This is a genomic window from Brachybacterium sp. UMB0905, assembly GCF_002871795.1.
Classification (GTDB): domain Bacteria; phylum Actinomycetota; class Actinomycetes; order Actinomycetales; family Dermabacteraceae; genus Brachybacterium.
The window spans coordinates 55,987-111,925 of record NZ_PNHL01000007.1; the positions used below are offsets into that span (position 1 = coordinate 55,987).

Annotated in this window: 53 protein-coding genes, 4 tRNA genes and 1 other RNA gene (2 of these 58 running past the window's edge); 23 read left to right on the plus strand and 35 right to left on the minus strand. The window is 69.4% G+C overall.

Annotated features, from left to right (window positions below; genetic code table 11):
- Together CJ197_RS08345 and CJ197_RS08350 are read right to left on the minus strand one after the other, a co-directional pair.
- On the minus strand, positions 1-610 hold the 5' portion of the coding sequence (locus tag CJ197_RS08345; protein WP_102236290.1) for a TrmH family RNA methyltransferase. Its footprint begins 254 nt before the window's first position; 610 of the gene's 864 nt are visible here — the first part of the coding sequence; it begins with the start codon at positions 608-610; the stop codon falls past the left edge of the window.
- Positions 607-1,074 carry a tRNA (cytidine(34)-2'-O)-methyltransferase gene (locus CJ197_RS08350; RefSeq protein WP_102236291.1) on the minus strand — a complete coding sequence of 156 codons (468 nt, stop codon included), beginning with the start codon at positions 1,072-1,074 and terminating at the stop codon, positions 607-609. The genes CJ197_RS08345 and CJ197_RS08350 overlap by 4 nt, the downstream gene beginning before the upstream one ends.
- Before the next feature lie 85 nt (positions 1,075-1,159).
- Between CJ197_RS08350 and CJ197_RS08355 the strand changes: the two genes are divergently transcribed.
- The gene (locus CJ197_RS08355; protein WP_102236408.1) at positions 1,160-1,663 is read left to right on the plus strand and encodes a hypothetical protein; all 504 of its coding nucleotides are present in this window, start codon (positions 1,160-1,162) and stop codon (positions 1,661-1,663) included.
- A gap of 107 nt (positions 1,664-1,770) precedes the next feature.
- Positions 1,771-2,109 (plus strand): hypothetical protein, encoded by a 339-nt coding sequence (locus CJ197_RS08360; protein WP_146007734.1) that lies wholly within the window; start codon positions 1,771-1,773, stop codon positions 2,107-2,109.
- A gap of 74 nt (positions 2,110-2,183) precedes the next feature.
- On the opposite strand, the gene CJ197_RS08365 is transcribed toward CJ197_RS08360, so the two are convergent.
- The 11 genes from CJ197_RS08365 to CJ197_RS08415 all read right to left on the minus strand — a co-directional run bounded on the left by CJ197_RS08365 (position 2,184) and on the right by CJ197_RS08415 (position 12,474).
- Positions 2,184-2,269: transfer RNA gene (locus tag CJ197_RS08365), tRNA-Leu, on the minus strand.
- A 91-nt stretch (positions 2,270-2,360) separates the two neighbouring features.
- The gene (locus tag CJ197_RS08370) at positions 2,361-2,780 is read right to left on the minus strand and encodes a hypothetical protein (RefSeq protein ID WP_102236293.1); all 420 of its coding nucleotides are present in this window, start codon (positions 2,778-2,780) and stop codon (positions 2,361-2,363) included.
- 65 nt (positions 2,781-2,845) lie between these two features.
- The gene (locus CJ197_RS08375; protein WP_233190756.1) at positions 2,846-3,751 is read right to left on the minus strand and encodes a shikimate dehydrogenase; all 906 of its coding nucleotides are present in this window, start codon (positions 3,749-3,751) and stop codon (positions 2,846-2,848) included.
- Positions 3,736-4,905, minus strand: a complete 1,170-nt coding sequence (mltG, locus tag CJ197_RS08380) for an endolytic transglycosylase MltG (protein ID WP_102236295.1) — start codon at positions 4,903-4,905, stop codon at positions 3,736-3,738. Before mltG ends, CJ197_RS08375 begins: the two co-directional genes overlap by 16 nt.
- Entirely contained in the window at positions 4,902-5,447 is a 546-nt protein-coding gene (gene ruvX, locus CJ197_RS08385; RefSeq protein ID WP_102236296.1) for a Holliday junction resolvase RuvX, read from the minus strand. The genes mltG and ruvX overlap by 4 nt, the downstream gene beginning before the upstream one ends.
- Positions 5,444-8,143, minus strand: a complete 2,700-nt coding sequence (gene alaS, locus CJ197_RS08390; RefSeq protein WP_102236297.1) for an alanine--tRNA ligase — start codon at positions 8,141-8,143, stop codon at positions 5,444-5,446. The genes ruvX and alaS overlap by 4 nt, the downstream gene beginning before the upstream one ends.
- A gap of 148 nt (positions 8,144-8,291) precedes the next feature.
- Positions 8,292-8,918 carry a 30S ribosomal protein S4 gene (gene rpsD, locus CJ197_RS08395; RefSeq protein ID WP_102236298.1) on the minus strand — a complete coding sequence of 209 codons (627 nt, stop codon included), beginning with the start codon at positions 8,916-8,918 and terminating at the stop codon, positions 8,292-8,294.
- A gap of 176 nt (positions 8,919-9,094) precedes the next feature.
- Positions 9,095-10,498: a replication-associated recombination protein A gene (locus CJ197_RS08400; RefSeq protein WP_102236299.1), complete on the minus strand. Its 1,404-nt coding sequence runs from the start codon at positions 10,496-10,498 to the stop codon at positions 9,095-9,097.
- A gap of 48 nt (positions 10,499-10,546) precedes the next feature.
- Entirely contained in the window at positions 10,547-11,653 is a 1,107-nt protein-coding gene (locus CJ197_RS08405) for a quinone-dependent dihydroorotate dehydrogenase (protein ID WP_102236300.1), read from the minus strand.
- A 33-nt stretch (positions 11,654-11,686) separates the two neighbouring features.
- Entirely contained in the window at positions 11,687-12,115 is a 429-nt protein-coding gene (locus tag CJ197_RS08410) for a hypothetical protein (RefSeq protein WP_102236301.1), read from the minus strand.
- A complete protein-coding gene (locus tag CJ197_RS08415; RefSeq protein WP_102236302.1) occupies positions 12,112-12,474 on the minus strand; it encodes a hypothetical protein in 363 nt (120 codons plus the stop codon). The genes CJ197_RS08410 and CJ197_RS08415 overlap by 4 nt, the downstream gene beginning before the upstream one ends.
- A 76-nt stretch (positions 12,475-12,550) precedes the next feature.
- On the opposite strand from CJ197_RS08415, the gene CJ197_RS08420 reads away from it, so the two are divergent.
- The 3 genes from CJ197_RS08420 (at position 12,551) to sucB (ending at position 17,402) form a co-directional block, all read left to right on the plus strand.
- Positions 12,551-14,017, plus strand: a complete 1,467-nt coding sequence (locus tag CJ197_RS08420) for a leucyl aminopeptidase (RefSeq protein ID WP_102236303.1) — start codon at positions 12,551-12,553, stop codon at positions 14,015-14,017.
- 190 nt (positions 14,018-14,207) lie between these two features.
- Positions 14,208-15,611, plus strand: a complete 1,404-nt coding sequence (gene lpdA, locus CJ197_RS08425; protein ID WP_102236304.1) for a dihydrolipoyl dehydrogenase — start codon at positions 14,208-14,210, stop codon at positions 15,609-15,611.
- A gap of 24 nt (positions 15,612-15,635) precedes the next feature.
- Positions 15,636-17,402 (plus strand): 2-oxoglutarate dehydrogenase, E2 component, dihydrolipoamide succinyltransferase, encoded by a 1,767-nt coding sequence (sucB, locus tag CJ197_RS08430; protein ID WP_102236409.1) that lies wholly within the window; start codon positions 15,636-15,638, stop codon positions 17,400-17,402.
- 99 nt (positions 17,403-17,501) lie between these two features.
- Here sucB and CJ197_RS08435 read toward each other — a convergent pair whose 3' ends face one another.
- Positions 17,502-18,758 (minus strand): hypothetical protein, encoded by a 1,257-nt coding sequence (locus tag CJ197_RS08435; protein ID WP_146007735.1) that lies wholly within the window; start codon positions 18,756-18,758, stop codon positions 17,502-17,504.
- A gap of 80 nt (positions 18,759-18,838) precedes the next feature.
- Between CJ197_RS08435 and lipB the strand changes: the two genes are divergently transcribed.
- The 3 genes from lipB to CJ197_RS08450 all read left to right on the plus strand — a co-directional run bounded on the left by lipB (position 18,839) and on the right by CJ197_RS08450 (position 21,415).
- Positions 18,839-19,537: a lipoyl(octanoyl) transferase LipB gene (gene lipB / locus CJ197_RS08440; RefSeq protein ID WP_102236306.1), complete on the plus strand. Its 699-nt coding sequence runs from the start codon at positions 18,839-18,841 to the stop codon at positions 19,535-19,537.
- 61 nt (positions 19,538-19,598) lie between these two features.
- The gene (lipA, locus tag CJ197_RS08445) at positions 19,599-20,621 is read left to right on the plus strand and encodes a lipoyl synthase (RefSeq protein WP_102236307.1); all 1,023 of its coding nucleotides are present in this window, start codon (positions 19,599-19,601) and stop codon (positions 20,619-20,621) included.
- A 26-nt stretch (positions 20,622-20,647) separates the two neighbouring features.
- Positions 20,648-21,415 carry a DUF4191 domain-containing protein gene (locus tag CJ197_RS08450; protein ID WP_102236308.1) on the plus strand — a complete coding sequence of 256 codons (768 nt, stop codon included), beginning with the start codon at positions 20,648-20,650 and terminating at the stop codon, positions 21,413-21,415.
- A 79-nt stretch (positions 21,416-21,494) separates the two neighbouring features.
- On the opposite strand, the gene CJ197_RS08455 is transcribed toward CJ197_RS08450, so the two are convergent.
- A complete protein-coding gene (locus tag CJ197_RS08455; RefSeq protein ID WP_102236309.1) occupies positions 21,495-21,929 on the minus strand; it encodes an RDD family protein in 435 nt (144 codons plus the stop codon).
- A gap of 167 nt (positions 21,930-22,096) precedes the next feature.
- Between CJ197_RS08455 and glnA the strand changes: the two genes are divergently transcribed.
- Positions 22,097-23,527, plus strand: coding sequence for a type I glutamate--ammonia ligase (gene glnA, locus CJ197_RS08460; protein WP_102236310.1), 1,431 nt, complete (start codon positions 22,097-22,099; stop codon positions 23,525-23,527).
- Positions 23,528-23,676: 149 nt separating this feature from the next.
- Here glnA and CJ197_RS08465 read toward each other — a convergent pair whose 3' ends face one another.
- The 7 genes from CJ197_RS08465 to CJ197_RS08495 form a co-directional block, all read right to left on the minus strand.
- The gene (locus CJ197_RS08465; protein WP_102236311.1) at positions 23,677-24,000 is read right to left on the minus strand and encodes a hypothetical protein; all 324 of its coding nucleotides are present in this window, start codon (positions 23,998-24,000) and stop codon (positions 23,677-23,679) included.
- 36 nt (positions 24,001-24,036) lie between these two features.
- Positions 24,037-25,431 carry an MFS transporter gene (locus tag CJ197_RS08470; RefSeq protein WP_102236312.1) on the minus strand — a complete coding sequence of 465 codons (1,395 nt, stop codon included), beginning with the start codon at positions 25,429-25,431 and terminating at the stop codon, positions 24,037-24,039.
- Complete coding sequence (locus CJ197_RS08475; RefSeq protein ID WP_102236313.1) at positions 25,428-25,691, minus strand: hypothetical protein; 264 nt, start codon at positions 25,689-25,691, stop codon at positions 25,428-25,430. Before CJ197_RS08475 ends, CJ197_RS08470 begins: the two co-directional genes overlap by 4 nt.
- A 106-nt stretch (positions 25,692-25,797) precedes the next feature.
- Positions 25,798-26,715 carry a PD-(D/E)XK nuclease family protein gene (locus tag CJ197_RS08480; RefSeq protein WP_102236314.1) on the minus strand — a complete coding sequence of 306 codons (918 nt, stop codon included), beginning with the start codon at positions 26,713-26,715 and terminating at the stop codon, positions 25,798-25,800.
- A 73-nt stretch (positions 26,716-26,788) separates the two neighbouring features.
- On the minus strand, positions 26,789-29,902 hold the full coding sequence (locus tag CJ197_RS08485; RefSeq protein ID WP_102236315.1) for a bifunctional [glutamine synthetase] adenylyltransferase/[glutamine synthetase]-adenylyl-L-tyrosine phosphorylase: 3,114 nt from the start codon (positions 29,900-29,902) through the stop codon (positions 26,789-26,791).
- A gap of 60 nt (positions 29,903-29,962) precedes the next feature.
- Positions 29,963-31,300: a glutamine synthetase family protein gene (locus CJ197_RS08490; RefSeq protein ID WP_102236316.1), complete on the minus strand. Its 1,338-nt coding sequence runs from the start codon at positions 31,298-31,300 to the stop codon at positions 29,963-29,965.
- Positions 31,301-31,426: 126 nt separating this feature from the next.
- Complete coding sequence (locus tag CJ197_RS08495; protein ID WP_102236317.1) at positions 31,427-32,014, minus strand: hypothetical protein; 588 nt, start codon at positions 32,012-32,014, stop codon at positions 31,427-31,429.
- A 245-nt stretch (positions 32,015-32,259) separates the two neighbouring features.
- Between CJ197_RS08495 and panB the strand changes: the two genes are divergently transcribed.
- A complete protein-coding gene (gene panB / locus CJ197_RS08500; RefSeq protein WP_233190759.1) occupies positions 32,260-33,096 on the plus strand; it encodes a 3-methyl-2-oxobutanoate hydroxymethyltransferase in 837 nt (278 codons plus the stop codon).
- Between the two features lie 165 nt (positions 33,097-33,261).
- Here panB and CJ197_RS08505 read toward each other — a convergent pair whose 3' ends face one another.
- Positions 33,262-33,483, minus strand: coding sequence for a hypothetical protein (locus tag CJ197_RS08505; protein WP_102236319.1), 222 nt, complete (start codon positions 33,481-33,483; stop codon positions 33,262-33,264).
- A gap of 37 nt (positions 33,484-33,520) precedes the next feature.
- On the opposite strand from CJ197_RS08505, the gene map reads away from it, so the two are divergent.
- A complete protein-coding gene (map, locus tag CJ197_RS08510) occupies positions 33,521-34,408 on the plus strand; it encodes a type I methionyl aminopeptidase (RefSeq protein ID WP_102236410.1) in 888 nt (295 codons plus the stop codon).
- Between the two features lie 145 nt (positions 34,409-34,553).
- Positions 34,554-35,441: a polyphosphate--glucose phosphotransferase gene (gene ppgK / locus CJ197_RS08515; protein ID WP_102236320.1), complete on the plus strand. Its 888-nt coding sequence runs from the start codon at positions 34,554-34,556 to the stop codon at positions 35,439-35,441.
- 27 nt (positions 35,442-35,468) lie between these two features.
- On the opposite strand, the gene rnpB is transcribed toward ppgK, so the two are convergent.
- Positions 35,469-35,829, minus strand: an RNA gene (gene rnpB / locus CJ197_RS08520) — RNase P RNA component class A.
- 128 nt (positions 35,830-35,957) lie between these two features.
- Between rnpB and CJ197_RS08525 the strand changes: the two genes are divergently transcribed.
- Entirely contained in the window at positions 35,958-36,749 is a 792-nt protein-coding gene (locus CJ197_RS08525) for a YaaA family protein (protein WP_102236321.1), read from the plus strand.
- A gap of 46 nt (positions 36,750-36,795) precedes the next feature.
- Here CJ197_RS08525 and CJ197_RS08530 read toward each other — a convergent pair whose 3' ends face one another.
- The 3 genes from CJ197_RS08530 to CJ197_RS08540 form a co-directional block, all read right to left on the minus strand.
- Positions 36,796-37,665 carry a Nif3-like dinuclear metal center hexameric protein gene (locus tag CJ197_RS08530; protein WP_102236322.1) on the minus strand — a complete coding sequence of 290 codons (870 nt, stop codon included), beginning with the start codon at positions 37,663-37,665 and terminating at the stop codon, positions 36,796-36,798.
- A gap of 70 nt (positions 37,666-37,735) precedes the next feature.
- Positions 37,736-38,221: a Fe-S cluster assembly sulfur transfer protein SufU gene (gene sufU, locus CJ197_RS08535; RefSeq protein WP_102236323.1), complete on the minus strand. Its 486-nt coding sequence runs from the start codon at positions 38,219-38,221 to the stop codon at positions 37,736-37,738.
- Between the two features lie 4 nt (positions 38,222-38,225).
- Complete coding sequence (locus tag CJ197_RS08540) at positions 38,226-39,500, minus strand: aminotransferase class V-fold PLP-dependent enzyme (RefSeq protein ID WP_102236324.1); 1,275 nt, start codon at positions 39,498-39,500, stop codon at positions 38,226-38,228.
- 277 nt (positions 39,501-39,777) lie between these two features.
- Between CJ197_RS08540 and CJ197_RS08545 the strand changes: the two genes are divergently transcribed.
- Complete coding sequence (locus tag CJ197_RS08545) at positions 39,778-39,990, plus strand: hypothetical protein (protein WP_233190761.1); 213 nt, start codon at positions 39,778-39,780, stop codon at positions 39,988-39,990.
- Positions 39,991-40,328: 338 nt separating this feature from the next.
- Here CJ197_RS08545 and CJ197_RS08550 read toward each other — a convergent pair.
- Positions 40,329-40,405 (minus strand) — tRNA-Val (locus CJ197_RS08550).
- A gap of 61 nt (positions 40,406-40,466) precedes the next feature.
- Positions 40,467-40,886, minus strand: a complete 420-nt coding sequence (locus tag CJ197_RS08555; protein WP_102236326.1) for a DUF3052 domain-containing protein — start codon at positions 40,884-40,886, stop codon at positions 40,467-40,469.
- Positions 40,887-41,348: 462 nt separating this feature from the next.
- Here CJ197_RS08555 and aceE point away from each other — a divergent pair, with 462 nt between their 5' ends.
- The 5 genes from aceE to CJ197_RS08580 all read left to right on the plus strand — a co-directional run bounded on the left by aceE (position 41,349) and on the right by CJ197_RS08580 (position 47,885).
- The gene (gene aceE, locus CJ197_RS08560) at positions 41,349-44,096 is read left to right on the plus strand and encodes a pyruvate dehydrogenase (acetyl-transferring), homodimeric type (protein ID WP_102236327.1); all 2,748 of its coding nucleotides are present in this window, start codon (positions 41,349-41,351) and stop codon (positions 44,094-44,096) included.
- A gap of 123 nt (positions 44,097-44,219) precedes the next feature.
- On the plus strand, positions 44,220-45,182 hold the full coding sequence (locus CJ197_RS08565; RefSeq protein ID WP_102236328.1) for an ACP S-malonyltransferase: 963 nt from the start codon (positions 44,220-44,222) through the stop codon (positions 45,180-45,182).
- A gap of 2 nt (positions 45,183-45,184) precedes the next feature.
- A complete protein-coding gene (locus tag CJ197_RS08570) occupies positions 45,185-46,186 on the plus strand; it encodes a beta-ketoacyl-ACP synthase III (protein WP_102236329.1) in 1,002 nt (333 codons plus the stop codon).
- Between the two features lie 134 nt (positions 46,187-46,320).
- A complete protein-coding gene (locus CJ197_RS08575) occupies positions 46,321-46,569 on the plus strand; it encodes an acyl carrier protein (RefSeq protein ID WP_102236330.1) in 249 nt (82 codons plus the stop codon).
- Positions 46,570-46,646: 77 nt separating this feature from the next.
- A complete protein-coding gene (locus CJ197_RS08580) occupies positions 46,647-47,885 on the plus strand; it encodes a beta-ketoacyl synthase (RefSeq protein ID WP_102236331.1) in 1,239 nt (412 codons plus the stop codon).
- 66 nt (positions 47,886-47,951) lie between these two features.
- Here the strand turns inward: CJ197_RS08580 and CJ197_RS08585 are convergent, their stop codons facing one another.
- From CJ197_RS08585 to CJ197_RS08605, 5 genes are all read right to left on the minus strand, one after another.
- Positions 47,952-48,443 (minus strand): DUF3145 domain-containing protein, encoded by a 492-nt coding sequence (locus CJ197_RS08585; protein ID WP_102236332.1) that lies wholly within the window; start codon positions 48,441-48,443, stop codon positions 47,952-47,954.
- Positions 48,444-48,533: 90 nt separating this feature from the next.
- Positions 48,534-49,025: a peptide deformylase gene (locus CJ197_RS08590; RefSeq protein ID WP_102236333.1), complete on the minus strand. Its 492-nt coding sequence runs from the start codon at positions 49,023-49,025 to the stop codon at positions 48,534-48,536.
- Entirely contained in the window at positions 49,025-49,582 is a 558-nt protein-coding gene (locus tag CJ197_RS08595) for an OsmC family protein (protein WP_102236334.1), read from the minus strand. Before CJ197_RS08595 ends, CJ197_RS08590 begins: the two co-directional genes overlap by 1 nt.
- 81 nt (positions 49,583-49,663) lie before the next feature.
- Positions 49,664-49,736 (minus strand) — tRNA-Asn (locus CJ197_RS08600).
- 66 nt (positions 49,737-49,802) lie between these two features.
- Complete coding sequence (locus CJ197_RS08605; protein WP_102236335.1) at positions 49,803-50,993, minus strand: LacI family DNA-binding transcriptional regulator; 1,191 nt, start codon at positions 50,991-50,993, stop codon at positions 49,803-49,805.
- Between the two features lie 202 nt (positions 50,994-51,195).
- On the opposite strand from CJ197_RS08605, the gene CJ197_RS08610 reads away from it, so the two are divergent.
- The 4 genes from CJ197_RS08610 to CJ197_RS08625 all read left to right on the plus strand — a co-directional run bounded on the left by CJ197_RS08610 (position 51,196) and on the right by CJ197_RS08625 (position 54,205).
- Positions 51,196-52,485, plus strand: coding sequence for a cellulase family glycosylhydrolase (locus tag CJ197_RS08610; protein WP_146007736.1), 1,290 nt, complete (start codon positions 51,196-51,198; stop codon positions 52,483-52,485).
- 162 nt (positions 52,486-52,647) lie between these two features.
- Positions 52,648-52,721 (plus strand) — tRNA-Ile (locus tag CJ197_RS08615).
- Between the two features lie 276 nt (positions 52,722-52,997).
- On the plus strand, positions 52,998-53,204 hold the full coding sequence (locus tag CJ197_RS08620) for a cold-shock protein (RefSeq protein WP_102236336.1): 207 nt from the start codon (positions 52,998-53,000) through the stop codon (positions 53,202-53,204).
- Between the two features lie 56 nt (positions 53,205-53,260).
- Positions 53,261-54,205, plus strand: a complete 945-nt coding sequence (locus tag CJ197_RS08625) for a hypothetical protein (protein ID WP_146007737.1) — start codon at positions 53,261-53,263, stop codon at positions 54,203-54,205.
- 108 nt (positions 54,206-54,313) lie between these two features.
- Here CJ197_RS08625 and dnaG read toward each other — a convergent pair whose 3' ends face one another.
- A protein-coding gene (gene dnaG, locus CJ197_RS08630; protein WP_102236338.1) for a DNA primase crosses the window boundary here: on the minus strand, positions 54,314-55,939 show its 3' portion. The gene runs 348 nt beyond the window's last position; only the last 1,626 of its 1,974 coding nucleotides appear in the window; the start codon falls outside the window, past its right edge; the stop codon is at positions 54,314-54,316.

The window sequence follows — 55,939 nt, forward strand, 5'->3', positions numbered from 1 at the left end:
GCTGCTGCACCCAGTCGATGACGTCCCGGTGCGAGGCGAGGCGCAGCACGGGCAGCGCGAACATCGAGCCGGTGCTCGCGCGGATCGCTGCGGGATCCCACGGGTCGGCGGCATGCCCAGTGATGATGACCCCCTGCGCACCGAGCGCATCCGCGCTGCGGACCAGGGAGCCGATGTTTCCCGGCCCCGTCGGCCGATCGAACACGACCACCACCCCATCGGGACCGGCGGCATCCAGCCGGGTGAGGTCATCGGCGGGCAGCGCCGCGATGGCCAGCAGCTCCGGGGCGCCGTCCTCCCGCTCCCCGAGCTCCGCCATGAGCTCGGGCGCCACCTGCACCACGGGCCCGGGAGGGTCGGCCAGCAGCTGCTGCGCCCAGGTCGAGGGATTCTCCCGCCCGTCGCTCAGCAGGGCCCGGATCTCGATGCCGTGGGCGATGGCCTGGGTGAGGGGACGCACACCCTGGATCAGCATCTCCCCGCTGCGGGTGCGTTTGGTGCGGTTCCCGAGCAGTGCCTGCCACTGCTGGAACAGGGCGTTGCGCCGCTCGAGCCGGGACGGCAGACCGGGGCGGCCGCGCCGGGGCTGGGCCGGGCGGCGGGGACTCATCGCTGCGCCCCGGTATAGCCGAGCTGTCGCCAGGCCTCGTACACCGCGATGGAGGCGGCATTGGCGAGGTTCAGGGAGCGGCGGGCCGGAAGCATGGGGATGCGCACCTGGCTCGTGATCCGCGGATGCTCAAGCGCGTACGGCGGCAGGCCGGTGGGTTCGGTGCCGAACAGCAGCACATCATGTTCGCGGTAGCTGATCTCGTGGAAGCCGGTGCCGGTGTGGGTGGTAAAGGCGAAGACCCGCGCCCCCGGGAGAGCCGCGAGGGCAGCGTCCAGATCGGGGTGAATCTGCAGGTCGGCGAGGTCGTGGTAGTCCAGGCCGGCGCGGCGCAGCTTCGCGTCCTCGAAGTCGAAGCCGAGCGGCTCGATGAGGTGCAGGTGCGCCCCGGTGACCGCGGCCAAACGGATCGCATTGCCAGTGTTCCCGGCGATCGCCGGCTCATGGAAGAGGACGTGCAGCATGGCGGTGATTCTTCCATGGCCCGGGTTATCCACAGGATCGGTGGCTGACGCGCGCCGCGACGGCGGTCTCTGGTGCAATGGCGGGGTGAGTGCTGCGGATCTGGCCCTGTACGGAGTGCTGCTGGTGGTGTACCTGCCGCATGCCGTACTGCTCGCATGGGCCGACGGGCGCGAGCATCGCCTGCCCAATCCGCTGGTCGCCTCGCTCACGCTGAGCCTCACCGTGTGCCTGGGGCTGCTCGCGCTGCTGGTCCCATCTGTGCGGCAGGACCTGAAGGTCGCGGCGGTGCTTGCGCTGCTGGTGGGGGCCGGGGCGATCCTCATCGCGCTCGTGGCTCCGCCTCTGCTGGGCATGGGGGATGCGAAGACTCTCCCGGCCGTGGTGGCGATGACCGCGGCGTTCGGCGGGCAGCAGCTCATCGCCGGGATGCTGGGGATCATGCTGCTGGCCGGGCTCGCGGGGACGGTGGTCCTGGTCGCCACGCGGCGTGCGGGGGTGCGCTTTGCCGTCGGGCCCGTGCTGCTGGCCGGGCCGTTCCTGGGATTGCTGGGGGCGCCGCTGGTCGATGCAGCGCTCGGGACCGCGTGAGCGAGCTGCCCGGGCAACTGGTGCACCCCGCGCTGTGATCGAGCGCGCATCGAGGACCCGACCATCGGCGGACGCCTGTGGTTACCTGCGGGTCACACACTCGGGGTATGCGTCGACGGACCCTCATGCTCACCCTGCTCTCCTCTTCCGCGCTGGCCTCGTGCGCCGGCCCCTCGACATGCCCCGAGGGCACCGAGGAGATCCGCTACGACCAGGGCATGACCTATCTCGGGGAGGCTCTTGCTGAGCGGGGCTACGCCGTGCTGATCCCGGATCTCGGCACCCTGTGGGCGACCCCCGACGAGGAGGGGACTGATCCAGGATCTGCTGGGCAAGGGCACGCTCGTCTCGGGGCTCGGCTATGGGGGCTCTTCACAGATGAGGGTGTCGAGGGTGCTGCGGACCCCAGCCGCGGGTACCAGCCCCAACGAAAAAGGCCCCGGTGATCACTCACCGGGGCCTTCTCCACGCGAAGGATGTCGCGGGACACCCGCGAACGATGTCGTGAGACATCACAACGTGTCCGAGGGGGGACTTGAACCCCCACGCCCTCAAGCGGGCACTAGCACCTCAAGCTAGCGCGTCTACCAATTCCGCCACCCGGACAGGTGGTCGCCATGACGACTCAGAAAGACTAGCACGCACCCGCGGTGGATCCGTACGGATCAGGCCTCTGCCAGGGCCGACGTGGCCACTATCACGCCGTGGTGGTCAGGGATCGCACGCCCATCGCGTCATGGAGCAGCTCGAGCGCAGCACCGATCGCGGCGCATAGGCGTGCCGCCCCCTCGACGGCGGCGTGGGGCAGCTGTTCGGCGAGATCCTGCAGGGCCGCGGCGGCCAAGGCCGTCATCGTGGGATCCAGATCCGCGCGCGCCTCGGCCTCCCAGCTGAGAACCTGTCCCAGCAGCTGCTCGAGCTCCTGTGCTGCGGCGTGGTGGCGCTGGCCCAGCAGATCCGTGCGGGCACGGGCCGCCAGCGCGGTGCACTGGCGCAGCACATCCGTCGTATCCTCCGGCGCATCCTCCGGGGAGGCGGAATGTCGGGAGCCCTGCGGGGAAAGAATGGCGCGCTCACCCCGCGCCGTGCTGCTGCGCTCCCTCGTCGCCTCGCTCATGCTCCACACTCCCTCATGTTCGGAAGCGGGGTCAGCTGACCCCGCCCCGCTATTTTACCCGCTCTTTACTGACCGGGAGCTGGATACGCGCCGATCTCATTCCGGGCCGCGGCGAGCATCGCCGCCACGGGTGCCTCGGGCACTGCGAGCATGCTGCGAACCTGCTGGCCGGCCTGGTGGGCGAGCATCTCCAGCCCATCGGCCACCTCAGCCCCATCAGCGCTGAGCAATCCCGCAATCGGCGCCGGCCACGGATCATAGAGCACATCCAGCAGCACTCCCGGCACGTCACGGGCCGCGAGACCTCCCCAGCGATCCGCGACGGCACGTGCCCCCGGAGCGGCCAGGGCCGAGATGAGAATGTCCGCACCGAGCAGCGCCTCACTGCGATCGAACGGCACCATCTCCACCGTGATCCCGGCACCCTCGGCCAGCTGCTCCAGCGGCGTGAGCTTCTCCGGGCTGCGGGCGCTCAGCAGCACTTCCTGCACCCCGAGCTGCGCGAGCGCCGCGACCGCGCACAGGGCCGTCGCCCCGGAGCCGAGCACCGCACCCGTGCCACCGCCCGTCGCGCCGTGGTCCCGCAGCGCCGCGACGATCCCGTGCACGTCATGGTTCTCCGCCCGCCAGCTGCCATCGCCGTGACGCAGCAGGGTGTTCGCCACCCCCAGCAGCTCCGCTGTCGCATCCCGCCGAGCGGCCAGGGCGAAGGCTTCCGGTTTGCCGGGCATCGTCACCGACAGGCCCTGCAGCCCCTCCCCCACGTCGGAGCACAGAAAATCAGCGAGCTGCCTCGCGGGCACGTCGTACCGGTCGTACACGGCATCCGTGATGCCGAGCTCGGCGTAGGCGGTCCGGTGCATGACCGGGGACAGGGAATGGCCGACGGGGCTGCCCACCACGGCAAAGCGCCGCACGGGCCCATCGGCCCCGTCGTGCCGCGGTGGGCCCGATGTCAGGAGTTCGCCCACTCCTGCCACTCCTTCACGTTCTTCTCGTGCTGTTTCCATGTCTCGGCGAACTTCGTCTCGCCGGTGTCGGTGTTCACCGTCACGAAGTAGAGCCAGTCGCCCTTGGGCGGGTCGATCGTCGCATCCAGTGCCTTCGCCCCCGGGGCGGCGATCGGGCCGGGCGGCAGACCGGTGTTGACGTACGTGTTGTACGGGTCGTCGGTCTTGCGCTCCTTATCGGTGGTGCCCACCGAAGCGGACTTGCCGGTCACGTAGTGGACGGTCGAGTCGAACTGCAGCGGCATCGGCGAGCCCTTGGCTTCGCCCTTGCCGTCCAGGCGGTTCAAGATGGTGCGGACCACCTTGCCGTAGTCGTCCTCATCGCGCACCTCCATCTCCGCGAGCGACGCCAGGGTCAGGTGGCGGTGCCAGTCCTCCTGCGGGATGTCCCGGCTCGTCAGCTCCTTCTCCATGCGCTCCCACATCATCTGGATGATGTCCTCAGCGGTCGCATCCTCCGGGATGTCGTAGCGGCCGGGCCACAGGTAGCCCTCCAGGCTCTTGGCCTCGTTCTCGGGGATGCCGTAGGAGGTGTAGTCCTTGGCGGCCTGCTCGAAGTCCTCGACCTCGAACTCGGTCTCCTCGGCGAGGCGCTCCCAGATCTGGGTGAGTCGCAGACCCTCGGGGATGATCACTCGGTACCCGGCGAGGTTCGCGGGATCCAGCAGCGCATCCAGGGCATCGGCGGAGGTCATCTGGGACTTGAGACGGTAGATGCCGGGCTCGATGTTGCTGGCGTCCGGGGTGGAGGAGAAGATCGTGATGAACGGGCCGGTGGATTTGATGACGTCCTGCTCCACGAGGGTGGCGGCAATATCGCTGCCGGTATCGCCCTGGGCGACCTCGACGATCACCTCACCGCTGCCGGGGCCTGGGTAGTCCTGGGCCTCCTGCTCCACGTTCACGTTGGAGGTGACCCACTGATAGCCGCGGTAGCCGCCATAGCCCAGCGTGGCGACGACCGCGAGCACCAGCAGCAGCGGCAGCACGCTGAGCAGTCCCCCGCCCTTGCGGCGGTGACCGCGACGCTTTCCACGCCGACGTTCGCGGCCCGCGGGCGCCTCGTCCTGCTCGCGCGCGAGCTCCTCGAACGAGAGGTCCTCGTTCTCGCTCATGCGTCCTCCTCCTGGTCCGCCCCCGATGCGGGGGTGTGCTCGTCACCGGCGGGATCCACCAGCTCGCCGGCGCGCATGCCGGTGGCTCGCTCGGTGTCCAGCGCCTGCTGGAGGATCATCACAGCCGCGACCTGATCGACGACCTGACGATGCCTGCGTCCCTTCCGCCCTGAGGAATGCAACGCCTTGTGGGCTGAGACGGTGGTGAGGCGCTCATCGATCAGACGCACCTCACTGCCCTCAGCAGCGGTACCCAGTGCGGTCACGAGCTCCTCGGCGAAGTCGCGGGCCTTCTGGGCTGCGGGGCCCTCGCCGCCGCTCAGCGACCGCGGGAGCCCCACCATGATGACATGGGCGCCGCTTTCACTGGCCTCGGCGACCACCCGCGTCACCGCCTGCTCGCGGGGAACCGTCTCCACGGGGGTGGCGATCATGCCGTCAAGGTCGCTGCGGGCAAGACCCACCCGCACATCACCGACGTCCACGCCGAGCCGCACCCCGCGGGGCAGGCCCTCCCCTGCGGCACCGGTGGCGAGGGTCACGACGGCTGCTCCGCGGTGACGGCGCCGCGCACGGCCTCCAGGGCCGCGTCGATCCGCTGCGGGTCACCGCCACCACCCTGGGCCATGTCCGGCTTGCCGCCGCCGCGGCCGCCCATCGCCTCAGCGCCGCCCTTCAGCAGGGCACCGGCCGCGAGCCCCGCCTCGCGGGCCGCAGCGTTCGTCGCCACCACGAGCGCGGCACGCCCGTTCTCGTGCCCGGCCACGGCCACGACGACGGGCTGATCCTCGCCGAGGCGGGAGCGCAGGTCCTGGGTGAGGGTGCGCAGATCCCCTGCGCCGATGCCCTCGCCGGCGTCGTGGGCGAGCACCCGCACACCAGCGATGTCCTGGGCGGACTCGGCGATCTGACCGGCCTGGGCCTGGAGCTGCTGGCCGCGCAGGGCGGTCAGCTGCTTCTCCATGTCTTTGACCCGCTGGGTGAGGGCTCGCACGCGCTCGGGCAGGTTCTCACCGGTGGTCTTCAGCATCTCCTCGAGCTGGGAGACCAGCGCCCGCTCCTTGGCCTGGTGGCGGTAGGCGGACAGCCCCACGAGGGCATCGACGCGCCGCACCCCGGAGCCGATGGAGGATTCGCTGAGCAGCTGGATGGTGCCGATGCGGCCGGTGTCGGGCACATGGGTGCCGCCGCACAGCTCCTGCGACCAGTCCCCGCCGATGGAGACCACGCGCACGATGTCGCCGTACTTCTCGCCGAACAGGGCCTGAGCGCCGAGGGCCTTCGCCTCCTCCAGCGGCATCTGCTCGTCAGTGACCGCAAGGCCCAGCTGCAGCTGGGAGTTCACGCGGCCTTCGACGTACTCCAGGGCGCTGGGAGACAGCGCGTTCGGGGAGCGGAAATCGAAGCGCATGCGGCCCGGGGAGTTCTCCGAACCGGCCTGCGCGGCCTCCTCCCCTACTTCCTCGAGCAGGGCCTGATGGACCATGTGGGTGGCCGTATGGGCGCGGGCGATGGCCTCCCGGCGCTCCCGGTCGATGCTCGCCACCGCACCGTCCCCGGCATGGATCTCGCCCTCGACCAGGCGTCCGCGGTGCACGATCAGCCCGGTGACGGGGGTCTGCACATCATCGACCTCCACCAGCGCGCCGCCGGTGGTTGTGATCTGGCCCTGATCGGCGAGCTGCCCGCCGGCCTCCGCGTAGAACGGGGTCTCGGCGAGGATCACCTCAATGTCCGCCGGGGCGGTGACCTCATCGACGATCAGCCCGTCCTGCAGCACGGTGCCGACGGTCGTCGTGACCGTGTGCTCGGTGTAGCCCAGGAACGGGGTGCGGCCATCCTGCGCGCCGAGGATCCGGTTGTACACGGAGGTGTCGCTGTGCCCGCCCTTCTTCGCGGCGGCATCGGCGCGGGCACGCTCGCGCTGCTCGGTCATCGCCGCACGGAACCCCTGTTCATCGACCGCGAGCCCTACTTCGTGCGCCATCTCGAGGGTGAGGTCGATGGGGAAGCCATAGGTGTCATGCAGGCGGAAGGCGTCCTGTCCAGACACGGATGTGCCCTGCTCCTTCGCGGCCGCGGAGATCTGATCGAAGATCGCGGTGCCGGTCTCGAGGGTGCGGCGGAAGGCCTCTTCCTCGGCGTGCATGATCTCGGCGATGCGCGCGGCGTCGGTCTGAAGCACCGGGTAGGTCTCTGCCATGGCCGCCTGGGAGACGGGCAGGAGCTGGGGCAGGCACGGCTTGTCGTAGCCCAGCAGGCGCATGGAGCGCACTGCGCGGCGGATCAGGCGGCGCAGCACGTAGCCGCGGCCTTCGTTGCCGGGGCGCACCCCGTCGGCCACAAGCATCATCGCGGAGCGGACATGGTCGGCGACCACGCGGAAGCGCACATCGTCCTCACCGCCGGTGCCGTAGGTGCGGCCGGTGAGCTCCTGGGCCTTGGCGATGACGGGGAAGACCTGGTCGGTCTCGTACATGTTCTGCTTGCCCTGGAGCAGGTAGGCCAGGCGCTCCACGCCCAGGCCCGTGTCGATCGACTTCTGCTCGAGCTCGCCGAGCAGCGGGAAGTCCTTGCCGGAGCCCTCGCCGCGCAGGTATTCGTCGAACACGAGGTTCCAGATCTCGAGGTACCGGTCCGAGGCCTCTTCGCTGGGCCACTCGGCAGCGGGGCCGCCGACCTGCTCGGGGCCGTACTCGGGGCCGCGGTCGTAGTGCCATTCGGCGCAGGGGCCGGCGGGACCGGGCTGGCCGGTGGACCAGAAGATCTCCTCGCGCGGCAGCAGGACGATGCGCTCGGCGGGGATCCCCACCTCCTGGGTGAGGATCTCCAGCGCCTCGCTGTCCTCCTCCCAAATGGTCACCCACATCCGGTCGCCCTCGAGGCCGTACCCGCCCTCGTCGATCGACGTGGTCAGCAGCTCCCAGGCGAATTCGATCGCCCCGCGCTTGTGGTAGTCACCGAAGGAGAAGTTCCCGGCCATCTGGAAGAAGGTGCCGTGACGCGTGGTGCGGCCGACGTTCTCGATGTCATTGGTGCGGATGCACTTCTGCACGGTGGCGATCCGCGAGTGCGGAGCCTGCTGCGTGCCCACGATGTAGGGGATGAACGGCACCATCCCGGCCACGGTGAACAGGATCGACGGGTCGGAGGACACCAGCGAGGTGCTGGGCTGGATGGTGTGCTGCTTGCGCTCGAAGAACTCGAGGAAACGGCGGGAGATCTCGGCGGCGCGCATCGGCGTGGCGTCCTTCCTGGGAATCCGGGTGGTGCGGGGCTTCCGGTCTGTTCTGCCCGGGCTGCGGGCAGCCGGTGCTGCGGACACGAAGGCCCCGGTCAGGGTACCGGAGCACACCTGCCGGGGCCGTCGTGGCGCGAGGAGTGGATCAGCGCGCGTAGTACTCGACGACGAGCTGGACGTCGCAGGTCACAGGCACGTCAGCGCGCTTGGGGCGCGAGGTGAGCTGGGCCTTCAGCTCGGACAGCTCCACGGTCAGGTACGACGGAGTCGCAGCCAGGACGTCGGAGTTGCCGCCCTCCGCAGCGATCTGGAAGGTCTCCATCGCCTGGGACTTGGGCTTGATCTGGATGGTCTGGCCCGGCGTCACGCGGTAGGACGGGCGGTCCACCAGCTTGCCGTCCACCAGCACGTGGCGGTGGGTGACAGCCTGGCGGGCCTGCAGGATGGTGCGGGCGAAACCGGCGCGCAGCACGAGCGCGTCCAGCCGCATCTCCAGCAGCTCGACCATGCTCTCACCGGTCAGACCCGGCTGCTTCTTGGCATCGAGGTAGATGCTGTGCAGCTGCTTCTCGCGCAGGGCGTACTGCGCGCGCAGACGCTGCTTCTCCTTCAGACGCACCGCGTAGTCGGACTCGGTGCGGCGGCGGGCACGGCCGTGCTCGCCCGGGGGGTACGGGCGCTTCTCGAAGTACTTGACGGACTTCGGGGTCAGCGGGAGCCCAAGGGCTCGGGACAGACGCGCCTGGCGGCGCGCACGGGTGACGTTGGTCACGAGGTATACCTCTTGTTCGCGTGTGGTGAATCCAGTCATGCAGCCGCGGATTCAGCGTCCCAGGTTAGCGCAGCGGGTGCGGTCGGTCCATGGCCGACGGGGCTGGTCACATGCGAAACCCTGTGGAGTGCCCCACACCGTCGGGCCGTGAGGTGCGGGCTCGGACTGGCGCCCGCTCAGCGGGGTGGCTGCTCCGTGGGCCGCTCAGGGCCGGAGTCACCCGGGCGCACAATGCGGCGCAGCGCCTCGACCCGGCGCGACGTGATCTCCTCCCGCCCATGGGTGGTGGGGTGGTAGTAATCGGTGCCCACCAGGTCATCGGGAGCGTACTGCTGGGCGACCACCCCGTGCGGGTGATCGTGCGCGTAGCGGTAGCCCTCCCCGTGGCCCAGGCTCTTCGCTCCGGAGTAGTGGGCATCGCGCAGATGGGCGGGCACGCCCTGGCCCTTTCCGGCGCGCACATCCGCGATCGCCGCATCCAGCGCCTTGTAGGAGGCGTTGGATTTCGGAGCGGTGGCGATGTGCACCACCGCCTGAGCGAGGGGGATGCGGCCCTCGGGCATGCCGAGCATCTGCACCGCCTGCATCGCCGCGACCGCGACCTGCAGCGCCGACGGGTCAGCCATGCTGACCTCCTCGCTCGCGGCGATCACGACGCGGCGGGCGATGAACCGCGGGTCCTCTCCTGCCTCGATCATGCGGGCCAGGTAATGCAGGGCGGCGTCCACATCGCTGCCCCGCATCGACTTGATGAAGGCACTGGTGACGTCATAGTGCTGGTCCCCGGCGCGGTCGTAGCGCAGCGCAGCACGGTTCACGGCTTGCGCGAGGGTTGCGGCATCGATCTCATCGGCTCCCTTCATGAGGGCTGCTGCCGCCGCGGCCTCCAGGGAGGTGAGGATCTTGCGGGCATCCCCGCCGCCGAGCCGCAGCAGAGCCTCGCGCGCGTCATCGGCGAGGGTGAGCGCTCCGCCGAGCCCGCGCTCCTCGGTGAGGGCCCGGTCGATGAGTGTGTCGAGGTCCTTGCGCTCCAGCGGCTCCAGGGTCAGGACGATCGACCGTGACAGCAGCGGGGAGATCACCGAGAAGTACGGGTTCTCGGTGGTGGCGGCGACGAGCGTGACCCAGCGATTCTCGACGCTGGGCAGCAGCGCGTCCTGCTGGGATTTGGAGAAGCGGTGGACCTCATCGACGAACAGGACCGTCTCCCGGCCGACGGTGCGCAGGCGGGTGCGGGCGCGGTCCACGACGTCGCGGATCTCCTTGACGCCGGCGAGCACCGCGGACACCTCGACGAACTCACGATCCCCGGACTGGGCGACGACATAGGCGAGCGTGGTCTTGCCCGTGCCGGGCGGGCCCCAGAGGATCACGGAGCTCGGGGCGGTGCGGTCATCATCGGTGGCGACCAGGCGGCGCAGCGGGCTGCCGGGCTCGAGGGCGGCATGCTGGCCGACGACCTCATCGAGGCTGCGCGGTCGCATGCGCACCGCTAGCGGCGCCCGATGATCGCGGTTCCCCTCCGACAGGGTGCGCGGCGCCGGCGCGTCACCGCCCAGCGAGAAGAGATCCTCGTCCATCCCTCCAGCTTAGGCCGGGAGGTTGAGCGCGATCCGCAGGAGCAGGCCTCAGGCGTCGCCGCGGAGCTCGTGGGCGATGCGACCGGGCCAGGCGGGGCCGTGGTAGATCATCGCGGTGTAGCCCTGGACCAGGTCCGCACCGGCGGCAAGGCGCTCGCGCACCTGCGCGGCAGTCTCCACTCCCCCGGCGCTGATCACGGTCGCGTCCTCCGGCAGGACCTGGCGCAGTAGGCGCAGTACCTCCATCGACCGCTCAGCGAGGATCGGACCCGAGAGCCCGCCCGCTCCAATCTGCTCGACCTTCTCCCGCGGCGTACGCAGCGTCTCCGGTCGGGCGATCGTGGTGTTGGTCGCGATGACGCCGGCGAGCCCCTCGTCGACCGCGAGCCGGGCGATCGCGTCGACGTCGTCATCGTGCAGATCCGGGGCGATCTTCACGAGCACGGGCACGGCCCGACCGAGCCGGCGCTCAGAGGCCTCGGCTTCCTCCCGCACCGCCTGCAGGATCGGGGCGAGCATCTGCACTGATTGCAGATCTCGCAGCCCCGGGGTGTTGGGGCTCGAGACGTTGATGGCGAGGTAGCTCGCATACGGCGCCACAAGGTTCGCGGAGAAGCGGTAGTCCTCCGCGGCATCTGCGAGGGGCGTCACCTTCGATTTGCCGATGTTCACGCCGATCACGGCGCGCTGGCCGCGTTCGGTCGAGCGGGTGCTGGCCAGTCGCTGCGCGAGGGCCCGGGCCCCGCGGTTGTTGAAGCCCATGCGGTTGATCAGGGCGCGGTCGGACACCAGGCGGAAGCTGCGCGGGCGCGGATTGCCCGGCTGCGGCTTGGCGGTGACGGTGCCGACCTCCACATGCCCATAGCCGAGATCCAGCAGCGCCAGAGCCACCTCGCCGTCCTTGTCGAATCCGGCCGCGAGCCCCAGAGGGCTCGGGTGGGTGAGGCCGAGAGCCTGCCAGGTGCGGCTTTCGGTGCCCGGTGCCGGGGTGCCGAACAGGGCCCGCAGCGCCGCGGGACCGCCCGGCATGGCGTGCGCGGTGTGCAGGGCGCGCACGGTCATGTGGTGGGCCTGCTCCGGGTCCGTGCGAGTCAGGACGTGGCGGAACAGTGAGGGATACAGCCCTGAGGTGGGCGCGGTGTCATCGGCGTTCACGTCGGCAACGGTACGACGTCGACCTGCTGACATTCAGGCCCTGTGTCCCCGCCTGCCGGTCAGCATCATGTAGGCGAGTGCCACCACCGGCAGGGCGAGCGGCACGAAACCGTAGCCCTTGCCGTAGACGCTCCACACGGTGTCATCGGGGAACAGCTGCGGATCCACCAGGCTGAGCGTCCCGACCACCACCACACCGATCAGCTCGATGACGCACAGCACCTGAGCGGTCCGTGAGCGTCTCCCACCCCGGATCAGGGCGATGGTGACTGCTATGTAGGTCAGGGCTGCCAACAGCGAGAGCAGGTAGGCGAGCGGCGCGAAGGAGAAGTCCCGCAGCATCTGCACGAGCGAGCGCGCGGTCGCGGATAGGGCGAAGATCGCATAGACCGCGATGAGGACGATCTCGGCACCGCGGCTTCGGCGTGGCCGGTCGCTGCGGGATGGGGCTGAACGGTTCATCCCAGCAGCCCCGGCCAGATCTGACCCAGCCGGACCAGCAGCACGATGTCCACCAGTGCGGCGACGGCGATCACGACACTCCCCCAGCGGGTGCGCTCGAACAGCCCCGCCCAGGCACCGCCGATCACCAGCAGAACCGCGGTCAGCAGGTACCCGTACAGGGTGATCGGATCCGGTGGGGTGTCGCCGCCGACGTCCCGCACGAGCACAGCGATCGCGAAGACCACCCAGGCCAGCGCCAGCAGCGCGGCCGCGCCCAGCAGGACGAGGTCCGCGGCGAGATCCTTCACCGCGTACAGCAGGCCGAGGCCGCTGGTGAGCACCGCCAGCACCACCACGGCGATGCTCAGCACCGTCATCGATCCGTCTCCTTCCCGCACCGCGTACGGCGCGGCTTTGTGCGAGCTGTTCTCACATCGCCCCTACGATAGAGGCATGTCCATGATCACTCTGACCGACACGTCCCTGTCCGATGTCAGCACCGATGTGCTGATTCTCCCGCTGGTGGCCGGCGCCGATGACGCCCCGGCGACCGTGCCGGGCTCCCCCGAGCTCTCCGAGGCGATCGCCGCGCTGGAGCCCTCCGCGAGCCGCGGCGATCTGCTGCGCATCCCGTCCGCCTCCCTCGTGGCGGCGAAGTCCGTGCTCCTGGTGGGCGTGGGCGAGAAGGAGCTCAGCGCCGTCGAGGCCGAGGATCTGCGCCTGGCCTTCGGTGCTGCGACCCGCTCCCTCGCCGGTACGACCTCCGCAGCGATCGCTCTGCCCGGCGGTTCCGCCGAGCAGCTTGCCGCCGCTCTCGAGGGTGCGGCGCTGGGCGCCTATGCCTTCACCGCCCACAAGACCGGCACCGGGGACAAGGCCCCGAAGGCCCCGCTGGCCGAGATCCATGTCGTGACCGATGGTGAGACCTCCCTCGAGACCGCTGTGCAGCGCGCCGAGGTGCTCGCCGATGTCGTCACCATCGTCCGTGACCTCGTGAACACCCCGCCGAACCTGCTGTACCCCGCGGAGTTCGCGCGCCGCGCCGAGGAGCATGTCAAGGACCTGCCCATCGAGGTGACGGTCCTGGATGAGAAGCAGCTCGCCGAGGGCGGCTACGGCGGCATCGTCGGCGTGGGCCAGGGCTCCACCCGCCCGCCCCGCCTGGTCAAGCTCGAGTACGCGCCCACCGGTGCCACCCGCTCCGTGTCCCTCGTGGGCAAGGGCATCACCTTCGACACCGGCGGCATCTCGCTCAAGCCCGCCGCGGGCATGGATGACATGACCTCCGATATGACCGGTGCGGCCACCGTCCTGGGCGCCACGGTCGGCGCCGCGAAGCTGGGCCTGGACGTGCGGGTCACCACCTTCCTGGCGCTCGCCGAGAACATGCCCGGCGGCGGTGCGCAGCGCCCCGGTGACGTGGTCACCATGCGCAACGGCATGACCGTCGAGGTGCTCAACACCGACGCTGAGGGCCGCATGGTCATGGCCGACGCCCTGGTGGACGCCGCTGCAACCGAGCCCGACCTGCTGATGGACGTCGCCACCCTGACCGGCGCGGCCGTGGTGGCCCTCGGCACCCGCACCGCCGGCGTGATGGGCTGCGAGGACGCCCGCGAGAAGGTGCTGGCCGCCGCTCGCACCTCCGGCGAACCGTTCTGGCCGCTACCGTTCCCCAGCGAGCTGCGCGCCGACCTCACCGGCCGCGTCGCGGATCTGCGCAACATCGGCGAGCGTCCCGGCGGCGCCCTGTCCGCCGGGATCTTCCTGAAGGAGTTCGTCGGCGAGACCCAGTGGGCGCACATCGACATCGCCGGTCCCGCCTTCACCGCCAAGCCGCTGGGCTACATGGGCAAGGGCGCCACGGGCATGTCCGTCCGCACCGTCCTGCAGGTGATCGAGGACATGGCCGGGAAGTGAACCGCGCGACCCTTGACGTCCGGACGGCGAGACCCGAAGTGAGCGAGAGCCCACATCGGCGCTGACCGATCGGCCAACCGGACGTGGCGGCGTCGCCTGGTGCCCTAGCATGGGGTGCGCAGGCGGCGCCGTCGGTCATTCCCGGCCCCAGGTCGCCGCGGAGACAACGCACACACCGAGGAGCTCACAGGTGGCGGATACATCCACTGACCAGTACGACGTCGTGATCCTGGGAGGTGGCAGCGGCGGCTACGCGGCCGCGCTGCGAGGCGCCCAGCTCGGCCTGAAGATCGCCCTCGTGGAGAAGGACAAGCTGGGCGGCACCTGCCTGCACCGCGGCTGCGTCCCCACCAAGGCGCTGCTGCACGTGGCGGAGCTGGCCGATGCCCCCAAGGAAGCCGCTGCGGCCGGCGTGGACCTGACCCTGGCCGGCATCGATGCCAGCAAGGTGCTCGCCTTCAAGGACAAGATCATCGGCCGCCTCTACAAGGGCCTGCAGGGCCTGGTGAAGGCCCGCAAGGTCGACTACGTCGAAGGCTTCGGCAAGCTCACCGCCAAGAACACCGTCACGGTGGAGACCGAGTCCGGCTCCCGCACCCTGACCGGCAAGAACGTCATCCTCGCCTCCGGGTCGTTCTCCAAGACGATCCCGGGCATCGAGCTGGGCGGGCGCTTCCTCGACTCCGAGGCGGCGCTGCAGCTGCCCGAGATTCCCAAGAACCCGATCATCCTGGGCGGCGGCGTCATCGGCGTCGAGTTCGCCTCGGTGTGGAAGTCCCTGGGCGCCGAGTCGGTCACCATCATCGAAGGCCTGCCCCACCTGGTCGCCAATGAGGATGAGGCCCTCTCGAAGGCCCTCGAGCGCGCGTTCAAGAAGCGCGGCATCACCTTCTCCCTCGGGGTGTTCACCGAGAAGGCCGAGCAGACCGAGAACGGCGTGAAGGTCACCCTCGCGGACGGCAAGGAGTTCGAGGGCGACTACCTGCTCGTGGCCGTGGGCCGCGGCCCGAACACCAAGGACATGGGCTACGAGGAGCAGGGCATCGAGATGGATCGCGGCTTCGTGCTGGCGAACCCCGAGACCCTGGAGACCAACGTGCCCGGCGTCTACGCCGTCGGCGACATCGTCCCCGGTCTGCAGCTGGCTCACCGCGGCTTCGCCCACGGCATCTTCGTGGCCGAGCGCATCGCGGGCCTGAACCCCGCGCCGATCGTCGAGTCCGGGATCGAGCGCATCACCTACTGCGAGCCCGAGCTGGGCTCCGTGGGCCTGAGCGAGAAGCAGGCCAAGGAGCAGCTGGGCGAGGACAAGGTCGAGGCCTACGAGTACAACCTCGGCGGCAACGGCAAGTCCCAGATCCTGGGCACCACCGGTTTCATCAAGCTGGTGCGCGAGAAGGACGGCCCGATCATCGGCGTCCACATGATCGGCAGCCGCATCTCCGAGCTGATGGGAGAGGCCCTGCTGATCGTCAACTGGGAGGCCTACCCCGAGGATGTCGCCTCCCTCATCCACGGCCACCCCTCGCAGCATGAGGCGCTCGGCGAGGCCGCCCTGGCCCTTGCCGGCAAGCCCCTGCACGCCCACGCCTGAGCCACTCCAGAAGGAGAGATGAACATGTCCGAAACCGTGAAGATGCCGGCTCTCGGTGAGTCCGTCACCGAGGGCACCGTCACCCGCTGGCTGAAGTCCGTCGGCGACACCGTCGAGGTGGACGAGCCGCTGCTCGAGGTCTCCACCGACAAGGTGGACACCGAGATTCCCTCCCCCGTGGCGGGCACCATCGAGAAGATCCTGGTCGAGGAGGACGAAGACGCCGAGGTCGGCGCCGACCTCGTCATCATCGGCGACGGCTCCGGCTCCGAGGACTCCGGGTCCGATGACTCCGGTGCCGATCAGAGCGAGGAGAAGGGCGAGAATCTCGCCGACGACGAGACCACCGCCCCCTCCACGGCGCAGGAGACCCCGGCTGGCGAGGCTGAGAAGCCCGCCGAGGCTGAGCAGGACTCCTCCGGTGGCTCCGCGGAGGGCCAGGAGGTCACGATGCCGGCGCTCGGCGAGTCCGTGACCGAGGGCACCGTGACCCGCTGGCTCAAGGAGGTCGGCGAGGAGGTCGAGGTCGACGAGCCGCTGCTCGAGGTCTCCACCGACAAGGTCGACACCGAGATCCCCTCCCCCGTGGCCGGCACCCTGCTGGAGATCAAGGTCGGCGAGGACGAGGACGCCGAGGTCGGCGCGGTCCTGGCGATCGTCGGCTCCGGTGATGCCGCTGCGGCGACGCCGGCCGACGACTCCTCTGAGAAGGCGGCCGAGGAGCCCACGCAGGAGGAGAAGCCGAAGCAGGAGGAGGAGAAGGCTGAGCAGGCGGAGGCCCCTGCGAAGGAGGAGAAGAAGCAGGAGCAGAGCGCCCCGGCCCCGCAGGCTGCGGACTCCGTCTCCGGCGCCGAGTCCTCCGGCTACGTCACCCCGCTGGTGCGCAAGATGGCCGCCGATGCCGGCGTGGACCTTTCCTCCGTGAAGGGCACCGGGCTGGGCGGTCGCATCCGCAAGCAGGACGTCCAGGAGGCGATCGACGCCCAGAAGTCTGCGACCGAGGCGCCCGCCGCGGCCCCGTCCCAGGCTCCGGCCGCCGCTGCGAAAGCCGCGCCGACGGTCGAGGTGTCCTCCAAGCGGGGCACCGAGGAGAAGATGCCGCGCATCCGCAAGGTCATCGGCCAGCGGATGGTGGAGTCCCTGCACGGCATGGCGCAGCTGACCACCGCGGTCGAGGTGGACCTCACCCGCATCGCGAAGCTGCGTGCCCGTGCCAAGGAGGATTTCGCGGCCCGGGAGGGTGCGAAGCTCACCTACCTGCCGTTCCTCATGATGGCTGCGGTGGAGGCGCTCAAGGTCTACCCGCAGCTGAACTCCACCATCGAGGGCGACAAGATCGTGTACCACGGCGCCGAGCACATCGGCATGGCCGCGGATACCGAGCGTGGCCTGGTGGTGCCGGTCATCAAGAACGCGGGCGACCTGAACCTGGCGGGCCTGGCCCGGCAGATCGGCGACCTCGGTGCGAAGGCGAAGGGCAACAAGCTCGTTCCGGATGATCTGCAGGGTGCGACCTTCACCATCACCAACACCGGCTCCGGCGGTGCGCTGTGGGACACCCCCATCGTGCCCGCCCCGCAGGTGGGCATCCTTGGCACCGGCACCATCACCAAGCGTCCCGCGGTGGTGCAGAACGCCGAGGGTGATGACACCATCGCGATCCGCTCGATGATGTACCTGTTCCTCTCCTACGACCACCGCATGGTCGACGGCGGCGACGCCGCCCGCTTCCTCACCTACATGAAGAAGCGTCTCGAGGAGGGTGCGTTCGAGGCCGAGCTCGGTCTCTGAGCCGCGCTGACCCGCGCAGGAACGGTTCGCCGCCCTTAAGGCGGTGAGGCCACACTCGAGAGGGCCCCGGCACCGCATCGGTGCCGGGGCCCTCTGCGCTCAGGAACTCGCGGGGCTGACCTCCACAATCCGCCACTGGTCGTGATCCCAGATGAGCTCGATCCGTACCGACGCAGGCTGCGTCGCCGGGACGATCGTCTCGTGATCCGCGGCGGTGATGACCGTGTGCTCCTCGGTCGAGGTCACCGCGGCGATGACCGCCCGCCCCTGGGCATCCGGGGCCTGGATCAGCTCCGCCTGATGGATCACCGGGCCACCGCCCCGCACCGTCGCTCCCTCGTAGGCGGTGCGCACCGCCTCGTCGTCGGAGGCAGCCACCGACCCCGGCAGGGCCGGTGAGACGTCCGCCAGACCGGTGACGTAGGCGTGACGTGCTCCCGCGAGCTCCGCCGCCAGGGCCCACGGGTCGTTGATCGCCGGCACGGGCTCAGCATCCGGCGTTGATGCACCGCGCGAGGCCGGGGCCGGGGGCGCTGCGATGCTCACAGCCGGATCTCGCAGGACCCACCAGGTGCCACCCCCGGCCACAGCCAGGGCGAGTACCACAAGGGCGGACAGCACAGCGGTGCGGCGATAAACCGGGTCTGCGAGGACACGCCGCACCGCCGCCGTGGCACCGCTGCCCGTACGTCGCGCGCTGCGTGAGGCCGTGCGGGGCTGCGGAAGCGGACGGAGCTGGGACTCCTCCCCGTGATCAGCATCGGACTGCTGCAGATGTGGTGCTTCTGGTATCGGTGCGACCAGCACATCAGGATCGGGCCCGCGGTCGTGGATGCGGCGCCGCAGAGTCCGGTCCTGATCCCCGAGGACGCTGTCGATCCAGCGCCGGTCCTCCAGCTGCGCCCGCACGGACGAGGATTCTCGCAGTCCCCGTAGATCGGTGACGAGAACGCTCCCCTCGGCCCGGACCCCAATCCCGCCGCCCGGGGCGGCGCCGAGCACCCAGCCGCGCTCATGCAGAGCCTTAAGCAGCTCCTCGAGCTCCGCGCGGATCTGCCGCGAGGCCTCCCGCTCCGCGGTCGCGGGATCTGTGGCCGCGGCGACCCGTCGGCCTTGGCGGCGCCGCAGCGGCGGAGCGGTCTCGCGCACGTACCCGTCGGCCTCGACCTCGAGCACGCACGGGGCGGCGTTGATTCCGGCGACCTCGAGGGCCGCCAGCAGCGTCTGCTCCGCCCGGACGGCGCGCTCCCCCGCTGGTGCTGTGGCGCGCACCCGCAGTGCGCGCTCGCACCCCGGCGGACCGATCAGCTCCTCGCTGCGCTCCGTCGCCCCTGACATCCCGTGCCTGTGCTCCATGTGCCCAGTGTGCGCCCGGGACTCCGGACAGCCCCTCGGTCATCCACAATCCGCAGGTCGCAGCGATGTAGGCTGGGTCGGTGCTCGATGTTATCCGCCTTGGTTTCAGCGAAGAGATCCCCGGCGGGGATCGCCACGAGGAGTTCTCGCTTCCGCCCGGCCCCGTGGACTACCGCACCGCCTGGGACATCCAGCGGCGCCTGCACGCCGAGGTCGTCGCCGGGGAGCGGCCGGACACGCTGCTGCTGCTCGAACATCAGCCGGTGTACACCGCCGGGAAGCTCACCGCCGATCACGAACGTCCCCGCGATGGCGCGGAGGTCGTGGACATCGACCGCGGCGGCAAGCTCACCTGGCACGGACCGCAGCAGCTGGTCGGCTACCCGATCGTGAAGCTGCCGGTGCCGATCGACGTCGTCGGCTTCGTGCGCGCCATCGAGCAGACCATCATCGGTGTCTGCAGCGATCTGGGGCTGCAGACCTGTGCGGTCGAAGGGCGCAGCGGCGTGTGGGTGCGCCGTCCGGGTGAGGAGGACCGGAAGGTCTGCGCGATCGGGCTGCGCGTATCCAAACGCGCCACGATGCATGGCTTCGCCTTGAACTGCGCCAATGATCTCTCGTGGGCCAGCAATGTGATCCCCTGCGGGATCGATGACGCGGGAGTGACCTCCCTCAGCCAGGAGCTGGGACGGCGCGTGCCCGTCGCCGCCGTGATCGACCCGGTGGCAGCCGCGATGACGGATCTCGTGGCGCACCGCACCTCGCAGCGGGCTTCCTGAGCAGCCCCATCGGCCCGTTCATCTATAGACTCATAGAATCCAGCAGTGAGGAGGCTCCAGGGTGACCATCGCCCCCGAAGGACGTCGCATGATGCGCATCGAGGCCCGCAATGCCGCGGTGCCGATCGAGCGCAAGCCGGAGTGGATCAAGACCCGCGCCGTCATGGGTCCGGAGTACAGCGCCATGAAGAAGCGGGTGCACGGCCAGGGCCTGCACACCGTCTGCGAGGAAGCCGGCTGCCCCAACATCTTCGAATGCTGGGAGGACCGCGAGGCCACGTTCCTCATCGGCGGGGACACCTGTACGCGCCGCTGCGACTTCTGCAACATCGCCACCGGCAAGCCGCAGCCCGTGGATCCGATGGAGCCGTTCAAGGTGGCCCAGCAGGTCAAGGAGATGGGCCTGCGCTACTCCACCATCACCGGTGTGGCGCGCGATGACCTGGCCGATGGTGCCGCGGGCCTGTTCGCGAAGACCTGCGAGCAGATCCACGCGATGAACCCCGGCACCGGGGTCGAGCTGCTGATCGATGACATCAAGGGCGACGGCGAGGCGCTCGAGCAGGTGTTCGCCGCGCAGCCCGAGGTGTTCGCCCACAACCTCGAGACCGTCCCGCGGATCTTCAAGCGGATCCGCCCCGCCTTCCGCTACGAGCGGTCGCTGGACGTGATCACGATGGGCAAGGACGCCGGGATGATCACCAAGTCCAACCTGATCCTGGGCATGGGTGAGACCACCGAGGAGATCCTCGAGTCGCTGCAGCGTCTGCACGATGCAGGCTGCGACATCATCACGATCACCCAGTACATGCGGCCCTCGAAGCTCCACCATCCGATCGACCGCTGGGTCAAGCCGCAGGAGTTCGTGGAGCTGTCCGAGGCCGCTCAGGAGATGGGTTTCCTGGCCGTCATGGCGGGGCCGATGGTGCGCTCCTCCTACCGGGCCGGGAAGCTGTGGGCGCAGGCCATGCGCAAGCTGGGCCGGGAGATCCCCGAGAATTTGCGCCACCTCGACTCCGATCAGCCCGCTCGGCAGGAGGCGGCCGCCGTGGTCGCCCGCCAGAACCAGTCCCAGGCGTCCTGACGCCCGCCCGCCCTCGAGAGGACCCCATGGCCCGCCGCTCCCCCAGCACGCCCGCGAAGGGCTCCGCGAAGACCACGAAGAACGCTGCGAAGACGTCCACGGACGGTCAGAAGAAGCCCGGTCGCTTCAAGCAGATCATCGAGGTCTTCAAGTACACGCAGGAGATGGATCGCTCCACCCTGCCGATGATGCTGCTGGCGATGGCCGCGTCGATCGCCGTGGGCCTGCTGGTCACCTGGCTGGTGTTCAACAGCCCCTGGTACGGCGTCTTCATGGGCCTGATGGTGGGTCTGCTGATCGCGATGCTGATCCTGGCCCGCAAGGCCGAACGCGCCGCCTTTGCCCGCATCAAAGGGCAGCCCGGTGCGGCGCTCGCGGCGATGCAGTCCATCAGGCGCGGGTGGAACGTCGAGGACGAGCCGGTGCAGATCGATCCGCGCTCGCAGAAGATGCTCTTCCGTGCTTCCGGACGGTCGGGCGTGGCGATCGTGGCGGAGGATTCCTCCGCGATCTCGATGCGGCTGCTGGAGAAGGAGCGGCGCGCGATCCGGCGCGTGCTGCAGCATGACAGCGTGCCGGTGCACCAGATCGTGGTGGGCGACGGCGATGGCGAGGTGCCGCTGCACAAGCTGTCCAGCTACATGCAGCGCATGAAGAAGCCGCTGACCAAGAGCGAGGGAGCGGCGGTCTCGCAGCGGCTGAATGTGCTGCATCGCTCGCTGCGCCAGTCCATGCCCAAGGGCATCGATCCGATGCGCGCCCGCCCCAACCGCAAGGCGATGCGCGGACGCTGAGACGCTGCCGGGGCGCGGGCAGCAGAGCCGTTGGGAAGCGTCGGGCTGCAGGCCCGGTGGGGAGCAGAGCCCTTTGGGTTCAGAGCCGGACGGCGGCGGTACCGGCGACCACATCCTGCAGGGGCTGCGCATCACGGTTGTAGACCACAGCCGGCAGCAGGAGGAGCATCAGCGTTGTGCGCACCGTGGCGCGCAGCAGCATCGGGGAGCGCCCGCGCACCGGCACCACCTTCACGCGCGTGAGGAACTGCCCGGGGGTCGCCCCGAACAGCGTCAGGAACAGCACGTTGATCACGGCGAACAGCACCAGGTCCGCGAGGGCGGCGCCGTCGAAGACGAGCGCGGAGATCCCCAGGCACAGCGCCCAGTCCAGGACCAGCGCCAGCGGGCGACGCCAGAACGGGGCCACCGACCCCGATCCGGTGGCGGGCAGTCCGAGCGCGGAGCCCTTGACGTAGCCCTCCTCACCGGGAGCGCCGTCCATCCACGAGCCCAGGTCCTTGCGATCGATCACGCCGGTAGCCTATCTGGCTGACCTGGACATTTCGCGCCGTGCTCGGTGAGCGCGCGGCGGCTCTAAAATGGATTCACCCGTCGGCTCGGCGAGCGTCGGCCGCGGGGACCCGCCCTACGGGGTGACGATCTGGACGACACGCGCCCGACGGCGCGGATGGAGGAGCCGTGTTCAACAACCCCAGCGAGGTCGTGAAGTACATCGAGGAAGAGGGTGTCGAGTTCGTCGACATCCGATTCTGCGACCTGCCCGGCGTCATGCAGCACTTCAATGTGCCCGCTGCGACGTTCGACGAGGAGGCGATCAGCACCGGTCAGCTCTTCGACGGCTCCTCGATCCGTGGCTTCCAGGCCATCCACGAGTCCGATATGAAGCTGATCCCGGATCTTTCCACCGCATACGTGGACCCCTACCGGGCGCGCAAGACCCTCATCATCAACTTCTCGATCGTCGATCCCTTCACGGACGAGCCCTATTCGCGTGATCCCCGCACGGTGGCGCAGAAGGCTCAGGAATACCTGAGCTCCACCGGGATCGCGGACACCGCGTTCTTCGCGGCGGAGGCGGAGTTCTACATCTTCGACGATGTGCGTTTCAAGAGCGGCATCAACTCCGGCTTCTACACGATCGACTCCGATGAGGCGGCGTGGAACACCGACCGTGATGAGTCCGAGTACGGCGGCAACCAGGGCTACAAGACGCGGGTCAAGGGCGGCTACTTCCCCGTCCCCCCGACCGATCAGATGGCGGATCTGCGCGATGAGATCTGCGCGGTGCTCAACCAGGTGGGGCTGGAGGTGGAGCGGGCGCACCACGAGGTGGGCACTGCCGGCCAGCAAGAGATCAACTACCGTTTCAACACGCTGCTGAACGCCGCCGATGACGTCATGAAGTTCAAGTACATCGTGAAGAACACGGTGTGGGAGGCGGGTAAGACCGCGACGTTCATGCCCAAGCCTCTGTTCGGCGACAACGGCTCGGGGATGCACACCCACCAGTCGCTGTGGAAGGACGGCGAGCCGCTGTTCTACGACGAGCGCGGCTACGGCGGGCTCTCAGACATCGCGCGCTGGTACATCGGCGGCATCATCGAGCACTCCCCCGCACTGACCGCGTTCACCAACCCCACGGTGAACTCCTTCAAGCGGCTCGTGCCGGGCTTCGAGGCGCCGGTCAACATGGTGTACTCGGCCCGGAACCGCTCGGCTGCGATCCGCATTCCTGTCACGGGCTCCTCGCCGAAGGCCAAGCGCATCGAGTTCCGCACCCCGGACCCGTCGGCGAACCCCTACCTGTCCTTCGCGGCGCAGCTCATGGCCGGGATCGACGGGATCCGCAACCGCATCGAGCCGCCGGAGCCGATCGACAAGGACCTGTATGAGCTGCCGCCGGAGGAGCATGCGGAGATCTGCCAGATCCCGTCCTCGCTCGAGGCGGCGCTGGATGCGCTCGAGGAGGATCATGACTTCCTCACCGAGGGCGATGTGTTCCCCGAGGACCTCATTGCGACGTGGATCGAGCTGAAGCGCACCACGGAGATCGACCCGTTCCGCTTCCGCCCCCACCCGCACGAGTTCGAGCTCTACTACGACATCTGAGATGTGTGCGCAGGTCAGGGGTGCTTCCTGGCCTGGCGGTCCGCGCGACGTCCGCATCCCCGGCACGCATCGACGCTCCGGTGAGCCCGCCCGCACCCGCTGGTGCGGGCGGGCTCCCGTAATGTCGGACGGCACGTCGCCTGATCCGCTTAGGCGCTGACCACCGGGGCGCGGAATCGGTTGTCCTGCGCCTGCTCAGCAAAGCGCTCGGGCTGTGCTGTGCACGTGGGGCACCAGCGCCCCGCGCCGACCACGAGATACGGCGAGGCGGTGAAGCGGTGCGCGTCGGCGCACTCCCATTCCACCGGTGTGCGTGAGGTACCCGGCGCAACCTCGCTGAGCAGGCATCCGCCGCGGAACGCCGCGGCGGTCTCACACAGCGCGGTGTCCCAGGCGCCTTCAGGGACGGACTCGTCAAAGCCGTGGTCGAGCGGCGCACCGATCTCGCGGCTCGGCGCTGCGGCAGGGGTCATGCCATCTCCTCACGTGGTCACGGACACGTCGGGCCCTCAGCTTGCGGAGACCTCCGGCAGGCGGGCGCTGAGCACGACACCCAGCAGGCCCATCACGGCCAGCATGACGAGGGCGGCGGCGACATGCACGGCAGCCAGCGCCGACGTAATCACCCCCACGAGCAGCAGCACGATGCCCATGGCGGAGTTGGAGACCGCGACATAGCGGGTGCGCTGATCCCCGTCGGCCATGTCCACCACGTACGTTTTGCGGCCCACCCGCACGCCGGTGTGCAGCATGGTGAGCAGGAAATAGGCGAGGACGAACAGCAGCGGGGGCAGGTCTCCCGCGCTGCCGCCCCCGCTGAGCTGCACGATGGCGACCAGGGCGAGGATCACGACGGAGGCGGCACCGGCGCCGAGGCTCATCACGCGCCGGCTCGAGCGGTCGGCGAGGGGCCCGAAGATGTGGCCGCCCAGCAGCTCGGCCACCCCCGAGGCGAGGATAAAACCACCGAGTCCCTGCAGGGCCTCGACGCCGTTCGCGACCGAGAGCGCCACTATGAACGGCGGGCTGAGGGATGAGACCAGCAGCAGACTGCGCACGGTGACGAAGTGCCGGAAGGGCCGGTCCTCGCGCAGCAGCGACACAGCATCGGTGAACCAGCCGCCCGTCGGCTCTTGCGCCTCCTCGGTGTGCTTCGGTTCTTTGGGCTCTTGTGCTGTGCTCTGCTGTGCTGTGCTCTGCTCTGTTGTGCTTTGCGCGGCCGGGTCCTCGTCCGGTTCCCGGATTCCGGCGTAGATCACCGCGACCCCCACCCAGAGTGCCGCGGCCACCGTCAGCAGGATGACCAGTTGCGTCGTGGGTGTGCCGGAGCCGCCGAGCAGGCGGATCCCCAGCCCCAGGGTGATCGCGACGAGGCCCGCGATGGTGGTGCCCCACCCGGTGATCTGACCGCGCTGCCCCTTCGGGAGGGTACGGCCCTGGACATCCTTCGAGGCGATCGAGGTGAGGCAGCGGCCCAGCGAGAACACCGCGAGCGCCGTGATGATGAGCGCGCCCGCGAGCAGACCCCGCGTGAATGCGGCGGTCAGTGCCATGGCGGCCACGGCGAGAGCTTGGATGATCGCCCCGGTGACGTGGACCCAGCGGCGCTGCCGCACGCGCAGCACCCACGGGGTGATCATCGCCTGCGGAAGCATGGACAGCGATTCCCGCACCGGCACCAGCACACCGGTCAGCGCCGATGGAACACCGAGCACCCCGAACAGCCACGGCAGCACTGTGGAGGCGCTGGCCATCTGGTCGCCCGAGGATTGCAGGGCACCGGCGCCCAGCTGCCGCAGCCCGTTGGAGGCAACGTGCTCGCGCACCCCGGCAGGCAGATCCTCCCGGGCGGAGGTGTTGTCCCGGATGAGCGCGCTGTAGATCCGCTCTGCTGGGGCGGTCACTTCCCGCCGGCCTGCAGGGAGCGCACCACCCCGATGATGGCAGCGATCAGGAGCACCGCACCGCCAGCGCTGGCGCCGTAACGCACCGCGGTGGGCCCGTCGACGCCGAGAGCGAACTGCGCGAGGATCCACACAGCGAGGCCGAGGAACACGGCGATCAGCGTCGCCGTGCCGATGAGTGAGGCGATCGAGGTGGACGAGGTCTTCGTGGCGGGAGTGGTGGTGCGGTCGTCGGGTGAGGAGGACGGGGTGTGTGCCATGGAAAGCTCCGGAGAGTGCGGTGGCAGAAACACTGTCACTGTAGAGGAGCGGGCCCGCTGGCGCACCCGAATGCGCGGTCTAGGGGCGGGTGCGGGCGCGGGATCCTCAGCGCAGTGCGTCGACCCCACCCTTGCTGCGCAGCAGCGACAGCAGCAGATCCTTCGGGCTGGCTGCCGGGTCCAGGGCGCACTGATCAGGGTCGAAGGTCCAGGTGGCCCGCAAGGCGCGGAACACCTCGAACTCCTCATCGCCGGTGCGCAGCGGAACCGCCTGGTAGCCCCCGACCTCGGGCAGATGGATGATGAACGCCCCGGTCAGCTCAGGCATCTCCCGAGTGGTGCCGTCATCATCCAGCAGCTGTTCGGCGCGGCACACCGCGACGCCCTGCAGGGCGTAGTCACCGCGAACCTTCTTGGAGGTCTTGATGTCGGCGCTCAGCAGCGTGTTGCCGATCCGCACGATCGCATCGGTGGTTCCGGCATAGCCGACGGTGTGGTTGACGACCGTCTGTTCGACCTCAACGAACTCCGGCTGGTACTCCTCAAGAAAACGGCCGTAGCCGTCCAGCCGCACGCGGGCGCGGTCCACCAGCGCGGCCGGGTCCTTCTCCGCGGCGAAGGCACCCTGGGCAGAGCGCATCTCGGAGGCGATCTGGCCGATATCGGCGTCGCTCGGGCGGGTGCCGCTGCGGCCCCATTCCTCACAGGCGGCGTGGACCAGGGTGCCGAAGTCCGCGGCGGCGCGCGTGTAGTCCTCCGCAGCGGCGGCTATGCGCTTCTGGCTGCCCCAGCGGTCGCGCGTGACGCGGGAGATCTCCTGGGCGGCGCGATCGGGATTGCGGTCCAGCCACTGGTACATCTCGAGCGCCCGTTTCGAGGCCATCGTGGCGTACCATCCCTGCAGGAAATCCTTGGCGCGCATGCCCGCGACGGTGGTGATCGAGGGGTACATCAGGGGGCCGTCGGGCTCGAGGCGGTACATCCGACCGCGCGGGGTATCGGCGCTCAGCGAAGGGGTGGTCATGGATCCTCGAGGTAAGACGGAGGGCGCGAGGTGATCGCGCCACGGACAGCATCCCTACGGTACGCCGTCACGTTCACGGGTCGCCAAAGATGATCTCCTCGGCGACCGCCCGGGAACGCCGGGTCAGGCGCAGGTACTGCTCCTCCAGTTCGCTCGCCGAGGCGTCATCGCCGCCCACGATCCTGGCCAGCGCCCGCAGATCGATGCGGTCGGTGGGCAGCACATCGCCCTCCCGGCCCTTGCTGAGGAACAGACCGCGGCGCAGCTGCCAGGCCAGCAGCCACGCCTGCGTGAGCTCCTCCGTAGCGCGGGGGCTCAGCAGCTCCGCATCCCGCGCGGCGCTGAGCTGGTCCAGGGTCCGCGTCGTGCGCAGTCCCTTGACCGCGTGCCCGTGCTCGAGAGCGAGCAGCTGGGCGCACCATTCCACATCGGTCATGCCGCCGCGGCCGAGCTTCAGATGCCGCGTGGGGTCCGCGTTGCGGGGCAGCCGCTCGGACTCCACGCGCGCTTTCATCCGCGTGATCTCCCGGCGCGCCGCGTCGGTGAGGCCCTCGGCCGGGTAGCGGTGCTGATCCATCAGCGCCTCAAGCTCACCGGCCACGGATTCGCTCGCGATGATCACACGGGAGCGCAGCAGAGCCTGCTTCTCCCAGGTCGCGGCGTCCCGCTCGTAGTAGTCGCGCCAGGATTCGACGGTGCGCGCGAGCGGGCCGATCTTCCCCTCGGGACGCAGATCGGCGCTGACGCGCATATCGGAGCGGGCGGCTGGCGCGTTGAGGATCCGCTGGGTCTGAGTGGCGACCTCGATCGCGATCGGCACGGCCTGCTCCCCTGCTCCGCGGTCGGCCACAAGGAACTGCACATCCGCATCGGAGGAGTACCCCATCTCCGCGGCGCCGAAGCTGCCCTGCGCGATGACGATCATCTCCACCCCGAGCGCCCGCGCCGGATCCGAGCGCCGCTCGCGCAGGCGCAGCGCGGTCTGCTCATCGATCTCTTCTGCGCCGTCGAGGGTCTGGGCGTCATCGGCCACGGCATCGCGCTCGAGCGCCACCACGTGCAGGGCCACGAGGATCCCGGCCTCGAGCACCGCCTCGGCGAGGTCGGTGAGGGCCGTGGCGATCTCCCGCGGGGTGACCACACCGGTCAGGTGCGCCAGGGCGATGCGCAGCAGTTCGCGGGAGCGGGTGCGGCGCAGCACATCCTGGGCAGTGTCCACGTCGCTGACCCGTCGGATCACCGCGAGGAACTCTCGCCCCAGCACCTCGCGGGTGAGGGGGCGCAGCTGCTCGTCCCGGGCCAGCCAACGCACCCCTTCGGGGATCTGGTCGAGCTGTTCGCCGACGTAGCGGCCGGAGGCCAGCACATGCGTCAGCCGTTTGGCGGCCAGCCCGGAGTCACGCAGCAGCCCCAGGTACCAGTGGGCAGAGCCGATGGTGTCCGAGAGGCGCCGGAAGGCCAGCAGCCCAAGGTCCGGGTCGATCCCGTCGGCGAACCACTCGAGCATCGCGGGCAGCAGCTGCCGCTGGATCTTCGCGCGGCGCGAGATCCCGTCGGTCAGCGCCGTGAGGTGGCTCATGGCGCGCTTGGGGTCGCGATATCCGATGGCGGCCAGACGCGCCTGCGCCTCCTCCGAGCTGAGCCTGATCTGCGCCTCGGACAGCTGAGATGCGGTCAGCAGCAGCGGCCGATAGAAGATCTCCTCGTGCAGCTGCCGCACGCGGCGGCGCGTGCGCTGATAGCGGGTGTGGAAGTCGTCGGTGCCCATCCCTAAAGAGCGGGAGAGGCGCCGCAGATCGGAAGCGGCGGTGGGCATCACCTGGGTGCGACGCATGCGGTGCAGCTGCAGCCGATGCTCCACGCAGCGCAGGAAGCGGTAGGCCTCGTCCATCTCCGTGACCTGGCCGCGGGAGATGAAGCCCTCCTCCCCCAGGCGGGCGAGGGCTTCGAGGGTGGAGCGGGCGCGCAGACCCTCGTGGGCGCGGCCGTGCACCATCTGCAGCAGCTGCACGGTGAACTCCACGTCACGCAGGCCGCCGGGCCCCAGTTTCAGGTTCCGCTCCACTTCGCCGCGCGGGATGTGCGCGATGACGCGGCGGCGCATCGCCCGGGTGTCCTCGACGAAACCCTCCCGGGCGGAGGCCTTCCACACCAGGGGCTGGGTGAGCTCCTCGAACTGCTGGCCGAGCTCGCGGTCACCGGCGGCGCTGCGGGCCTTCAATAGAGCCTGGAACTCCCAGGTCTTCGCCCACTTCTGGTAGTAGAGGCGGTAGGAATCCAGGGTCCGGACGAGGGAGCCGTCCTTACCTTCGGGGCGGAGGTTCGCATCCACCTGCCACAGCGAGCCCTCGGCGGTGCGCTCGGAGCAGATCCGCGCAAGCTCCCGGGCGAGAGCGGCGCCGATGGTCACGACCTCCTCCTCGACCTCTGCCACGGGCCGCTCATCATCGGCCTCGGCGGGGGCGACCACGTGCATGACGTCCACGTCGGAGAGGTAGTTCAGCTCCCGCGCCCCGGTCTTGCCGAGGGCGATGACGCTCCAGCGCACCTGCTGGTGGCCGTCCACGGCAGCGCGGGCGATCGCCCCGGCGGCTTCGAGCGCGGCATCGGCGAGGTCGCTGATCGCTGCGGAGACCGCGGGCTGCAGCGCGGTGGGGTCCGGTGCCTGCACATCGGCGGCGGCGATCTGCACCAGGCGTTCGTGGTAGGCGATGCGCAAGGCATCGCGCGCCTCACGTCCCGCGTCGGAGGCCACGGGAACCGGGGCCTGCGGGTCCGCGCCGACGGCTTCGAGCAGCGCCGAGCGGACCTGCGCTGCGCTCATGCGCAGCTGGTCATCGCCCTCGCGCAGTACCTCGAGCCGCTCGGGGTGACGGGCCAGGAAGTCTCCGAGCGCCACCGACGTGCCCAGCAGCCGCACCAGGCGCTCCCCCGGCGTGCCGGCCGTTCCGACGCTGCGGAGGAACTCGGTGACCAATCGGGTGGCCCCGTGCTCCTCGGCGGCTTCCGCGATGCGCAGCAGGCCCAGGACCGCGTCATCCCCATCGGCGGTGGCGCCGATCATGGCGGCCGCTCCCTCCCCGAGGGCCGCAAGCTCCGGTTCGGTGAGGAAGCGCTGCACGCGGTCGGTGCGGGAGAAGCCGAGTCGCGCCAGCGCCCCGGTGCTGGTAGGAGGTTCGCTCATCATGCGTGCGCTCTCATGGTCACTGCGGTCTCACTGTCGCTGCGGTCTCCCTGTGCATACGGCTCAGACGCGACTGAAGCTCGAAGCGAGCTCGTAGCCGGTGACCTGCTCGCGGTAGCTCTGCCATTCCTGTTTCTTATCGCGCAGGAAGTACTCGAAGACCTGCTCGCCGAGCGTCGCGGCCATCAGCTCGGAATCCTCATAGGCCTCGAGCGCGCGGAACAGGTCGGTGGGCAGCGGTTCGATGCCCATCGCCCGTCGTTCCCGTTCGGTCAGCTCCCACACCGCGTCCTCCGCCCCTTCGGGCAGCTCGTACTGGCCTTCGATGCCGGCAAGCCCGGCGGCCAGCAGCACGGCGAAGGCAAGGTACGGGTTCGCCCCGGAGTCCAGGCCCCGGAACTCCACCCGGGAGCTCGTGCCCTTGGTGGGCTTGTGGAACGGGACCCGCACCAGAGCCGAGCGGTTGTTGTGGCCCCAGCAGATGTAGCTCGGCGCCTCCTGTGCGCCCCACAGCCGCTTGTAGGAGTTCACCCACTGATTGGTCACCGCGCAGTATTCGGGGGCGTGGCGCAGCAGCCCGGCGATGAACTGGCGGCCCATCTTCGAGAGCCCGTATTCGGCGCCCGGCTCGTGGAAGGCGTTGCGTCCACCCTGGAACAGCGACAGGTGGGTGTGCATGCCCGAGCCCGGGTGTTCGATCATCGGTTTGGGCATGAAGCTGGCGACCTGCCCCATCGACAGCGCCACCTCTTTGACCACGGTGCGCAGCGTGAGGATGTTGTCCGCGGTGGTCAGCGCATCGGCGTAGCGCAGATCGATCTCGTTCTGCCCGGGCCCGTTCTCGTGGTGGGAGAACTCCACCTGGATGTTCATCGCCTCCAGATGCTGGATGGCGGTGCGGCGGAAGTCCTGGCCCTGTCCACGATGGACATGGTCGAAGTAGCCGGCCTGGTCCGCGGGGCGCAGTGGCTGCCCCGGCACCCAGGGCTCCTGGAACAGGTAGAACTCCACCTCGGGATGGGTGTAGAACTCCAGGCCCTTCTCCTCGGCGCGGGCCAGGGTGTCACGCAGCACGCGCCGAGGATCGGAGGCGGCCGGTTCCCCGTCGGGCGTGAGCACATCGCACATCATCCGGGCGGTCGCATTGGTCTCCCCGCGCCAGGCGAGGATCTCGAAGGTGCCGGGGTCCGGCCGCAGGATCATGTCGGACTCGTAGGCGCGGGTGAGCCCTTCGATCGCGGAGCCGTCGATCCCGATGCCCTCGGTGAAGGCGGTCTCCAGGTCCGACGGGGAGATCGCGATGGACTTCAGCGTCCCCGAGATGTCGCAGAACCACAGGCGGATGAATCGCACGTCGCGGTCGGCGACCGTGCGGATGACGTCGTCATGCTGGTGGGCCATGTCACCAGTGTGCCCCAGGTCCGGCACGGATCAGGGGGCCGATGGATGGAGCACGGCCCCGCTCCCGAGGTGGGAGCGGGGCCGTGCTCGTTCACCGGCGCGTGGCCGCTGCGGGCTCGGTGCGGCTCAGACGCTGTCCAGCCCCTTCAGGTACCACTCGCCGTCGGCCTGCTGCATCGTCGCACCGCTGTCCTCCCCCGCGATGAGGATCTTGGCGATGCCCTCGCCGTCGTCCTCGGCCGTGATCATCGACCGGTCGATGACGCTCAGCACCGCGGGGTCGAAGTCCTCGCCGACCTCCTGCGTGAAGCTGTCCACGCACTCCTGGATGGCATCACCCGTGGAGGGCTCGCCGGTCGCGGGGTCGATGGTCAGCTGGCAGGCGCCTTCGATGTCGTTCTCTCCCAGCAGCTGCAGTGTCTCGTGAAAGCGGTCCTCCGCGGCGGTGAGATCCTCTTCGGACAGCTCACCCTCGCTCTCCTGGCCCCCGCCGTCAGAGGCTTCGGCGTCCGAATCCTCCGCCCCGTCCTCAGCCGTGTCGTCCTCAGCAGGGTCCGCCTGTTCCGGATCGTCCTGCTCGGCAGGCTGTTCCTGCCCGTCGGGGTTCTCCTCACCGCCGCCGAACGCACCGCAGCCGGCGGTGCCGAGCGTGAGGGCGAGCGCCCCGCACGCGAGGGCGGCTGCGCGCACGGTTCTGCGCATGTAGCTGGTCATCTGGGCTTCTCCCTCCTGTACCGATCCGGTGACCGGCACGTAGGAGCATGGCACGTCCGGGCGGTGAGCGTCAGCGGGGAGAAGTACCCATGCCCGGGTTTCGGCGCGGGCGCCCGGTGGTCCCGGTCCAGGACGGGCCACCTCCCGCCCGCGCCACCGTGGCTGCCCGGGCGCCCGATGGGTCCCGGCGGGGCCCTCTAGACTGTGCGGTCAGTGCATCCCCGTCGGTTCCTCAGGAGTTCCCCGTGACCTCGCCTTCCACCGGCTCACGCGAGCAGCTGCCCGCCCCCGCGAAGATCCGTCTGCGTCACCTGCAGCTGGCCAAGCAGAAGGGGACCCCGTTCTCCATGCTCACCAGCTACGACCAGTTCTCCGCGCGACTGTTCGAGCAGGCAGGGATCGAGGTGCTGCTGGTGGGTGATTCGGTGGGCAGCACGGTGCTGGGGCATGACTCCACCACCGCCACGACGCATCAGGACATGCTGACCTTCACCGGGGCAGTGGCCCGCAGCGTCACCCGTCCCCTGGTGGTGGCGGATATGGCGTTCGGCACCTATGAGACGGGGCCGACGGATGCGCTGCGCCATGGCGTGGAGCTGATCCGCGCGGGTGCAGAGGCGGTCAAGCTCGAGGGCGGTCGCACGGTCGCCGCGCAAATCCGGGCGCTCGTCGACGCCGGGATCCCGGTGGTGGGGCACCTGGGGTTCACCCCGCAGTCGGTCAATGCACTGTCCGGGCATCGGGTGCAGGGACGCGACGATGACGGTGCCGAGCGCCTGCTGGCCGATGCCCTGGCCGTGCAGGAGGCGGGGGCCTCCGCGCTCGTGCTGGAACTTGTGCCCGCCGCGCTCGCTGCGCGCATCACCGAGCAGCTGCAGATTCCGACGATCGGTATCGGCGCCGGAGCGCAGTGCGATGGTCAGGTGCTGGTGTGGCAGGACATGGCGGGCCTGTCCGGCTTCCAGGGGAAGTTCGTGAAGGTCTTCGCGGATGTGGGCACCCAGCTGCGCGAGGCCGCCGAGCAGTACCGCGCCGAAGTGGCTGAGCGCACCTACCCGGCTGCCGAGCATTCCTTCGAATGACCGCTGCGGCGCGTCGCTGATCCCTGCTGCTGACCGCTGAACCCTGCTGCTCGCCGCGCCGTGACAGGGAGTCCCGCCCGGGGCTTCTCAGGGCCTTCCGCCCGCGGCTTCACGCCCTGACTCTCACGCCCCGACCGGTCTCCCCGCGAGGCGTGTGGCGCCGGGTCAGGCTCCCTCAGCGCTGCCGGCCGGCGGCTGCCCGTAGTCCTCGTTCCACTCCTCATCCTCTTCATCCCACGCCTCATTGCGGGATTCGGCCTTCTGCAGCGCCCGGGAGGCCTCCTCGCGGCTCGCGTAGGGGCCCATGAGGTCCTTCCCGTGGGACTGTCGGCCCTCCTCCACCTGCCCGGTGGTGAGGTTGTAGTAGAACTCCGTGCTCTCGCTCACGACGGGATCCTTCCTGCTCGATGAGACACTGGTGAGCATGACTGTAGAGCAGGGATGGATCCGCCCCGAAGGCCGCGACGCACTTGTTCCCGGGGAGCTGAGCCCCCGCCGCCCGGTGCCGGCGCGGATCGCACGGCCCGAGTACGTGGATAAGGACGAGGCCGTCTCCGATTCCGGCCCGAAGATCCAGACCCCGGAGATCATCGAGCGCATGCGAGTCGCCTCACGGATCGCCGCCACGGCGCTGCAGGCCGCCGGGGAGGCCGCCGCCCCCGGCGTGACCACCGATCATATCGATCAGGTGGTGCACGACGTGCTGCTGGACCACGGCGCCTACCCGTCGACCCTCGGGTACCTGGGTTTCCCGAAGTCCTGCTGCACCAGCCTGAACGAGGTGATCTGCCACGGCATCCCGGATTCCACCGTGATGCAGGAGGGCGACATCCTGAACGTCGACATCACGGCGTTCATCGGCGGGGTGCACGGGGACTGCAATGCCACCTTCCCCATCGGTGAGATCGCCCCGGAGGCCACGGCGCTCGTGGATGCGGCGCGGGAGGCGATGCTGCGCGGCATGAAGGTCGCGCGGCCGGGCCGGGAGGTCAACGTCATCGGTCGCGTCATCGAGAAGTACGTGAAGCGCTTCGGGTATGAGTCGGTGCGAGATTTCACCGGCCACGGCATCGCCGAGGGTTTCCACAACGGCCTGGTGATCCCCCACTACGACTCGGCTCCGATGTTCGATGACGTCATCGCCGAGAACATGACCTTCACGATCGAGCCGATGATCGCGGCCGGTTCGCAGGAGTGGGAGCAATGGGATGACGGCTGGACCGTCGTCACCAAGGATCGTTCCTACTCTGCGCAGTTCGAGCACACGCTGCTCATGACGGCCGATGGACCGGAGACGCTCACCGTCGTGTGACCGCTGGCCGGGCCCGTCGGTCCCGCCCGCCGGGCGCCAGTAAGCTGGGCCGCTGTGGCGCGGAGCGACCGCCTGCGCCTCGCCCAGCCCCACAGCAGCACAGCCTTACAGCATCAGCAGCACAGCCTCACAGCAAGGAGCGGTGATGAGCACTTCCAGCCCCACGCAGGCTTTCGGCATCGACATCGGCGGCAGCGGCATCAAGGGTGCGCCCGTGGATCTGCAGCGCGGAGAGCTGGCCGCTGAGCGGCACCGCATCCCCACCCCGCAGCCCTCGCTGCCCGATGCCGTCGCCGATACCGTCAGTGAGCTGATCAGCAGCTTCGACGTGCCGGCGGGCATGCCCGTCGGCGTGACCTTTCCGGCCGTGATTCAGCAGGGCGTCGCGCAGACCGCCGCGAACGTGGATGACTCGTGGATCGGCACGGATGTGGATGCGCTGCTGACCGAGCGCACCGGCCATGACGTGTTCGTGGTCAATGACGCCGATGCCGCGGGCATCGCGGAGATGACCTTCGGCGCCGGGCAGGGCGTCCCGGGGGTGGTGATCGTGGTGACGCTCGGGACGGGCGTCGGCTCGGCCATGTTCGTGGACGGCACCCTAGTGCCGAACTCGGAGCTGGGGCATCTGACGCTGCACGGCGCGGCGGCGGAGAGGTACATGGCCTCCTCCGCGCGGGAGCGCGAGGAGCTGGACTGGGATGTGTGGGCGGGGCGCCTGCAGGAGTACTTCTCGATGGTGGAGTTCCTGTTCAGCCCCACCCGGATCATCGTCGGCGGTGGCGTGTCGAAGAAGCATGAGAAGTTCCTGCCGCTGCTGGACCTGAAGACAGAGATCGTGCCGGCGCAGCTGCGCAATGAGGCAGGGATCATCGGGGCGGCCGCGCTCGCGAGCCAGGAGGAGCATCACCTGCTCGCGCAGCAGAAGAAGGCCGCGAAGCAGGCCAAGAAGGCAGCGAAGCTCGAGAAGAAGAAGGCCAAGGAATCCGCGAAAGGCGAGAAGAAGTCGGGGAAGAAGACCGGCAAGGCCTGAGGTCATAAGGTCGTCTGCCCCGCGGGGCGGACCAGTCGGCCTGTAAGCCGGGTTCTGTGATCGGCAGCCATCCCTCTCGGATCGCCGTTGCCGACGACCTCCAGCGGTCTACCCGGGAACTCGGGCCGGCGCCCTCGAGCGTTCCCTGTCTGACCTTGCTCCCGGTGGGGTTTGCCGTGCCGTCCTCGTCACCGAGGCCGCGGTGGTCTCTTACACCACCCTTTCACCCTTGCCTCCGCACCCTCGGGCGCGGGGGCGGTCTGCTCTCTGTGGCACTGTCCCGCGGATCGCTCCGGGTGGGCGTTACCCACCACCGTGCCGGATGGAGCCCGGACTTTCCTCGGCTTCGCCGGGTTCCCGGCGAAGACGCGGCTGCCCGGCCGACTGGTCCGTCCGGCAGTCTACGCGCCGGTCTCGTCCCGGGCCGACGGGGCGCGAGGAACCTCTCCCTCGACACGCTGCCGCGCCGTCGCCTGGTGCCGGGCCACGACGACGGCGAGCAGGGAAGATAGGGGGATGCTGTTCCTCCTGCCGCCCTCAGAGACCAAGACCCGCCCCGCCGCTGACGCACCGCACCTGGATCTGCCTGCCCTCACGCACCCGGAGCTGACCGCTGCACGGGAGACGATGCTGCGAGCGGTCCAGCGCACCGCGGCCGGGCGGGACGGAGGCGCGAAGCTCGGGGTCCCGGCCTCCGCCCCGGAGCTCACCGAGCGCATGGCTGAGCTCTCCGACGAACCCGCGGGACCGGCGCTGCGGGTGTATTCGGGAGTGCTCTTCGATCAGCTGGATCCCGCCGTCCTGGATCCCGGTGCCAACGCGCCGACGGACCGGCGGGTGCTGATCCAGAGCGCGCTGCTGGGAGTGGTGGACGCGGCGCAGGACCTGATCCCCGCCTACCGTGTCTCGGCCGGTTCGAAGGTGACGCGGCTCGGGAAAGCCGGAACCTGGTGGGGGAAGCATCTGCGGCCGCTCGCGCAGACGCTGCTGGAAGAGACGGCGCATTCTACGGCGCCGCTGGCCATCGACTGCCGCTCAGGGGCTTACCGGACGATGATGCCGCTGCACTCGACCGCGGAGGTGCGCGTGCTCGCGGTGTCGCCGGTGCAGGAACGCGCGGGGGTACGCAAGGTCGTCTCCCATGATGCGAAGCGCTATCGCGGCTGGGTGGTGCGAGCGCTGCTGGATGCGCCATCGGCCCCGCCCACGGCGGAGGCCGTGGTGGAGCACCTGCTCGCAGCCTTCGACGGGACGCTCGGGGTGGAGCTCGACGGAGACAGCCTGGTGATCGTGGACCGCGCGGAGTGAGACGGCGGGGCGCAAGCGTCCAACCGGTCCGCGCAGCGTGAGCTGGTCAGCCGGCGCGTCCACCCCACGGGTCGGTGATCTGCTCGCTGATGCGAACCTCGAGCTGCGGGTGTGCCGCAGCGAGCAGCTCGGCACCCAGCGGCAGCCACAGCGCCTCGCTCGCGGCATGCGGAACATCGATCAGCGCGGGCACGGCCGACGGGTCCGCAGCCGCCTCGATGTGCTCGAGCGCGGGATGATGGCGCAGGTCCGAGGTGATATACACATCGGCTCCCGAGGCGGTGGCGGCCTCGAGGAAGGAGTCCCCGGCGCCCGGGCACACGGCGACGGTGCGAACCGTGCGGTCCGCGTCACCGGTGTGGAGGATGCCGCGGGCGGTGCGCGGCACCGCGGACGCGAGGTGCCGGGTGAGGGCGCCGACGGTGGTGGGCTCCGGCAGCTCCCCGACCACGCCGAGACCGAACCGCTGTGAGCCATGCTCCGCCGCTGCGCACTCCTCCCCGGGCATGAGCGGACGGGCCTGCTGCAGATCCAGCAGATCGTGCCACGCGCCGACGGTGCCGCGGGTGGAGCGGTCGACATTGGTGTGCCCGCACCACAGGCCCACTCCGGCGCGGATCAGTGCGGTGACCACCGCGCCCTTCCCGTCATCGGCGGGCAGGAAGCTCGCACCGCGCAGCAGCAGCGGGTGATGGGTGATGAGCAGATCAGCCTTGGCGTCGATGGCCTCGCGGGTTACGGCGAGCGTGGGATCCACGGCCAGCAGCACCCGGCGCACCGGGGCGCTGCGCTCCCCCACCACGAGCCCCACCCTGTCCCAGGGCTCCGCCCAGCTGAGCGGATAGGCGCCTTCGAGGGTCGCGGTGACATCGGCGAGGCTGAGCGGGGCAGCGGCGCGGGCGGGGTCGTCGGTCATGGTCGGCTCCTCGGGGGCGGGGCGGCGGATGCGCTGGGGTGGTACGCAGCTGCGCGGTGCTTGCGGCGGGTCAGGAGGCGAGGGTGCGGGCCTCTAGCAGCGCTGCCTCGTAGGCCTTCCAGGGCATGAGCACGCATTTCACCCGGGCAGGGAACTTCGCGGCGCCCATCAGCGCGATCGCATCGCCGATCAGCTCTTCATCGGCCTCGACGCGGCCGCGTGAACGCATGACCTCCTCGAGGTGCTCGCGCACCGGCTCGATCTGCGCGGTGGTGCGGCCGATCAGCAGGTCCGCCATGATCGAGGCGGAGGCGCGGCTCATGGCGCAGCCGGTCGCCTCATAGGAGAGGTCGGCGATCCGCTCGCCCGTCCCGGTCTCGTCGTCTCCCCCGCCCTCGGTGCTGCGCTGCAGGCGCAGCGTGATCTCATCCCCGCAGGTGGGGTTCACGTGGTGGACCTCGGACTCGAAGGGCTCTCGCAGCCCCGCGTGCTGCGGGTTCTTGTCGTGCTCCATCACGAGCTCGGTGTACAGGGATGTCAGCGGGTTGATGCTCATGGGATCACAGGCTCTCGAAGAACTCGATGGTGCGGGCCACCCCGGCGATGAGGGCGTCGACCTCATCGGGTGTGGTGTGCGGGGAAAAGCTCGCGCGGGTGGTTCCGTGCAGGCCATAGCGGCGGTGCAGGGGCCAGGCGCAGTGGTGGCCCACCCGCACCTGGATGCCCTGGGAGTCCAGGACCTGCCCGACGTCATGCGGGTGCAGTCCGGGAAGGTCGATGGCGACGGCGCCGCTGCGCTCCGGGGAGGCGGCGGGGCCGATGATGCGCACCCCGTCGATCGCTGTCAGACCCTCGAGGGCGCGCAGGGTCAGCTGCTGCTCATGGGCGGCGATTTGCTCCATGCCGAGCTCATCGAGGTAGTCGCAGGCGGCGGCGAGACCCACGGCCTGGGAGATCGGCGGGGTGCCGGCCTCGAAGCGGGCGGGCGGCGCGGCATAGGTCGCGCGGTCCATGGTGACGGTCTCGATCATGGATCCGCCGGTGAGGAATGGGGGCATTTGGGCGAGGTGCTCATATTTCCCCCACAGCACGCCGATCCCCGTCGGCCCCAACATCTTGTGCCCGGAGAACGCGACGAAATCAGCGCCGAGCTGGGTGAGGTCCACCGGCATATGGGCGATGGACTGCGCGGCATCGACCACGACGAGCGCGCCCTGCGCATGCGCCGCCTCCACCAGCTGCTCGAGCGGGTTGATGGTGCCCAGGACATTGGACTGGTGGGTGAGCGCAAGAACCTTCGTGCGCTCGGTCAGCAGGGCGGTGAGATCGCTGAGGTCCAGGGTGAAGTCATCGGCCAGGGGGATCCAGCGCAGCTGCGCCCCCGTGCGGCGGGCGAGCTCCTGCCAGGGGATGAGGTTGGCGTGGTGCTCCATCTCGGTCACGAGGATCTCGTCGCCCTCGCGGATCCGCAGGTGGTCCGGGGTGGTGCGATCACCATCGCCGAGGGATCGGGCCACGAGGTTCAGCGCCTCGGTGGCGTTCTTCGTGAAGACGATCTCGTCGGGGCTGGGGGCGGTGAGGAACTGGGCGATGCGCTCGCGCGCCCCTTCGAAGGCGTCGGTCGCAAAGCCTGCCATGCGGTGTGCCCCGCGTTTCACGGCAGCGTTGTGCTGGGTCAGGAATTCCACCTCGGCGTCGATGACCGGGCGGGGCCGCTGCGAGGTCGCGCCGCCATCGAGGTAGATCAGCGGGGTGTCCGCGTCCAGGCGGCGTTCGAGGATCGGGAAATCGGCCCGGATCGACGCGAGGTCGAAGGGTCGGCGTGGGGCGTTCACCGTCGCGGTTCCTCCTTCTGCCGCCTGCTCGGGCCGGGCCCAGGGGATGGCACGGCGGTCACGCCGGGCGGCTCGACCATTATAGGAACGCCGAGGGTTCGTAATACCGGGACTGTGGGGTACCGGGACTGTGGGGTGAACGGGCGCACCGTGCGCCCCGCACACGGCTGTGAGACCTTGCCAGCGGCTGTGAGACCCTGGGGACTGCTCGCAGCGCCCGCGCGGCGCCCGTCCCGGGAGGTGTGCCATCGACACCCTGATCCTCGTCCTGTTCGGCGTGACGATCCTCGCCGCGCTGATCGTGCTGATCGGCCGGATGCTGGTGCGACAGCGCGAAGCCCGCGAGCATGCCGAACGCACCGGCGAGCCGCTCGAGCGGCCGCGCACCCCGGAGGAGCAGGCGCGGGATCGCCAGACCGCAATGATCTGGGGCTGCATCGTCGTGGCGCTGCCGCTGCTGCTGATCGGCGCGTACGTGCTGACGCGCTGACGCGGGGCCCGGGGCGCGCGACCAGACTCCCCCGGCCCGACACAACACGCCGCATCAACCTCGCGAGTGCACCGATATGTGGCACGCACGCCACGTATCGGTGTTTTCGGGCGCCTCCACCGGCGTGGCGCTGGGCAGACTCCCGCGGTGGGTCGCGGTACAGGGCCGACCCCGCCGCGCCGCGCGACACGCCTCATGAACCTCGCGAGTGCACCGATCTGTGCCACTCGCGCCACGTATCGGTGTTTTCGGGCGCCTCCACCGGCGTGGCGCTGGGCGTGGGGAGGCGCGCCGCAGACGGGAGAGCACGACGGATTGGGCTACACGACAAGCCGGGCTGGTGGGTCGTGAGGGGCTCGAACCCCCGACCTTCTGGGTGTAAACCAGACGCTCTGACCAACTGAGCTAACGACCCTGAGCGGGGGCATCCCCGCCGGTGAACCGCCCGCGCCACGCGGCCCGGGCGGCCTGATGCCTCAGAGAGTGCGGCTCGCCAGACGCGTGCCGGTCCACTCGGGCGCGAGGCTGACCGAGCTCATGACCCGCAGGCCCGCGGTCTCCGCTGCGTCCTGCACCTCGGCGGGGTTCACGTGCCCGGTGCGGCCGGCCTTGGGGGTGAACACCCACACAGGGGCACCGGAGTCGATGTTCCGTAGCGTGTCCACCATCGCGTCGGTGAGGTCGCCATCGCCCTCGCGCCACCACAGGATGACGGCGTCGACGATCTCCTGGGTGTCCTCGTCCTCGAGGTCCTCACCGATCATGTCCTCGATCGCGTCGCGCAGGTCCAGATCGACGTCATCGTCGTAGCCGATCTCCTGCACGATCTGACCGGTGGTGAGGTTCAGCACCTCGGACAGGTTGCTGGTCGAAGATGCGTCGGCCGACGGTGCCAAGGGAGGAACTCCTCATAAGACGGGGGTGGTGGTTCAGCGTCCGCCCGAGAAGCAGACCCGTGGGTCCGCTTGCCGTGCGGCGCGGCCTGAGTCTATGACACCTGACACCGCCGTGCAGGGCCGGCGTGGAGACGAGGATCCCTGCAGGCCACTGCCCCGCCCCCATCGGCGTACAGCACCACCGGTGGGCCAGTACCATCGCCCGCCCCATGCCCGCTCCGACCCCGCACCACGCCCACTCCGACCTCGCGCTGCGCCTGCGCCGACCCAATGTCCACACATGTCCCGCGTCTCACAAGCCATCGGTGCCGCTAATAGGCATTGGTCGCAGGGTCGGCGGTAGGCTGGCGAGCACCGAGGCCGTCGGAGTCGGCGCTCACGGACGCGCGCACAGCTGGCGTGGCCGTCTGCAGCGCACCGGTTCCCGGCCGGTCCATCGCCTCCCGTAGAGAGAAGGACAGTGTGAGCCCGCACGAGACCCCGCGGCCGATCGGCCTGAACCTGCCCAGCCATTCCCAGGACCCGGATCCGGAGGAGACCCAGGAATGGCTGGACTCCTTCGACGCGATGCTCGAGCAGCGCGGACCCGAGCGGGCCGGCGAAGTGGTCCAGAGCGTGCTGCAGCACGCCCGCGATGAGGACATCGAGCTGCCTGACTCGCTGACCACCGACTACATCAACACCATCCCCGTCGATCAGCAGGGCGAGTACCCGGGCGACGTCGAGATGGAGAAGAAGCTGCGCAACATCAACCGCTGGAACGCGGCGATGGTGGTGCATCGGGCGCAGGCCCCAGGGATCGCCGTGGGCGGTCACCTCTCCTCCTACGCGTCGATCGCGAACATGTACGAGGTGGGCTTCAACCACTTCTTCCGCGGCCGCCAGCACCCCGGCGGCGGCGACCACGTCTTCTTCCAGGGCCACGCCTCCCCCGGCATCTACGCCCGCGCCTTCATGATGGGCCGCCTGTCCCAGGAGGAGCTCGACGGTTTCCGCCAGGAGAAGTCCAAGGCCGGGCACGGCATGCCCTCCTACCCGCATCCGCGGGCGATGCAGCACTTCTGGGAGTTCCCCACCGTGTCGATGGGCATTGGCCCCGTCGCCGCGATCGAGCAGGCCTCCTTCGACCGCTACCTGCTCAACCGCGGCCTGAAGGACACCTCCCAGCAGCACACCTGGGCGTTCCTCGGCGATGGCGAGATGGATGAGGTGGAGTCCCGCGGCGCCCTGCACATCGCCGCGAAGGAGCACCTGGACAACCTGACCTTCGTGGTCAACTGCAACCTGCAGCGCCTGGACGGCCCGGTGCGCGGCAACGGCAAGATCATCCAGGAGCTGGAGAGCCAGTTCCGCGGCGCCGGCTGGAACGTCATCAAGGTGATCTGGGGCTCCGGCTGGGATCCGCTGCTGGAGAAGTCCACTGACGGCGCGCTCATCGACCTGATGAACTCCACGCCCGATGGCGACTACCAGACCTACCGCGCCGAGGACGGCGGCTTCATCCGCGACAACTTCTTCGGCCGCGACCCGCGCACCAAGGCGCTCGTGGAGGATCTCTCCGACGACGACATCTGGTGGAAGCTCAACCGCGGCGGCCACGACACGAAGAAGCTGTACGCCGCTTTCAAGATGGCCACCGAGACCAAGGGCAAGCCCACCGTGGTGCTGGTGCACACGATCAAGGGCTACCGCCTGGGCAAGAACTTCGCGGGCCGCAACGCGACCCACCAGATGAAGAAGTTCACCCTCGAGGACCTCAAGGCTCTGCGCGACACCCTGCAGATCCCGATCTCCGATGAGCAGCTCGAGTCCGGCAGCCTGTACGACGCGCCGTACTACCTGCCGGATGCCGACAGCCCGGAGATGAAGTACCTCAAGCAGCGCCGCAGCGACCTGGGTGGCCCTGTGCCCTCGCGCCGCACCGAGCACAAGCCGCTCCAGCTGCCGGGCGACAAGGCATTTGAGGTCGCCAAGCGCGGTTCGGGCAAGCAGGAGATCGCCACCACCATGGCGCTCGTGCGGCTGCTGAAGGACCTCATGCGGGACAAGGAGACCGGCAAGCTGTGGGTGCCGATCATCCCCGACGAGGCCCGCACCTTCGGCATGGACTCGCTGTTCCCCACCGCGAAGATCTACAACCCCGACGGGCAGAACTACCTGTCCGTGGACCGGGATCTGCTGCTGGCCTACAAGGAGTCCACCTCCGGTCAGATCAAGCACATGGGCATCAACGAGATCTCCTCCACCGCGGCGTTCACCGCGGCCGGCACCTCGTACGCCACCCATGACCTCCCGATGATCCCGTTCTACATCTTCTATTCGATGTTCGGGTTCCAGCGCACCGGCGACTTCTTCTGGGCCGCCGGTGACCAGATGGCCAAGGGCTTCGTGATCGGCGCGACCGCCGGCAAGACCACCCTCGCGGGTGAGGGCCTGCAGCACATGGACGGCCACTCGCCGATCCTCGCCAACACCAACCCCGGCGCGGTGATCTACGACCCGGCCTACGGCTACGAGCTGGGGCACATCATCCGCGATGGCCTCAAGCGCATGTACGGCGAGGATGACCGCCTCCAGGAGGTCTTCTACTACCTCACCGTCTACAACGAGCCGATCATCCAGCCCAAGGAGCCGGAGGATCTGGACGTCGAGGGCCTGCTGAAGGGCATGTACGTCGTCTCCCCCGCGCAGGAGGGCGAGGGCCCAGAGGTGCAACTGATGGCCTCCGGTGTGGGCGTGCCGTGGGCGCTGCACGCCCAGGAGATGCTGGGCAAGGACTGGGGCGTGCGCGCCAGCGTGTGGTCCGTGACCTCCTGGACGGAGATGCGCAAGGACGCCCTCGAGGCGGAGAAGCACAATCTCCTGCACCCCGAGGATCAGCGCACCCCGTGGATCTCCGAGCGCCTGCAGGGCCTGGAGGGTCCGTTCGTTGCGACGTCGGATTACGACTTCGCGGTGCCGGACATGATCCGCCAGTGGATTCCCGGCCGCTACGGCGTGCTGGGGGCCGACGGATGGGGCTTCTCCGACACCCGCCCGGCGGCGCGCCGTTTCCTGAAGATCGACTCCCACTCGATGGTGGTCAAGGCGCTGCAGATGCTGGTGCAGGAGAGCGTGAAGGATCCCTCTGTGCTGCGTGAGGCGATCGACCGCTACGACCTGCTGAACGTGAACGCCGGCGAGTCCGGCTCCTTCGGCGGCGAGTCCTGATCGATACGTCGGCCCGCCCACCCCGGTGGTGGGCGGGCCGACGTCGTCCCCGGATACTCTTGCCCCTACCTTCTCCCCTGCCCGCCGCCGCGGCGGGCTCCTGACCGACCTGGAGGTTCCCTCGTGCTCGCGATCGTCTGCCCCGGACAGGGGGCGCAGAAGCCCGGCTTCCTCAGCCCGTGGCTGGAGGTGATCGGGGTGCGCGATGCCCTCGGGGAGCTCTCCGAAGCAGCCGGGGTGGACCTCATCGAGCACGGCACCGCCTCGGATGCCGAGACGATCCGCGACACTGCCATCGCGCAGCCGCTGCTGGTGGCCGCGGGCATCATCGCCGCGGACTGCCTGAGCGGCGGCGACGGCTTCGCCGCGGGGACCCAGGCTGATCTGCTGGCCGGGCACAGCGTGGGCGAGGTGACTGCTACGGCACTGTCCGGGGTGCTCAGCGATGCCGATGCGATGCGCCTGGTGGCTGTGCGCTCGCGTGCCATGGCGAAGGCCGCCGCCGCGGAGCCGACGTCGATGGCGGCCGTGGTCGGCGGCGTGCGCGAGGAGGTCCTCGCCGCCATCGAACAGCACGGTCTGGCCCCGGCGAACATCAACTCTGCGGCGCAGGTGGTCGCAGCGGGCGCACAGGAGGCGATCGCGGCGCTGGCCGCAGAGCCGCCGGCCCGCGCCCGCGTGATCCCCCTGCAGGTGGCCGGGGCCTTCCACACCCGGTACATGGCCTCGGCGCGCGAGGAGCTCGCGGCCTTCGCCCCTCAGCTCACCCCGCACGATCCGCTCGCGCAGTGCCCGCTGGTGTCCAACGCCTCCGGTGAAGTGGTCACCGAGGGTGCGCGCTACCTTGAGCTGATCGTGAACCAGGTGGCCTCGCCCGTGGACTGGGAGGCCTGCATGGGCGTGTTCGCCGAGCGCGGCGTGACGGGCATCCTCGAGCTCGCCCCGGCCGGCACGCTGACGGGCCTGGCCAAGAGGGAGCTGAAGGGTGTGGCTTTGCAGAATCTGAACACGCCGGAAGACCTGGAGGCCGCGCAGGCCTTCGTGAACGAGCACGGGCTGCACCACTTCGGGCCCGAGGAGGACTGATCATGACCGTCACCCTGAAGGCCCACCCCACCGTCGCGGGCTCCCGCGTCCTCGCCTACGGCGCCGCCCGCGGCGACCTCGTGGTGCCCAACGATGACCTCGTCGGCCCCATCGATTCCTCTGATGAGTGGATCCGGCAGCGCACGGGCATCATCACCCGCACCCGGGCTAGCGAGCAGATGGGTGTGGAGGACTTGGCGCTCGCGGCCGGGCGGGAGGCCGTGGAGACCGCGGGCATCGACTTGGAGACGCTGGATGCGATCATCGTCTCCACCATTTCCTTCCCGTACCCGACGCCGTCGCTCGCGACGTGGCTCGCTGGACAGTTGGGGCGGCCCGATGTCATCGCCTATGACATCTCGGCCGCCTGCGCGGGCTTCGCCTATGGGATCGGGCAGGCCGATGCGCTGATCCGCTCCGGTAGCGCCCGCAACGTCCTGGTGATCGGTGCGGAGAAGCTCTCCGACTACGTCTCCCCCACCGATCGTTCGATCTCCTTCCTGCTGGGCGACGGGGCCGGTGCCGCCGTCGTCGGCTCGAGCGAGGTGCCGCTGATCGGCCCCACCGTGTGGGGGTCCGACGGCGACCACTGGGAGACGATCCGCATGACCGGCTCCCTCACCCAGTTCCGCGACGGCGAGGGGCCGTGGCCCACCCTCGAGCAGGATGGCCGCACCGTGTTCCGCTGGGCCGTGTGGCACACCGCGGCGAAGATTCGCGAGATGCTCGAGCTGTCGGGGCTGACGGTCGCGGACGTCGACGTGTTCGTACCGCATCAGGCGAACATGCGGATCATCGACGAGCTCGCCAAGCAGCTGAAGCTGCCCGAGAACGTCGTGATCGGCCGCGATATCGCCGAGACCGGCAACACCTCGGCCGCCTCGATCCCGCTGGCCACGCACCGCCTGCTGGCCGAGGGGCAGGCGAAGAGCGGCGATGTGCTGGTCCAGTTCGGTTTCGGCGCGGGCCTGGCGTACGCCGGCCAGGTGCTCGTGCTGCCCTGATCCCGCCTCCAGCGGACTCTCAGTGAGGTAAGCGTCACCTCCCGGCGAGTCCGCTGATCACCGCTGACAGATACCGCCCGGTCACAACGGTAGGCTGTCCCCCGCCACACATCCCCACTTCCGAAGGAGCAGTCATGGCACACACCGAGAACGAGATCCTCGAGGGCCTCGCCGAGATCGTCAACGAGGAGACCGGTGTCGCCACCGAGGACGTCAAGATGGACAAGTCCTTCACCGACGACCTCGACATCGACTCCATCTCGATGATGACCATCGTGGTCAACGCCGAGGAGAAGTTCGACGTGCGCATCCCCGACGATGAGGTCAAGAACCTGGCCACCGTCGGCGACGCCGTCAAGTACATCGCGAGCGCCCAGGCCTGAGCCCCGCATGACGCCCGGGACGCACACCGTCCCGGGCGTCTCCGTTCTCCGCCCGCACACCACCCGGAGGTTCTCCCATGTCCGCGTCCCGTCGCGTCGCCGTCACCGGTCTTGGCACCGTCAATCCGCTCGGCGGTGACGTCGCCTCCACGTGGGAGGCGGCGCTGGCCGGCACGTCAGCCGCCCGCACCTTGGAGAACGACTGGAAGGACTCGTACGGGCTGAGCGTCGACTTCGCCTGCCAGCTGATCGATGGGGCGCTCGAACCGCTGTCGCGCCCGGAGGCGAAGAAGCTCGATCCCTGCGGGCAGTACGCGATGGTCGCCGCCCGTGAGGCCTGGCAGGATGCCGGTGCTCCCGAGGTCGAGCCGGAGCGGCTCGGCGTGGTGGTCGGCACGGGGATCGGCGGGGTGTGGACCACGCTGGATCAGTGGGATGTGGTGCGTGAGCGCGGCGCCCGTCGGGTGAGCCCCTTCACGGTGCCGATGCTCATGGCGAATTCCGCGAGCGCCCACATTTCAATGGAGCTGGGTGCCCGCGCCGGGGCCCATACCCCCGTCTCCGCGTGCGCCTCCGGGGCGGAGGCCGTGGCGGCGGGCATGAACATGATCCGTGAGGGCCGCGCGGATGTGGTCGTCGTCGGTGGCACGGAGGCCTGCATCCACCCGATGACCCTGGCGGCGTTCGCGAACATCCGTGCGCTCTCCAGCCGCGTGGATGACCCGCAGCACGCTTCGCGCCCCTATGACGTGGACCGCGACGGCTTCGTGCTGGGCGAGGGCTCCGCGATCCTGGTGCTCGAGAGCGAGGAGCATGCCGCCGCGCGCGGCGCCGCGGTCTACGCCTATGCGGCTGGCCGCGGCATGGCCTCCGATGCCCATCACATCTCCGCGCCGTCGGCAGAGGGCCAGGCCCGCGCGGTGCGCGAGGCGGTGTCCGATGCTGGCGTGGCTGCTGCGGATATCAAGCACATCAATGCTCACGGCACCTCGACTCCGCTGGGTGACCTCGGCGAGCTGCGCGCAGTCTCCGATGCGCTGGATGGTGTGACCGATCAGATCGTCGTGACCTCCACGAAGTCGATGACGGGGCATCTCATGGGCGGTGCCGGGGCGATCGAATCGCTCTTCTCCGTGCTCGCGGCGAAGCACCGCGTCTCCCCGCCCACAATCAACATCGAGACGCTCGACCCGGAGACCCCGATGAGCATCGCTCAGAACAGCACGGTCGAGCTGTCCCAGGGTGATCTGGCGGTGCTGAACAACGCCTTCGGCTTCGGCGGCCACGACGTCGCCGTGGTGTTCACGACCGCCTGAGCGACCCTGGCCTGAGCGGGCCTGGCCAGCGCGGGTCTCCGCCCGAGCGCCCCGCCCCCGCGCCGCTCAGCTCACGCGGTGAAGCCAGCGCATGGGCACGCCCTCGCCCGCGTGGCGGTAGATCTCCAGCTCCTCGTCCCAGGGCTCCCCGAGGGCGATGCCGAGCTCGCGCTGGAGGACGCGGGCATCACCTCCAGCGCGCTCCATGCACCCGCGCACATGGTCCTCGGTGAGCACGATATTGCCGGCATGGTCGGTAGCGGCGTGGTGGATGCCGAGCTCAGGGGTGCAGCTCCAGCGCGCGCCGTCGGTGCGGGAAGTGGCCTCCTGGGTGACCTCGAAGCGCACCTCGTGCATGCCGCGCAGGGCCGAGACCAGGCGCGCGCCGGTGTCCTCCCGGCCCCGCCAGCTGAGCTCGGAACGCATGAGGCCACGGCCGATGGACTGCTCCTCCCAGCGCATGTGGGAAGGCACGCCAATGACTCCGGCGGCGGCCCATTCGATGTGAGGCGTGAGGGCCCGCGGCGCGGAGTGGATGTACAGAACGCCCTGGGTCATCTCGTTCCTTCCGGTTCCGATGCGTCTTCCCCAACGAATCGGTGCCCTGGATGGAATCGACGACAGCGGGCGGCTGTCTGCTGGTAGAGCTTAGAACCTCTCGCGGATCGCTCGCAATGCCTGCTTCTTCACCGACCGCTCCAAGCCGTCGAAGTACAGCGCGCCATCGAGGTGCCCCACCTCATGCTGGATGAGCCGGGCGATGATGCCCTCGCCGGCCAGTTCGATCTCCTCGCCCTCGAGGTTCTGGCCCACGCAGCGGGCGTAGGCGGCTCGAGTGCGGGGGTAGAACAGGCCCGGCACGGACAGGCAGCCCTCATCGTCGTGCTGCTCCTGCTCGGACAGCTCCACGATCACGGGGTTCAGGATGTAGCCCACTTCGCCGGTCTCCACGAGGTGCCAGGAGAAGGCGCGCTGGCTGACGCCGATCTGGTTGGCGGCCACGCCCGCTCGGCCGTCGTCATCCACGGTGTCCAGCAGGTCCTGGACGAGGGCCCGGGTGCCGTCGGTAATCGTGCGGATCTCGTCGCAGGGGGTGCGCAGCACGGGGTCGCCGACGATGCGGATCGGTCGGATCGCCATCAGGCCTGTTCCTCGCCCGGGTGCGGGCTCGCAGCATCAGCGGAGGTACCGTCCGCGGCCGACGGGTCTCCCTCCGCGGATGCCGCGTCCCTCGCCGAAGCATTCGATTCAGCGCGCAGGGGCCGGTGCTTCACCTCGACGCCGGGCACGACGGTGCGCTCGACGGTGCAGCCGGCCACGATGGCGCGCTGAATCACGGTGCCAAGCGCCTGGACCTGCTCCTCGGAGAGGCCCTCGAGCGGCAGCTGCAGCTCCTCGACGATCCGCTCGTACCGGTTCAGCTCTTCATCGGCGGTGCCGTGCGCCCACAGGCGGAGGTCCACCTGCTGGCCCAGTCGGCGGGCGATGGCGTTGTCCGCGGACATGCCGGCGCAGCCGATCAGTGCGAGCTTCAGCAGCTCACCGGGGTTGATCTGGCCTTCGCCGTGGCCGATGGGGATCTCGACGCCGCGTTGGTTGCGGCCCATGAGGGTGCGATGTCCAGTGCGGTCGGCCCACACGCTGCCGGGGCCGAAATCCTCGGGCAGCTCGAAGCGATCATCGGGCAGGGTCGGCATCGGCCTGGCTCCTTCAACGGCGTGGGGTGGGGCGGAAATGCGACAGCCCCGGAGGTGGTGTCCGGGGCTGTGTGCTGTGGGCTCCCGCAGTTGGACTTGAACCAACAACCCTTCGATTAACAGTCGAATGCTCTGCCGATTGAGCTATGCGGGATCGACCTGGACGACTCTAGCAGGGTCGCCGCCGCGCCTGCACGTCGAGATGCCCTCCGGGGTGGGATTATGACGAAGCTAACCCCGCCAGGCGGGCGTTGATCTCGTCGTCGGCCGTGGGGTCGGTGGAGCCGCGCACCTCGAGCGTGGGGACCAGCCCGTCGTCGGCCGTCTGATGCTCCTCACCGTGCGTCTGGGCGGTGGCCTCGGTGCTGCGGTCGGTGATGATCTGGAGCATGCGCCGGGCGGCCAGGCGTCCGTATTCGACGGCGGAGCGGCTGACGGCGGTGATGCGCGGCCGATGGGAGCGCATCATCGCGGAATCCTCGTAGGAGGCGATGGCGATGTCCTGCGGGATACGCAGACCTTGCTGCGCGATCACGCGGGCTCCGCCGAGGGCCATCTCATCGCTGTCATAGATGATCGCGGTGGGCGCATCGCCCGTGCGCAGCAGTTCGGCGGTGGCTGTCGCAGCACCGTAGGCGGTGAACCCGGCCTCATGGAGGATTGGGTCGATGCCGTGCTCGGCGCACAGGGCGGCGAAGGTGGCGTCGCGGGTCGCGGTGTGGAGGTATTCACCAGCGCCGGCCAGGCGGGCGATGCGGCGATGCCCAGCCTTTGCGAGATGTTCGACGAGCAGACTGGTGACGAAGGCATCGTCGGCGTAGACGGCGGGCAGGGTGCCGTGGTGACCGGGGCCACCGACGACGAGGGCGGGCTGCCCGAGCTGTTCGAGGACGGGCACGCGCGGGTCATCCACGCGCAGGTCCAGCAGGATCACGCCGTCCACGCGGCGCTGCCCGAACCAGCGGCGGTAGGTCTCGATCTCCGCGTCGGTGTTCTCCACGATCTTCATCTGCAGCGAATAGTCGCGGGCGCTGAGGACCTCCTGCAGTCCGGCGATGAACCCGCCGAAGAAGGCTTCGCTGCCCAGCACGTCCGCGGGGCGGGCGAGGACCATACCGATGGTGAGCACGGGCGCTCCGGCCAGTGCCCGGGCCGCGTGGGAGGGCATCCAGTTCAGTTCGCGGGCGATCTCGACGATCCGCGCCCGGGTGGCATCGGAGACCCCGGGGCGGCCGTTGACGGCCAGTGAGACAGCGGCAGCGGTGACTCCGGCACGCTCGGCGATGTCGGCGATGGTGACGCGTCGGCCGCGGCCTCTCCCCCGCGGCGCAGAGGTTCGACCTTCGCGGGGTTCCGCGGTGGACGGCGCTGTGCTGTTCGCGGCTTTCCGCGTACTCTGAGACGCTGTCATCGCCGATTCCTCCCGACGCTGGGATCGTATCTCGTAACTGTAGGCCCACCAGCTGATCTGAGGCTGAGCGGAGGTCCCGCGCTCGGCCTACTTGAACGCTATAGTAGTGGGAACATCTGGCATTGCGGCAGCGATCAGCGAATCACGCTGTCGCATTGTTCCATCCCATCACCCTCACCTGCTCGCGACCTGAAGGACACCGATGTCTGCCACTGCCCCGCCCGCGACCCCGACCACGACGCGGCCCGGGACCGCTGCTGCGGTGCGCTTCGGCGCGAACTACACGCCGCGGCGCGGCTGGTTCCATGCATGGCTGGATCTGGATCTGGACCAGGTGGGTGAGGATCTGCAGCAGATCGCCGAGCTCGGCGCGGACCACGTGCGGATCTTCCCGCTGTGGACCCTGCTGCAACCCAACCGCACTCTCATTCGTGAGCGCGCCCTCGAGGATGTGCGCGCCGTGGTGGATGTGGCCGGGCGGCTGGGCCTGGATGTGTGCGTGGACGCGATTCAGGGGCATCTGTCGAGCTTCGATTTTCAGCCCAGCTGGCTGACCACCTGGCACCGTCGGAACATGTTCACCGATCCCGACGTGGTGACCTCCACCGCGGAGCTGGTGCGCCGCCTGTCTGCGCAGGTGGCCGATGCGCCGAACCTGCTGGGCATGAGTGTAGGCAATGAGGTCAACCAGTTCAGCGCCTCCAACCACCCGGATCCCGATCCGCTGAGCGTTCAGCAGGCTGAGGCGTGGACCCGGCGGATGCTGCAGGCTGCCCGCGAGGGGGCGCCGGAGGGCCTGCATTCAGTGGCGAACTATGACGCCGCGTGGTTCATGGATGATCACGCCTTCACCCCGGATCAGTCCGCACAGCTGGGGGACGCGACGGTGGTGCATTCGTGGATCTTCGATGGCACCGGGCAGAAGTACGGGCCGTGCTCCTACGAGGTGGAGCACCGGGCGGAGTACTACCTCGAGCTCGCGCGCAGCTTCTCCGCCGCTCCGGAGCGGCCGCTGTGGCTGCAAGAGGTGGGCGCGCCCCGCAATGTGCTGGATGAGGACGATGTAGCGTGGTTCGTCACCCGCACTGTGGAGACGGCGCTGGATTGCCCGCAGCTGTACGGCGTGACCTGGTGGTGCTCGCACGACGTCTCGCAGGACTTGGCGGATTTCCCGCCGCTCGAGCACACGCTGGGGCTGTTCACGGCCGATGGGGCGCTCAAGGACTCCGGCCGTGCGTTCCGTGATGCGATCTCCGCGGCGAAGGAGCAGGCGCCCGCGGCGCCGCGAGGGCGCGCGATCGACTTCCCCGTCGGGCCGGACCCGCTGCTGGAGCGCTCTGCCGCTGCTCCCGGCGGTGCGGTGTTCGAGGCGTGGATGGAAGCGTCACGGGCCGGGGAGCGGCCGACGGTACGCGTGGTGCGCGAGCACGGCGAACTGCGCGCGGGCGATACCCGCACCGGCGGTGCTGCGGCGACTCGCGGCGGGGCCTGAGAGCGCGCTCATGGGCTAGCGGATTCATGCCGGGAAGCACGAGCTTCAGACGAAGGCTCGCCTGCCGACCCACCGTGGCCACAACATGTCCTGCCTGTGATCCATCTGAGCAGGTCACAGCGGCTGACGTGGTAGATTCTGCGAGGCCCACGTGCAGGGCTCGGCCCAGTAGCTCAGCAGGTTAGAGCAGCGGACTCATAATCCGTCGGTCGCGGGTTCAAGCCCCGCCTGGGCCACCGAGAAACGTCACTTGACCAGGCGTGGTGCCTGACCTTCTGAGTGTCGCATCGAGGGTCCGCGCCGACCACCACAAACGTGTCATGCACCGCCCCGCTGGTGGGCAAGTGAGCACGCGGCGGTAGGTTGACCGGGTTGCTCCGAACGATATTCGTGCCGATCCGCCGTGTGGGCGGAGATCGCAATGCAGGACCTGGTTCCTTCTGACAGTGCGTCGAGTCAGCACCCCCGGGCAGCCGAAACGCGGCTGCTCATCTACTCAGAAGGGATCCGATATGGATACCGGCACCGTCAAGTGGTTCAACGCCGACAAGGGCTTTGGCTTCATCGCCCCCGACAACGGCTCGGCCGACGTCTTCGTGCACGTCAGCGCGATCCATTCCACCGGCTACCGCACCCTCGAGGAGGGCCAGAAGGTCCAGTTCGAGACCGAGCGCGGCCAGAAGGGCCTGCAGGCGGCGAATCTCTCCGTCATCGCCTGAGACCCCAGCGTCGAAAGACTGTCGACACAGCGCAGCGCCGAGGGGAGACTGGCACCGTGATGATCACGGATCCTGTCTCCCTTCTCGCTGACCCTGACCTTGTTCCTCTTGTCCAGGCCATCCGGGCGGAGATCCTCACCGGTTCCGCATCGCCGGAGGACATCGCGCTCTCGCTGCTTGAGCAGCCGGAGGCCTACCCCGATCCGCCCCGATGGACGCAGCAGGTCGAGGCTGTCGACGAGGATGAGGACCGCGCCGTGTTTGTCGAGCGGTTCGTGCGCAGCGTGTGGAATGAGACGGCGCAGCAAGCCCTCGCGTGGCAGGACGAGACCACGGACGTGGACCGACTCGAGTCGGCCTTCGCACAGCTGCGTGAACAGGACGTCGTCGTCGAAGAGTTTTCCGAGTGGGCCGAGATGGAGGACGACGAGGATGACTTGGGCGCCGTCATCACGCCCTTTCAGGTGATCGAGGATCTGGTGCTGGGCCCGGTGCGCCTGCCGCTCCTGTATCGCAGCCTCCGCGGTGACGATGAGCAGCTTGCGCACGCTGTGGAGGCAGCGTTTCGGGAGCAGGGTCTGCAGGTCACCCGGGACGGCGAGGGGCATGGCCTGCTGTACGTCGACCTCACGTGGCTTCCGCACATCGAGGCGGTGGATCCCGATCCGGAGGACGCAGACTTCGACCCCGAGGGCTCCGAGGATGAGGAGCGGGAGGACACCTCCTGGTTCTACGCCCTGTTCGACGAGAACATGGCCGACTGGGGCCGGATGTATCTCGAAAAGGACGGTCGGTACCTGGAGGCCCGGCTGCGCGCGCGCCGCCTCGCGATCATCGAGGGCGATATCGGCGGCGAGCCCAGGGTCGCAAAATCCCGCATGGAGACTTTCGATGCCCTCGACCACCTCAAGGAGATCGCCCGGGAGCGCATGGCCGACGGCTGGACCCGCCCACCGGGAACCCCGGACGCCGACATCCCTCAGCGCGGCCTGGGGGTCTGAGCGACAGCCGGAGACCGTCGGCGCGTGACCACGATCGGCATCTGTCCGCGGACGCCACAACTCTCGGCCTGCGCTCCACCGCCCGGGCTGAGCACTCGAGTGCTCGCCTCACTCCTCCCTCGCATGCAGCGCCCGGCGCCGGGCCTGTACCTGCCCCAGGCGCGTCATGATCTCCTGGTACCGCTCGGCATCGGCGGGATCAGTGCGCTGCAGGCGCTGCTTGAGCACCGAGTACTCGCGGGTGATGGACAGCTCTGTGAGGCGGTCCAGCAGCGAATCCCCCAGCCGCCGCAGCCCCTCCTCATCCCGGGCCGGCAGGTCCAGGTTCGCGATCTCCACGATGAGCGGGCGCACCGTCTCCCCCGCGATCTCGAGCACCTGCTCGAGGTAGCGCGCCGGCGCCAGCTCCCCCGCCACGGCATCCAGCAGCGTGCCCGCCGCGAGCATCACGTCCCACACGCCCTGCAGGGCAGGCACATGGAAGGAGTCATCGGGCAGGGCCGCGACCTTTTCCGGGTCCAGCAGCTGCGGGGCCTGCACCATTGCGGCCAGGGACTGCTTCTCCACCTGCCCTACGGGATCACGCGGAGAGACCACGTCCGCCAGGCGCGGGATCGGCAGGCTCGAGCCGTCCTCGCCCCCGTCGACCCCCTCCCCTGGGCGTTCCTCCAGCAGCGGTTCCTCCTGCGCCCGTCGGCGCCCACTCCCCTCAGCACGGGCGGCGTCATGGACGGCGCGCAGCACGGTGCGCTCCTCCATCCCGAGCCAGCCCGCCAGACGCCGCGCATACTCCGGGCGCATGGCCCGATCGCGGATCCGAGCCACCACCGGCGCAGCCATACGCAGCGCCGTGACCTGCCCTTCGACAGTGTCGAGGTCCACTTGGGAGATCGCGGTGCGGATCGCGAACTCGAACAGGGGCCGACGGGATTCGATCAGGTCCCGCACCGCCTGGTCGCCCTGGGCGATCCGTAGATCGCACGGATCCATGCCGCTGGGCTCCACGGCCACGAAGGTCTGGGCGACGAAGCGCTGATCCTCCTCGAAGGCGCGCAGCGCGGCCTTCTGCCCCGCGGCATCGCCGTCGAAGGTGAAGATGACCTCCCCGGCGAGGCCGCGCCCGTCGGTGTTCAGCCGCAGCCCCGCCGAGCGGTTCGAATCGCCCATAACGCGCCGCACGATCTTCACGTGCTCAGCACCGAAGGCGGTGCCGCAGGAGGCGACCGCCGTCCCGACCCCCGCGAGGTGCGCGGCCATCACGTCGGTGTATCCCTCGACGACGACCACCCGATGCTGGGAGGCGATCTCCTTGCGCGCCAGGTCCAGGCCGTACAGCACGGAGGACTTGTGGTAGATCGCGGTCTCGGGGGTGTTCAGGTACTTCGGGCCCTGATCGTTCTCCAGCAGGCGCCGGGCACCGAAGCCGATCGTGGAGCCGGTGATGTCGCGGATCGGCCACACCAGCCGGCCGCGGAAGCGATCATACACGCCGCGCTGTCCCTGGGAGGCGAGGCCGCTCGCGGTCAGCTCCGGCTCGGTGAAGCCGCGTGAGCGCAGCAGGGACGTCACCGCATCCCAGCCCTCGGGCGCGAAGCCCACGCCGAAGCGCTCCACGGCGGCCTGGTCGAAGCCGCGCTCGGTGAGGAAACGTCGGCCCACCTCCGCGGCGGGGGTGCTGAGCTGTTCGCGGTAGAACTCCTCGACGATGGCGTGGGCGTCGAGGAGACGCCGACG

Excerpts from the sequence above, each read along its gene's own strand:
- CJ197_RS08350 (WP_102236291.1), bottom strand. The coding sequence starts at position 1,074 with ATGCTGCACGTCCTCTTCCATGAGCCGGCGATCGCCGGGAACACTGGC.
- CJ197_RS08360 (WP_146007734.1), top strand. The coding sequence starts at position 1,771 with ATGCGTCGACGGACCCTCATGCTCACCCTGCTCTCCTCTTCCGCGCTG.
- CJ197_RS08370 (WP_102236293.1), bottom strand. The coding sequence starts at position 2,780 with ATGAGCGAGGCGACGAGGGAGCGCAGCAGCACGGCGCGGGGTGAGCGC.
- mltG (WP_102236295.1), bottom strand. The coding sequence starts at position 4,905 with ATGAGCGAGAACGAGGACCTCTCGTTCGAGGAGCTCGCGCGCGAGCAG.
- alaS (WP_102236297.1), bottom strand. The coding sequence starts at position 8,143 with ATGCGCGCCGCCGAGATCTCCCGCCGTTTCCTCGAGTTCTTCGAGCGC.
- CJ197_RS08400 (WP_102236299.1), bottom strand. The coding sequence starts at position 10,498 with ATGGACGAGGATCTCTTCTCGCTGGGCGGTGACGCGCCGGCGCCGCGC.
- CJ197_RS08410 (WP_102236301.1), bottom strand. The coding sequence starts at position 12,115 with ATGAACCGTTCAGCCCCATCCCGCAGCGACCGGCCACGCCGAAGCCGC.
- CJ197_RS08415 (WP_102236302.1), bottom strand. The coding sequence starts at position 12,474 with ATGACGGTGCTGAGCATCGCCGTGGTGGTGCTGGCGGTGCTCACCAGC.
- CJ197_RS08420 (WP_102236303.1), top strand. The coding sequence starts at position 12,551 with ATGTCCATGATCACTCTGACCGACACGTCCCTGTCCGATGTCAGCACC.
- sucB (WP_102236409.1), top strand. The coding sequence starts at position 15,636 with ATGTCCGAAACCGTGAAGATGCCGGCTCTCGGTGAGTCCGTCACCGAG.
- CJ197_RS08435 (WP_146007735.1), bottom strand. The coding sequence starts at position 18,758 with ATGGAGCACAGGCACGGGATGTCAGGGGCGACGGAGCGCAGCGAGGAG.
- CJ197_RS08450 (WP_102236308.1), top strand. The coding sequence starts at position 20,648 with ATGGCCCGCCGCTCCCCCAGCACGCCCGCGAAGGGCTCCGCGAAGACC.
- CJ197_RS08465 (WP_102236311.1), bottom strand. The coding sequence starts at position 24,000 with ATGACCCCTGCCGCAGCGCCGAGCCGCGAGATCGGTGCGCCGCTCGAC.
- CJ197_RS08475 (WP_102236313.1), bottom strand. The coding sequence starts at position 25,691 with ATGGCACACACCCCGTCCTCCTCACCCGACGACCGCACCACCACTCCC.
- CJ197_RS08480 (WP_102236314.1), bottom strand. The coding sequence starts at position 26,715 with ATGACCACCCCTTCGCTGAGCGCCGATACCCCGCGCGGTCGGATGTAC.
- CJ197_RS08485 (WP_102236315.1), bottom strand. The coding sequence starts at position 29,902 with ATGATGAGCGAACCTCCTACCAGCACCGGGGCGCTGGCGCGACTCGGC.
- CJ197_RS08490 (WP_102236316.1), bottom strand. The coding sequence starts at position 31,300 with ATGGCCCACCAGCATGACGACGTCATCCGCACGGTCGCCGACCGCGAC.
- CJ197_RS08495 (WP_102236317.1), bottom strand. The coding sequence starts at position 32,014 with ATGACCAGCTACATGCGCAGAACCGTGCGCGCAGCCGCCCTCGCGTGC.
- map (WP_102236410.1), top strand. The coding sequence starts at position 33,521 with ATGACTGTAGAGCAGGGATGGATCCGCCCCGAAGGCCGCGACGCACTT.
- ppgK (WP_102236320.1), top strand. The coding sequence starts at position 34,554 with ATGAGCACTTCCAGCCCCACGCAGGCTTTCGGCATCGACATCGGCGGC.
- CJ197_RS08525 (WP_102236321.1), top strand. The coding sequence starts at position 35,958 with ATGCTGTTCCTCCTGCCGCCCTCAGAGACCAAGACCCGCCCCGCCGCT.
- CJ197_RS08530 (WP_102236322.1), bottom strand. The coding sequence starts at position 37,665 with ATGACCGACGACCCCGCCCGCGCCGCTGCCCCGCTCAGCCTCGCCGAT.
- sufU (WP_102236323.1), bottom strand. The coding sequence starts at position 38,221 with ATGAGCATCAACCCGCTGACATCCCTGTACACCGAGCTCGTGATGGAG.
- CJ197_RS08570 (WP_102236329.1), top strand. The coding sequence starts at position 45,185 with ATGACCGTCACCCTGAAGGCCCACCCCACCGTCGCGGGCTCCCGCGTC.
- CJ197_RS08575 (WP_102236330.1), top strand. The coding sequence starts at position 46,321 with ATGGCACACACCGAGAACGAGATCCTCGAGGGCCTCGCCGAGATCGTC.
- CJ197_RS08580 (WP_102236331.1), top strand. The coding sequence starts at position 46,647 with ATGTCCGCGTCCCGTCGCGTCGCCGTCACCGGTCTTGGCACCGTCAAT.
- CJ197_RS08585 (WP_102236332.1), bottom strand. The coding sequence starts at position 48,443 with ATGACCCAGGGCGTTCTGTACATCCACTCCGCGCCGCGGGCCCTCACG.
- CJ197_RS08590 (WP_102236333.1), bottom strand. The coding sequence starts at position 49,025 with ATGGCGATCCGACCGATCCGCATCGTCGGCGACCCCGTGCTGCGCACC.
- CJ197_RS08595 (WP_102236334.1), bottom strand. The coding sequence starts at position 49,582 with ATGCCGACCCTGCCCGATGATCGCTTCGAGCTGCCCGAGGATTTCGGC.
- CJ197_RS08605 (WP_102236335.1), bottom strand. The coding sequence starts at position 50,993 with ATGACAGCGTCTCAGAGTACGCGGAAAGCCGCGAACAGCACAGCGCCG.
- CJ197_RS08610 (WP_146007736.1), top strand. The coding sequence starts at position 51,196 with ATGTCTGCCACTGCCCCGCCCGCGACCCCGACCACGACGCGGCCCGGG.
- CJ197_RS08620 (WP_102236336.1), top strand. The coding sequence starts at position 52,998 with ATGGATACCGGCACCGTCAAGTGGTTCAACGCCGACAAGGGCTTTGGC.